The sequence below is a fragment of the Halopseudomonas nanhaiensis genome (assembly GCF_020025155.1).
Classification (GTDB): domain Bacteria; phylum Pseudomonadota; class Gammaproteobacteria; order Pseudomonadales; family Pseudomonadaceae; genus Halopseudomonas; species Halopseudomonas nanhaiensis.
The window spans coordinates 3342817-3399503 of sequence record NZ_CP073751.1 but is presented as its reverse complement, the minus strand read 5'-3'; the positions used below and the strand labels follow the sequence as shown (position 1 = coordinate 3399503).

The window sequence follows — 56687 nt, the reverse complement described above, 5'->3', positions numbered from 1 at the left end:
CAGGATGTTCTTCGGGGTGACCTCCTGGCGCATTGCGTCAGGCAACTGCTGGCGCCGCCAGCGATTGCGCAGGGCAATGGCGACGGCTCGCTTGGCGTCCTGTTGACCGATGATGTGACGGTCGAGCTCATGGACAATTTCACGGGGTGTCATGGACATGCTGGTTATCCGGGCGCCTCAGGGATTGGCGTCCAGCTCCTCGATCGTCAGGTTACGGTTGGTATAGATGCAGATGTCGCCGGCAATGTTCAGGCTGGTCTCGACGATCTCGCGTGCGGACAGATCCGTATGCATCAGCAGGGCACGAGCGGAGGCCTGGGCGAAGGGGCCGCCGGAGCCAATGGCGATCAGACCTTCTTCGGGTTCGATGACATCACCGTTGCCGGTGATGATCAGCGAAGCGTCCTTGTTGGCCACGGCGAGCAGTGCTTCCAGGCGGCGCAGGGCGCGGTCGGTACGCCAGTCCTTGGCCAGTTCGACGGCTGCGCGCACCAGATTGCCCTGATGCTTTTCCAGCTGCGCTTCGAAGCGCTCGAACAGAGTGAAGGCATCGGCGGTACCGCCGGCAAATCCGGCAATGACCTGGTCGCGGTACAGGCGGCGCACCTTGCGCGCGTTGCCCTTCATTACGGTGTTGCCCAGCGAAACCTGGCCATCGCCGCCGATGACGACCTTGCCCTGGCGGCGGACGGATACGATTGTAGTCACAAGCAGCTCCCAAATGGCTGACGGGGGAAACGGCGGCAGCAGGCTGCCATCCGGGATAGTTTGGGGCATGCGGGGGGATTTCAACCGTGCGGGCAGGCGATTCGAACGTCTGGTGCCGAGGTGGCAGGCAAGGCCGCACTGGGCGCGGCCGGGCTGTTACTGCTTGCTGGTGCGTTGTTGTAACAGAAGATTGTCAAAGCCATTGCCGGCCAGTGTTTTCTGCGCGTCTCCGAGACTGTTGCGGTCCTGGAACGGGCCGACCTGGACGCGGTACCAGGTCTCGCCATTGCCCAGCTTCGCGTTCTCGAGCTGCACATCCAGGCCGAGCATGATGATCTGAGCGCGGACCCGGTCGGCGTCGGCGCGCTGGCGGAACGATCCAGCCTGGAGGAAGTAGCGCGTGGCAGGTTCGGTCGCAGCCGGATCACTCGGCGCGGGTGCTTCCGGGGCCTGTTCAGGCACGGCAGTCTCCGGAACGATCACCTCGGACTCGGGCAGTAGCGTGTAGAAGTCATACCGCGGCTGCTGTTCGGCTGGCTTGGGTTGACGAGGCGCCTGCTGGGCCGGCTTCGGCGGAACCGCTTCACGTTTTACCGTTTCACGACCGGGTTCGAGCTGAAACAGAAATGCCACGAACAGGCCGATGACCAGTCCGCTGACCATCCATAGCCAGCCGGGAATCCGCGGTCGGCTGGAAGCCTGGCGCCGGCTGGCTCCGCGGGTAGGGGCTTTGCGTCCTTTGGCCATGCTGCTTACATGCGCTCCAGTGTTTCGATGCCGAGCAGGTTAAGGCCTTGGCGCAAGGTTCGTCCAGTCAGGGCGGACAGGCGCAGGCGACTGTCGCGCTGTTCCGGTCGCTCGGCGGCCAGCACCGGGCACTGCTCGTAGAAGCTGGAGAAGCGCCCGGCCAGCTCGTACAGGTAGGTGCACAGCACATGCGGAGTACCTTCCCGGGCGACATAATTCAACGTATCGCCAAACTGCGCCAGGTGCGCCGCGAGATCGGCCTCCGCTTCGGCCTCAAGTTTCATGGGTAACAGCTCGGCCAGAGCATCCATGGGCTGCTCTAGCTTGCGGAAGATGCTCGCTACCCGGGTATATGCATACATCAGATACGGCGCGGTATTACCCTCGAAGCTGAGCATCTGCTCGAAGTTGAAGCTGTAATCGCTGCTGCGATGCTTGGACAGATCTGCATATTTGACGGCGCCGATACCCACCGCTTTGGCAATGCTGCGCAACTCATCGGACGGCAGCTCGGGATTCTTGCCTTCGACCAGTCGATAGGCGCGCTGCTCGGCTTCCTCGAGCAGATCCACCAGCTTTACCGTGCCACCGTCGCGGGTCTTGAACGGCTTGCCGTCAGCGCCATTCATGGTACCGAAGCCCATGTGTTCGAGCTCCATGCTCTCCGGCACGAAACCGGCCCTGCGCGCCACGGCGAAGACCTGCTGGAAGTGCAGTGCCTGGCGCTGATCGACGAAGTACAACACGCGGTCAGCGTTGAGCTGTTCGTGTCGATAGCGCATGGCTGCAAGATCGGTCGTGGCGTACAGATAGCCACCGCCGGCCTTCTGCACAATGACCGGCAGCGGCTTGCCTTCGCTGTTGGTGAACTGATCGAGGAACACGCAGCGTGCGCCGTCACTCTCGGTCAGCAGGCCGCTGACCTCCAGCTGGCGAACGATGTCCGCAAGCTCCTCGTTGTAAGCGCTCTCACCGCGGACGTCATCGCGGCTCAGGGATACGCCAAGCCGGTCGTACACGGCCTGGCAGTGGCCCAGCGAGATGTCGTTGAATGTGTGCCACAGCGCCAGGCACGTGGCGTCGCCGGCTTGCAGTTGCACCACGCGCTCCCGAGCCCGATCGGCGAAGGCGGCATCGTCGTCGAAGCGCTTCTTGGCCTGCCGGTAGAAATTTTCCAGATCGCCCAGTTCGGACTCGGCGGCGACCGGATTCTCTTCGAGATACGCCAACAACATGCCGAACTGGGTGCCCCAGTCGCCTACGTGGTTCTGCCGGATCACCTCGTGGCCAAGGAACTCCAGAATGCGCGCCACGGCATCGCCGATAATGGTCGAACGCAGATGGCCGACGTGCATTTCCTTGGCCAGGTTCGGCGAGGAGTAGTCGATCACCACCCGCTGCGGCGGGTTGGCCCGGGCAACGCCCAAGTGCGCGTCGGCCAGCGCGGATTCAAGTTGTCCAGCCAGCCAGCCGCTGTCCTGAAAGATGTTGATGAAACCGGGCCCGGCAATGTTCACCTGAGCAACCGCTTCATGCGCAGGCATCGCGGCAACCAGTTTCTCGGCAAGATCACGCGGCTTCATGCCGGCAGGCTTGGCCAGCATCATCGCCAGGTTGCTGGCGAAATCACCATGCGCCTTGTCGCGGGCATTCTCCACCTGGATCGACGGGGACAGGTCGGCCGGGAGTACACCCTGGCTTTTCAGGGTCTCCACGGCTTCGGCGAGCAGCTGGCTGATCAGGTTCTTCATGGGTAGTCGAATGTCCGGGCAAGGCCTGTTGGAAAACCCGGCATTATCCGGCTTAAGTGTCCACTTGCCAAATCCGATAGGGCGCTCAGCTCAGAACATGTCCAGCGGATCGACATCGAGCGACCAGCGGACCTTGCGAGCGAGCGGATGGACTTCGAGTTGCGGCAGCCATATGTGCAGTAACTGATGCAGCACCGATCGCTGCCCGGCCTGAATCAGCAACTGTGCGCGGAAGCGCCCGGCGCGGCGCTCCATGGGCGACGGGACCGGGCCCAGCAGGTCGACGCCCTCCAGCCTGTTGTCGGCGCAGAGCTGTTCGGCCCAGGCGCAGCCCTCCTCGAGAAACTGGTTGGCCAGGGCCGCGACATTGGCTTCGGCACGCAGCAGCGCGATAAAACTGTACGGCGGCAGGTTGGCCGACTGGCGCGCGGCCAGTTCTCGCTCGGCGATCGCGGGATAGCCGTGCTCGGTCAGGTCGATCAGCAATGGATGCTCAGCCATGTGGGTCTGGATCAGTACCTGCCCGGGCTTGTCGGCGCGGCCGGCACGCCCGGCGACCTGGGTGATCTGCTGGGCCATGCGTTCCGGTCCGCGAAAATCAGCGGAAAACAGGCCGCCGTCAGCATCAAGGATCGCCACCAGCGTCACGTCAGGGAAGTGATGTCCCTTGGCAAGCATCTGCGTGCCGACCAGGATGCAGCGCTCGCCGCTGTGAATGCGCCGCAGCATGTCTGCCATCGCCTGCTTGCGTGACATGCTGTCCCGATCGATGCGCATTACCGGAACGTCGGGGAAACTCTGTACCAGTTGCTCCTCGGTGCGCTCGGTCCCGGCGCCGATCGGCCTCAGGTCCTCGCCGTTGCACTTGGGGCAGTGACGGTCCACGGCGCGCTGGCTGCCGCAGTGATGGCAGTGCAGATGCGCAGGCGCCTGGTGTACCGTCATGCGCGCGTCGCAACGCTTGCACTCGGCGATCCAGCCACAGTCGTGGCACATCAGGGTCGGTGCGAAACCACGCCGGTTGATGAACACCAGCACCTGATTGCCGGCGCGCAGGTGCTCGCCGATGAGCCCCGTCAATGGCCGCGATAGCCCCCCCTCCAGTGGACGGCTGCGTATATCCAGGCATTCGAAGCGTGGCGGGCTGGCATTGCCTGCCCGCTGGGTCAGGCGCAGCCGCTGATAACGGCCCCGTTTGACATTGTGAAGGCTTTCCAGCGATGGCGTGGCAGAGCCGAGCAGCACGCCGGCCTGCTCCAGGTGGCCGCGGTATACCGCCAGGTCGCGCGCGTTGTAGCGCAGGCCTTCCTGCTGTTTGTAGGACAAGTCGTGTTCTTCATCAACGATGATCAGGCCTGGGCGAGCCAGCGGTGTGAATATCGCCGAACGGGTGCCGATGATCACACCGGCTTCGCCATCGCGCGCGGCAATCCAGGCGTCAAGCCGCTCACGGTCGTTGAGTCCGGAGTGCAGGATGACCACCGGTACGCTGAAGCGCTTACGAAATCGCTCCAGCGTCTGCGGCGTGAGCCCGATCTCCGGAATAAGCACCAGCGCCTGTTTCTGCTGGCGCAGCGCATGCTCAATGGCCTGCAGGTAGACTTCGGTCTTGCCGCTGCCGGTGACACCTTCGAGCAGCCAGGTGGCAAACCCGTCATTGTCGAGGATCTGCGTCAGCGCTGCGGATTGCTCGGGATTGGCTGTCAGCGGCGCCTCGCGTAATAAAGGAAGCGGTTCGTTGACATGATGCTGCGACTGGCTGATGCGCTCGACCAACCCCTTGCGTTCGAGCGCTTCCAGGCAATCGCGCGTCAGACCCCACTGGCCGATCAAGGCATGCGAGAGGCCGTGCGGGTGGCGGGCCAGGATCTGCACGGCTTCCTTCTGCTTCGGCGCGCGGGCGATGGCCGGATGCTCGGGGTAGGTGCCGGTGGTCAGCTTCCAGAGCCGGTCCTGGCGGGCCAGCGCCGGTTCGCCCTGACGCAGCAGTACAGGCAGCGCGCTGCTCAGCGTATCGCCGAGTCCGTGCTGATAATAGCTGGCAGTCCAGAGGCACAGTTGCCAGAGCGTCTCGGGCAGCAGTGGCTCGAGATCGATCAGCTCGAGGGCGCGCTTGAGCTTGTTGGCGGGCAGGTCGGAGGTATCGCTGAGCCCCGCGATGATCCCGACCATTTGCCGATTGCCGAATGGCACCCGCACCCGCAGACCGACGCGGCAATCCTCGTCACGCACGCCAACCGGGCTGCGATAATCGAACAGCCGGCGCAGGGGGGAGGGCAGGGCAACCTGAAGAATGGGCACGGACGTGAATGACTCCAGCTGACAGTGCGCAGATGGTAGCATTCCGGACGCCAGCCGGTGGTGCTTGCGTAAGCGCGGGTTTCTGTTATCATCGCCGGCCTGATTTTCCGGTACCCGGGTGCCTTTCTGGTATCGGCTTTGAATTATCCAGTGCGGTGCCAGATCAAGTAGGTCCGGTGGCGGCACACCAATCGAGGAATACCCATGAAAGCTGATCTGCATCCCAAGTACGAAGAACTCCAGGCTACCTGCAGCTGCGGCAACGTGATCACCACACGTTCCACTCTGGGCAAGCCGATCCACCTGGACGTGTGCTCCGAGTGCCACCCGTTCTATACCGGCAAGCAGAAGGTACTGGACACCGGCGGCCGTATCGAGCGCTTCAAGCAGCGTTTCGGTGCCGTCAGCACCAAGAAGTAAGACTCGCCGGCCTTCATGGCAGGGTTCGAGACGAGAAAGGCGCTCCGTTGGAGCGCCTTTTTTATTGTCTGGCTTTTCGCGGGGCAGGCGCATGCCGACGCCTGTCGGATGCCGGCCGACGCCACGCGCGTGCAGAGCCGCTCCGTGTTCGATGGTGACACGCTCGAGTTGACCGATGGCCGCCGCGTACGGCTGATCGGTATCAATGCACCGGAAATCGGCCGCAAGGGCAGAGCGTCCCAGCCCTTCGCTCGTGCTGCGGCGAATCGGCTGCAGGCACTTGTCGCCGACGGGCCGCTGTATCTGGCCCAGGGGCAGGAGCCCCGGGATCGCTACGGCCGCACCCTGGGGCATCTGTTCAACGCCACCGGCGACAACCTCGAAGCGCAACTTCTCCGCGAGGGCCTCGGTTTTGCCATCGGCGTTCCGCCCAATCTGGCATTGGTTCGCTGCCATGCCGAGGCGGAGCATCGGGCCCGCGATGCGCGTCGCGGCCTGTGGGGAAGCCAGCCAGTAGTCGACGCAGCTGACCTCAGCGAAGGAGGATTCCAGCTGGTCAAGGGCCGGGTGCATTCGGTGCAGCGAGGCGGAAAGTTCTGGTGGCTGGCACTGGGGGGGCAGACGGTTTTGCGGGTTCATCAGGACGAGCGTACAGCGTTGCCCAGACCGCCCGAGAAAATGGCGGGTCAGACGGTAGAGGCCCGTGGATGGGTGATCGATCGCCGCGGTCAACGCAGTGTCAAGGCCGGACACCAGCGATTCATGTTGCCCATCAGGCACGAGAGCATGCTGCGGCAGATGCGTTGAACACCGCGCTTCATGCTGCATTCTTCGTCGATGACGCACCATTATACGAATATGTCCTTGACATCCGCTCCGTGAATAACCTTGTTACGACTGGTGCTTTTCGGTATTCTCGACCGCCCGCATGAGCAACCTGACCGGAAAAATAGACAATGTCCGATTTGAGAACCGATGCACTCGCGTATCATGCCAACCCGCGTCCGGGCAAGCTGAGCGTAGAGCTGACCAAACCGACAGCCACTGCCCGCGATCTGGCACTGGCCTATAGCCCGGGTGTTGCAGAACCTGTTCGCGAAATCGCCAAGGATCTGGAAAACGCCTACAAATACACCGGAAAAGGCAACCTCGTTGCGGTCATTTCCGACGGTACCGCGATTCTCGGCCTGGGCAATCTCGGCCCGCTCGCCAGCAAGCCGGTCATGGAAGGCAAGGGTGTACTGTTCAAGCGTTTCGCCGGCATCGACGTGTTCGACATCGAAGTCGAATCCGAAAGCCCGCAAGCCTTTATCGATACCGTGCGCCGGATCTCCTGCACCTTCGGTGGCATCAACCTTGAAGACATCAAGGCCCCCGAGTGCTTCGAAATCGAACGTGCACTGATCGAGCAGTGCGACATTCCAGTGTTCCATGACGACCAGCACGGCACCGCAATCGTTACCGCCGCCGCCATGATCAACGCGCTGGAACTGGCCGACAAGCAACTGGAAGACGCCAAGATCGTCTGCCTTGGCGCGGGCGCTGCCGCCATCGCCTGCATGAAGCTGCTGGTCAGCATGGGTTGCAAGGTCGAGAACATCTATATGCTCGACCGCAAGGGCGTGATTCACGCCGGCCGCGATGACCTCAACGAATACAAGGCAATCTTTGCCACCGAGACCGACAAGCGCACCCTGACCGATGCCCTGAAGGGCGCTGACGTGTTCGTTGGCCTGTCCGGTCCGGACCTGCTGCCGCCGGCAGACCTGAAGCTGATGGCGGAAAACCCGATCGTGTTCGCCTGCTCGAATCCTGATCCGGAAATCAAGCCCGAGCTGGCGCGCGCATCGCGTCCTGACGTGATCATGGCCACCGGTCGTTCGGATTACCCGAACCAGGTGAACAACGTACTGGGTTTCCCCTTCATTTTCCGCGGTGCGCTGGACGTTCGTGCCACGCGTATCAATGAAGAGATGAAGATCGCCGCGGTCCACGCCATCCGTGAGCTGGCCAAGGAGCCGGTGCCGGAGTACGTATCCGAAGCCTATGGCGGCATCAAGCTGGAATTCGGTCGAGAGTACATCATTCCCAAGCCCATGGACGTGCGTCTGATCGAGCGCGTGCCGGCCGCTGTGGCCCAGGCTGCCATCGACTCGGGCGTGGCTACCCAGCCGTACCCGGCGCATTACCCGCTGAAGTCGGTCGAAGACGTCAAGTAAGCGACTCTCTGCAGCATAAAAACCCCGCTTGGTGCGGGGTTTTTTGTTTACGGCCGATCGTTGTTGTGCGCGGCGCTGTCGATGCTAGCGGCGCTGCGCCGCGGAAAGCGGTTCGATGACGATGCGACCGCTCTGCAACCTGGCGTGGAGCACCTCTCCCGCTGCATCGGGGTGATCCAGCAGCCGTCTAGCCACCGCCGGCTCAATGTGATGGCGGAAGGCACGTGCCATCGAGCGAGCGCCATATCGACGATCAAATCCCTGTTCGCCGAGCCACGATTTCAAGGGCGGATCCAGTATCAGTTGCAGTTGCTGGCGCGCCAGGCGCTGGTTCAGTCGCTCCAGCGCCAGATCAACCAATTGCCCGACCTGATCACCGCCGAGCCGCTGGAAGGTCACCCGGTGGTCGATACGGTTGAGAAACTCCGGCGAAAACTGCTTCTCCAGTGCTTCGTCGACCAGTCTCGCTTCCGTATCGGCCTGCCAGCCAAGCGGCAACCATCTACGCCAACCGCGGCTCTGACGCTGCTGATAGTCCCACAGTGCCTGGGCACCGATATTGCTGGTCATGAAGATCAGGCTGTTGCGGAAATCCAGCGTAGCGGTGCCGGAGCTCAGCCGTAGCTGACCGTTGTCGAAGATATTCATCAGCGCCCGAATCACCGGTTCACTGGCCTTTTCCAGCTCGTCGAACAGCACGATGCCGGGGGTTCCGAAACTGCCTTCGATGGCAGCCTTGTCGAACAGCGTAGTGCCTTCCTTGCTGCCGACGTAACCGGGCGGCGCACCGGTCAGCGAGGCGGCGTAATGCTCCTGTGCCAGGGTGTTCATATCGATCCGGCACAGGGCATCGGCCTTGCCATGAATGGCCTCGGCGAGCAGGCGAACGGTCTCGGTCTTGCCGACACCCGTTGGCCCCATCAGCAGGACAACCGCGAGCGGCTTGCGTGGATCGCCGAGCTCGGCCTTGATCACGCTCAAACTGGCTGCGATGGCATCCAGTGCCGCCTCCTGACCAACGATCCGCGAGCGGAGCAGGGTCATGACCTGATCCGGATCGAAGCGAAAGCGCGAGGTACGCCGGGGCGGTGCAGCGCCACTGGTGCGCTGGTTGTGCTCCAGCACCTCATTGATGAAGGGCATGGTATCTGTCCTGTCAGCCGGTTAGCGTGCGTCGAAGGCGGCCCGAGCGGGCCGCCTGTCGCCGATCAGGCACCCGCTTCGCGATCGCGGCCGGGATGCGGCAGCTCGCCTACGGGACAGTCAGCCACGCCGATGGTGCTGCGGGTCATTTTCTCGACATCGTCCCGCGCCTTCTCGGCATCCAGCACCCAGGTGCGGTAGAAGTCGAAGGGACAATCGGCGACGCCGCGGTCGCCATCACCGGAGTTGTACATGCCGGTGTAACCGCGGTGCAGCAGCTTGAACAAGTGGTTCTGCGACTGATCGTTGGCCCGCGCATCGCGAATCTGCGATACCGATAACTGCGCATACTGAATGCCCATGTCTTCCTCCCCGCATTCGCCAAGCGTTCGCCCGTCGAAGCCGATGATCGCCGAATGGCCGAAGTAGGAATACACACCATCGAAACCCGAGGCGTTGGCCACGGCAACATAGCAGTTGTTGGCCCAGGCCATGGTCTTGGACATAAGTACCTGCTGTTCCTTGGCCGGGTACATGTAGCCCTGGCAGCGCACGATGAGCTCGGCGCCCTTCATGGCGCAGTCCCGCCAGATTTCCGGGTAGTTGCCATCGTCGCAGATGATCAGACTGATCTTCATGCCCTTGGGGCCTTCGGTGACATAGGTCCGGTCGCCCGGGTACCAGCCTTCGATCGGACACCAGGGAATGCACTTGCGATACTTCTGGACGATGTCGCCCTTGTCGTTGATCAGAATCAGCGTGTTGTAGGGGGCCTTGTGCGGATGCTCTTCGTGCTGCTCGCCGGTCAGTGAGAAGATGCCCCAGGTCTTCGCTTGCTTGCAGGCCTCGCTGAAGATGCGGGTTTCGTCCCCGGGGATGGTGGTCGCAGTGGCCATCATTTCATCGTTGTCGTACATGATCCCCATGGTGCTGTACTCGGGGAACACCACCAGGTCCATGCCCGGCAGACCTTTCTTCATGCCAATAAGCATGTCTGCAATCTTGCGTGCATTGTCGAGCACTTCATCTCGGGTATGCAGGCGTGGCATCTTGTAGTTGACGACGGCGACGCCGACGGTATCGGGACTGCTTGAAATATCACCATGACGCATGGCTTTCGCTCCGTATGAGTGTGGGGGGTTGTCAGGGTCCCGGGCGCTCGATGCCCAGCTTGTCGACCCGATAGCGAAGTTGCCGGAGGCTGATCTTCAGCCGTCGTGCGGCCTCCGACTGGTTGTTGTTGGTCAGGGCCAGCATGGCGCGAATGGTTTCCGCTTCATCCTGGTGTACCCAGTTGTACGAGCGGCCGTAGGTGCGGTTGTCCTGGCCGTTCACGGTGACGTCGACCATTGCAGGCGGCGCTGCGGCGGCGGGCGCATGACGCTGGGGTATGTGAATCGCACTTTCGGAGGCCAGGCTCTGGCGCAACTTGTCTGCGCTGATCAGATCCTCGTCGTTGGTCAGCGCGGTGCGTTCCATCACGTTCTGCAACTGGCGGATGTTCCCCGGCCAGTCGAAGTTCTCGAGCACGGCAAACGCGTCCCCGGCCAGACTCCAGTTCCGCTCATAGTGATGGTTGAGCTCGTTGAGAAAATGCAGCGCGAGCTGTTTGATGTCGCCTTGCCGCTCGCGCAGCGGTGGCAGGTGAACCGGGACCACATGCAGCCGGTAGAACAGGTCCAGACGAAAGCTGCCCTGGTTGACCGATTCCTGCAGATTCACGTGCGTGGCGGTGATGACCCGGAAGTCGACCGACACCGATTGCATGCTGCCGATCGGGTCGACCTTCTTTTCCTGTAAGACGCGCAGCAGCTTGGACTGCAGCGCCAGGGGCATATCACCTATCTCGTCGAGAAACAGCGTGCCACCGTCGGCCTGAAGGATCTTGCCCTGTTTGCTCTGCGAGGCCCCGGTAAAGGCGCCTTTCACATGCCCGAACAGCTCGGACTCCAGCAATTCGGCCGGGATGGCGGCGCAGTTGATGCAGATGAACGGCTTTTCCCGGCGGTCGCTCTGCTGGTGGGTCATGCGTGCAAACTTTTCCTTGCCGGTCCCCGACTCGCCCAACAGCATCACTGGTGCGTCGCTGCGCGCGACCTGGATGGCCGAGCGCACCGCGTCCATCAACGCCTGGCTGGTACCCAGAATCCCATGGGCAAGGCTCTGCTTGAGCATGCCTTCCACAGCAATGCTGTGGCGCAGGTTCTGGTTTTCCTTGACCAGATGCGCTGTCTGCTCGACCACGAACTTGTGAATGCGCAGTAGCTGACCGATCATCGCGGCAGCGACGCGCAGCAGGCTGATGTCGCTATCGAACGGACGCTCGTGCAGTCCTTCGCGCTGCACCGACAACACGCCAATCGGCGTGCCGGTCTCCAGGATGGGTACGGCGATGAATGCCATGCGCCCGCCGCTGTGGTGAGACAGCTCGGTGATCCGATGAATGAACAGCGGCTCCTTTTCCACATCCGGTACCAGGCCTATCGAGCCAGTGCGCATGACGTAGCCGGTCACCCCTTCGTTGAAGTTCAGGTTGAAACGCCCGGCCTTGAGGTCTTCCGGAGACAGGCCGTAGGAGTAGCGCACCTGAAGCGTGCTGGTCGCTGCATCAGGCAGGCTTACCCGCCCGCAGTTCAGGCCGTACAGCTGGGACAGCAGGCGCAGCAGGCCCTGAATCGTGCGAGGCGCATCGAGGGGCTTTTCCATCAGCTTGGCCATTTCCAGAATCACGACCAGTTCGCGCTTCATCTGCTGGGACATCCGTTCCGGGAGGGAAATCGTCATCTGTGCAGGCTCCGATACCTGGGTGCGAGACCCGGCACCGCCCGCACAGCACTTAGTGGCTGATCATCCAGGGACGGCGTGGGCCGGTTTGTTGTTTGAGCGCGGGTGGCTGCCCCTCCGCGCGAGGCTTGTGGCTGCAACGTGATGAGCTGCAACAACTATGCCCGTGGGTAACCTTGGGCGCGTTGGCGCTGCGCTCATTGGTCTCGTGAGCGTTGCGCTGCTGGCTGCTGAGCACTCGCAAACGCGGTGCGGAGACCAGCCGCTGCATGGGTTGCTCGCAGACCGGGCACTGACGTGGAAGGTTGCGCTCGGCACTCGGCAAAAGCGCTTCGAAGGCGCCGCAATCAGGACAGTCGAAATCGTAAACAGGCATCAATGTGCTCCCTGGTGGTGCATTCAAGGGAAGCCGTCCGCTCCCAATTGGAGCGGACGGCATTCGCGGCGCTTACTTGTTCCACATGGCCGTCGGGACTTCGTCACCGCTGACCATGATCTTCGGGCCATCGGCGTTCGGCTGAATGTCGAAGTCGAATATCTCGGTGGGAATCCACACGGTTGCGCAGACGTTGGGCACATCGACGATGCCGCTGATGTGGCCCTGCACCGGAGCGGTGCCGAGGATCGAGTAGGCCTGTGCGCCGCTGTAGCCGAACTTCTTCAGATACTCGATCGCGTTCAGACACGCCTGGCGGTAGGCGACGTGGGCGTCCAGATAATGCTGCTTGCCGTTTTCGTCGACAGATATGCCTTCGAAAATCAGATGTTTCTTGTAGCCGGGTGACAGGTCGCTGGGCTGGAAGATCGGATTCTTCACGCCGTATTTCTTCACTCCGTCCTTGATCAGGTTGACCCTGATGTGGATCCAGCCGGCCATCTCGATGGCGCCACAGAAGGTGATCTCACCGTCGCCCTGGGAGAAGTGCAGATCGCCCATCGACAGGCCGCCGCCCTTCACGTAGACCGGAAAGAACACCCGCGAGCCCTTGGTCAGGTCCTTGATATCGCAGTTGCCGCCGTGTTCCCGCGGGGGCACGGTGCGAGCACCCTCGGCGGCGATCTTGTTGGCCACATCGCCGGTGGCGCGACCGACATGGGCGGTCGGGGCATACGGCGGATTGGCCAGGCCGGGAACGCGGTCCGGGTCGGTGTCGATCAGCGCCTGTTCGCGTTTATTCCACTCATCCAGCAACTCCTGCGACGGCAGACAGCCGATCAGGCCAGGGTGCATCAGACCGATGAATTCCACGCCGGGAATGTGCCGACTCTTGGTATAGATGCCGTTGAAGTCCCAGATCGTCTTGCGTGCTTCAGGGTAATGCTCGGTGAGGAAGCCACCGCCGTTCTCCTTGGCGAACACGCCGTTGAAGCCCCACATCTGATCGGCGAAGGCGCCGATGTCCAGAATGTCCACGACCATCAGGTCACCGGGCTCGGCTCCTTCCACGGCAACCGGGCCGCTCAGATAGTGAACCTTGGTCAGGTCGACATCGCGTACGTCTTCGGCGCTGTCGTTGTTGCCGATCTGTCCGCCGGTCCAGTCCATGCATTCGATGATGAAATCGGCGCCCGGCTTGACCGTCGCCACCATCGGTACGTCCGGGTGCCAGCGGTTATGAATGGTGTCGTGTTCCTTGGGACTCTTGTTCAGATCGATCTTGATCAGTGTTTCAGCCATGACGGGAGCATCCTCTAGGTGTAGGTGGCATATCAGGCCTTGCAGATTGGCCGGTGCAGGACACAGAGCAGATGTCGTGCCAGCTTTGTCATGGACAGACATAAACCTTTTGAATCAATGAGTTGGATTGCCAATGCCAAGTATTGGCAGGCTCATGGCGACAGCCTGTTTAACAATGTCCAGGCGATGGCGATGACATTGTCATGACAATGTGAAGGCGTGCGCCGTGCTGGTGCGGGCCGGCGACCGGACGGTTGAGAGACGCCAGGTCTGGGCCAGCTGAAAAATGATTAAGTTACAAGCGCTTGACAGGCCTTTGCGTGGAATTTTCACGGGCGTGTCGGGACATGGCACAAGGGTTGCTCAGGGTTGGATCGACAGGTGAACGGAGAGGGGGACAGGAACTCGCTCACCAGTTACATCCACACTAAGGAGAAGCACCTTATGCATGACTCAAGTAGCAAGACGCCGGCGTGGAAGCGCCACCTCATGGCGGTAGCCCTGGGCACGGGCCTGGGCTTCGCCGGCGTGGCTGGCGCCGCGGATTATCCTACCGACAAGGTCAACACCACTGGTTTGGCTGTCACCGATGACACGGTCAAGGTAGGCATCCTGCACTCGATCACCGGCACCATGGCGATCAGCGAAACCGGTTCGGTGGAAGCGGAAATGCTGGCTATCGAGCAGATCAACGAGATGGGTGGCGTACTTGGCCGCAAGATCGAGATCGTGCAGGAAGACGGCGCCAGTGACTGGCCGACGTTCGCCGAGAAGTCACGCAAGCTGCTGACTCAGGACAAGGTGGCGGCGGTGTTCGGCTGCTGGACATCCGCTTCGCGCAAGGCGGTATTGCCGGTCTTCGAGAAGGAAAACGGCATGCTCTACTACCCGACCTTCTATGAAGGGTTGGAGCAGTCCAAGAACGTTATCTACACCGGTCAGGAGGCCACCCAGCAGATCATCGCGGGCCTCGACTGGATCGCCAAGGAGAAGGGCGCGAAGAGCTTCTACCTGGTCGGCTCGGACTACATCTGGCCGCGTACCTCCAACAAGATCGCCCGCAAGCACATCGAAAACGTGCTCGGCGGCGAAGTCATCGGCGAAGAGTACTACCCACTGGGCAACACCAACTTCGGCTCGCTGATCAACAAGATCCGCCTGAAGAAGCCTGACGTGGTGTACGCCAGCATTGTCGGCGGCTCCAACGTCGCCTGGTGGAAGCAGCTCAAGGCCGCGGGTATCACGCCCGAGCGCCAGACCATCATGACCATTTCGGTAACTGAAGACGAAGTGCTGGGCATCGGTGGCGAGAACATGGCCGGCTACTACTCGGCAATGAAGTACTTCCAGTCGCTGGATAACGAAAACAACCAGGAGTTCGTCAAGGCGTTCAAGGCCCGCTGGGGTGAAGACAGCGTGATCGGCGACGTAACCCAGGCTGCCTATCTTGGCCCATGGCTGTGGAAGGCTGCGGTGGAGAAAGCCGGCAGCTTCGACGTTGACGCCATTGCTGAAGCCTCCGCCGGTATCGAGCTCGAAACCGCGCCGGAAGGCTATGTGAAGGTGCACGAGAATCATCACCTGTGGAGCAAGCTGCGCGTCGGGCAGTGGAAGGCTGATGGCCAGGCGGAAGTGGTGTACGAGTCCGACCTGATCGAGCCGAATCCCTTCCCCAAGGGCTACCAGTAAGCCTAGCGGTAAGTAGCAACAAGGATGCGGCCCGCCAGGGCCGCATCGTCCGAAGATTAGGAGAGCGACTATGGGCGGTTATTCAGCGCAAGAGCTCACGGCCATTTTCATCATGCAGGGATTCAGTGGCCTGAGTCTGTTCTGCGTCTTTCTGCTGATGGCCCTCGGATTGGCCATCATTTTCGGGCAGATGGGCGTTATCAACATGGCACACGGGGAGTTTCTCACCCTGGGTGCGTACATCACCTGGATGGTTTCCGAGGTGGCTTCCAGCTCACCGTGGTTGCAACAGGTCTACTTTCCCTTCGCCATCGGCGCGGCATTTGCCGGTGCATTTCTACTTGGCTATCTGGTCGAGCGAGTGATGATCAGCCGGCTGTATCACCGGCCGCTGGATACCCTGCTGGCGACCTGGGGTCTGGGGCTGATCCTTCAGCAGATTTTCCGTTCGACCTTCGGCCCGCGTGAAGTGAGTGTCTCCATGCCGGACTGGCTGATGGGCTCCTGGGCACCCACCGACATCATCGATATACCGCTCAACGGGCTGTTCGTCATGGTCGTCACGCTGATGATGACCCTGGGTGTCGTATTTCTGCTCTACCGCTCCCGGTGGGGTATCAAGGTCCGCGCGACGACGCAGAACCGTGCCATGGCCAACGCTGCGGGTATCAACACTCAGCGCGTCGACCGACTGACATTCGCTCTTGGTTGCGGCATCGCCGGCGTTGCCGGTGCGGCGTTCACCACGATCGCCTCGACGGGGCCGACCACGGGTTCGCTGTACATCGTCGATACCTTCCTGATCGTGGTGTTCGGTGGCGCAGCCAGTCTGCTCGGCACCGTTGTCTCCGCGTTCGGTATTGCCCAATCGCAGTCGATTCTCGAATTCTTCCTCAGCGGCTCCATGGCGAAGGTCATCACGCTCCTGGTCGTCGTTGGAATCCTGATGTTCCGTCCCCAGGGACTCTTTGCAAGCAAGGTGCGCCGCTGAGCGGCGTACCGGCTGGAGGTTACTGATATGCAAAACTGGATAAGCGCTTTCGGGGGACGGCAGCGGCTGCTGCACATTCTGGCGCTGGCGCTGCTGCTCATGGTGGTGCTGCCGCTGACGGTAGACATTTTTCGTCTGAACCTGGTGGGCAAATACCTCACCTACGCCTTCGTCGCAGTGGGACTGGTGCTCTGCTGGGGCTACGGCGGCGTGCTGAGCCTGGGGCAGGGGATCTTCTTTGGGCTCGGTGGCTACTGCATGGCGATGTTCCTCAAGCTGGAAGCCTCCAGCCCGGAGAACACCTCGATCCAGAGCACCCCGGGTATTCCGGATTTCATGGACTGGAACCAGATCACCGAGTTGCCGATGTTCTGGATGCCCTTCCATAGCCTGACGCTGACAGTGCTGCTGATCCTGACGGTACCGGCACTGTTCGCGTTCGTGATCGGCGTGGCGATGTTCAAGCGGCGGGTGGGCGGCGTGTACTTCGCCATCATCACGCAAGCAATCGCTTCCATTGCCACCATCCTGATCGTCGGCCAGCAGGGCTACACCGGGGGTATCAACGGGATAACCGATCTCAGGACAATGCTCGGTTGGGACATCCGCCCCGATAGCGCCAAGTATCTGCTGTACTTTGCCTGCTGCACGCTGCTGATCATCTGCCTGCTAATCGGCCAGTTCGTCCTCAGCAGTCGCTACGGCAAGCTGTTGATCGCCATGCGTGACCAGGAGGACCGGGTTCGCTTTTCGGGCTATGACGTTGCCAACATCAAGATCTTCGTGTTCGCCCTGGCCGGCATCTTTTCGGCCATCGGCGGTGCGATGTTCGCCCTGCAGGTCGGTTTCATGTCGCCCTCGTTTGTCGGGACCGTCGCCTCGATCGAGATGGTGATCTTCTGTGCCGTGGGCGGGCGACTCTCTCTGGTCGGCGCGGTGTACGGCGCCCTTCTGGTGAGCCTGGCGAAAACATTGCTCTCGGAAAGCTTTCCGCAGTTGTGGATCATCTTCATGGGTGCGCTGTTCATTGGCGTGGTGCTGCTGTTTCCCCGAGGCCTGGCTGGTCTGTACGCCGACTTCGTCCAGCCACACGTTGATCGCGTCCTGCAGCGCAGGTCGGCGGAGCGGCAGGCCAGGCTCGATGCACAGTCGAAACCGGCTACAGCTAACCGGGCACAGGAGATGACATCATGAGCGCGCCAATTCTGCTGGCGATCGAGGATTTGACCGTTTCGTTTGACGGCTTCAAGGCGGTTGACGGGCTGAATCTGTACGTTGAACGCAACGAAGTACGCGTGGTGATCGGCCCGAACGGTGCAGGCAAAACGACGCTGCTCGACCTGATATGCGGGAAGACCCGCGCGACATCGGGATCAATCAGGTTCAAGGATACGGAGCTGACGAAGCTGGCGGAAAACCACATCGTCAAGGCAGGCGTTGGCCGGAAGTTTCAGACGCCCTCCATCTACGAAAACCTGACGGTGCGCGAGAACCTGCAGCTGTCCTACCCGGGAGGGCGGACTGTTTTCGGCAGTCTGTTTTTCAAGGTCACCGACGCGGTGCAGGCTCGGGTTCAGGAGATCGCCGAAGAAATATTTCTTGCTGACCGACTCGAAACCAGCGCCGGTCTGCTCAGCCATGGGCAGAAACAGTGGCTGGAAATCGGCATGCTGCTGATCCAGGATCCGGAGTTGTTGATGCTGGATGAACCGGTGGCGGGCATGAGCGTTTCAGAGCGTGAGGCGACCGCCGACCTCTTGCGTCGGATCAGCAAGAATCGCTCGGTGATCGTCATCGAGCACGACATGGACTTCGTCAAGGATATCGCTCACCGCGTGACCGTTCTGCATCAGGGCAAGTTGCTGGCCGAGGGCAAGATGGACGATGTGCAGAAGAACGAGAAGGTCATCGAAGTCTATCTGGGTCATTGAAGGGAGAGCCTGACATGTTGAATGTACGTGACCTGCGCGTCAGCTATGGTATGAGCGAAGTCATCCACGGCGTGTCCCTGGATGTAGGCGCCAACGAAACAGTGGCGATCATGGGCCGCAACGGAATGGGCAAGACGACACTGTTCAAGTCGTTGATCGGGATGCTGCCCTGCAACGGTGGAGACATTTCCTTTCAGGGGAAGGATCTCACCAGGGCCCAGTCCTACCAGCGGGTGGCCAGTGGCATCGCCTACGTCCCGCAGGGCCGCATGGTGTTTCCGACACTGACGGTGGAAGAGAACATCAAGGCCGGCCTGGAAGCGTCCGGACGCAAGACGGTGCCCGAGGATATCTACGAGCTGTTTCCGGTTCTGCTGGAAATGCGCCACCGCAAGGCGGGAAACCTTTCGGGCGGGCAGCAGCAGCAATTGGCAATTGGGCGTGCCCTGGCAGCCGATCCAAAGGTATTGTTGCTGGACGAACCGACCGAGGGTATCCAGCCGTCCATCATCAAGCAGCTCGCGACGACGCTCAATGAGATCAAGGCCAAGCGCAAGATCAGCATCGTGGTATCCGAACAGGTACTGAGCTTCGCGCTTAACGTGGCTGATCGCATGCTGGTGATGGACAAGGGCAAGATCGTCCATGAGGCCGCGGGCGACCAGATCGACAAGGCGTATATAAGCCGCTACCTGTCGGTGTAGAGCGCGTGTGTGGCAAAGCCCTCCCGGGCAACCGGGAGGGCTTTTTCGTGTCAGGTAGCGGGTGGACAAAAAACCCTTGACGGCATTTCTCTGGGGCCTATAATGCGCGTCTCCCTGGTCGGGGTTATTTGCATAAAGCGCTTTACAATCAATAAGTTAGCGATAATTTAGAGGTTGACAGGCTGGGGAGAAGGCGTAGAATGCGCCGCTCTGTGAAGGCTGGCGGTAACGGACTTTGCGGGTTGATGGGGCGACTCATCGAAGGTTGTCGGAAGGTGTTGACAGCGGTGAGAGCTGCTGTAGAATGCGCCTCCCTGACACGGAGAAGCGAGAGCTTGCCGGGTCGACCAAGCGAGTAGTGAGGCGGTAAAAAACTTCACGAAAAAGCTTGACGGAATAGAAGGTTAGCGTAGAATGCGCGGCCTTGGTTAAGCGGAAACGCGAACCGAATCGCTCTTTAACAAGATGAATCAAGTAATTCGTGTGGGTGCTTGCTGGGCACGCTTGATGATCGCAAGATTATCAGCCAAGCAAGTAACTCTTGTGAATTCATGAGTTTTTAGCTAAGGCTGAGCCAGGTTTAGGGTTTTCTCAAAACCCGATCAGTATTAAAACTGAAGAGTTTGATCATGGCTCAGATTGAACGCTGGCGGCAGGCCTAACACATGCAAGTCGAGCGGTAGAGGGGAGCTTGCTTCCCTTGAGAGCGGCGGACGGGTGAGTAATACCTGGGAATCTGCCTGGTAGTGGGGGATAACGTTCCGAAAGGAACGCTAATACCGCATACGTCCTACGGGAGAAAGCAGGGGATCTTCGGACCTTGCGCTATCAGATGAGCCCAGGTCGGATTAGCTAGTAGGTGAGGTAAAGGCTCACCTAGGCGACGATCCGTAACTGGTCTGAGAGGATGATCAGTCACACTGGAACTGAGACACGGTCCAGACTCCTACGGGAGGCAGCAGTGGGGAATATTGGACAATGGGCGCAAGCCTGATCCAGCCATGCCGCGTGTGTGAAGAAGGTCTTCGGATTGTAAAGCACTTTAAGTTGGGAGGAAGGGTTGTAGATTAATACTCTGCAACTTTGACGTTACCGACAGAATAAGCACCGGCTAACTCTGTGCCAGCAGCCGCGGTAATACAGAGGGTGCAAGCGTTAATCGGAATTACTGGGCGTAAAGCGCGCGTAGGTGGCTAAGTAAGATGGGTGTGAAATCCCCGGGCTCAACCTGGGAACTGCATCCATAACTGCTTGGCTAGAGTACGGTAGAGGGTAGTGGAATTTCCTGTGTAGCGGTGAAATGCGTAGATATAGGAAGGAACACCAGTGGCGAAGGCGACTACCTGGACTGATACTGACACTGAGGTGCGAAAGCGTGGGGAGCAAACAGGATTAGATACCCTGGTAGTCCACGCCGTAAACGATGTCAACTAGCCGTTGGAATCCTTGAGATTTTAGTGGCGCAGCTAACGCAATAAGTTGACCGCCTGGGGAGTACGGTCGCAAGATTAAAACTCAAATGAATTGACGGGGGCCCGCACAAGCGGTGGAGCATGTGGTTTAATTCGAAGCAACGCGAAGAACCTTACCTGGCCTTGACATGCTGAGAACTTTCCAGAGATGGATTGGTGCCTTCGGGAACTCAGACACAGGTGCTGCATGGCTGTCGTCAGCTCGTGTCGTGAGATGTTGGGTTAAGTCCCGTAACGAGCGCAACCCTTGTCCTTAGTTACCAGCACGTTATGGTGGGCACTCTAAGGAGACTGCCGGTGACAAACCGGAGGAAGGTGGGGATGACGTCAAGTCATCATGGCCCTTACGGCCAGGGCTACACACGTGCTACAATGGTCGGTACAGAGGGTTGCCAAGCCGCGAGGTGGAGCTAATCCCTTAAAACCGATCGTAGTCCGGATTGGAGTCTGCAACTCGACTCCATGAAGTCGGAATCGCTAGTAATCGCGAATCAGAACGTCGCGGTGAATACGTTCCCGGGCCTTGTACACACCGCCCGTCACACCATGGGAGTGGGTTGCACCAGAAGTAGCTAGTCTAACCTTCGGGAGGACGGTTACCACGGTGTGATTCATGACTGGGGTGAAGTCGTAACAAGGTAGCCGTAGGGGAACCTGCGGCTGGATCACCTCCTTAATCGACAGATCACAACGGTCCTTCAAGCACTCACACGAATTACTTGATTCTGAAAGAAAGGCGATTGGGTTGTAGCGTTATAGCTGCTGGGTTGCCCGAGACGATTGGGTCTGTAGCTCAGTTGGTTAGAGCGCACCCCTGATAAGGGTGAGGTCGGCAGTTCGAATCTGCCCAGACCCACCAATTGTCGAGGTGTGACGGTCTTATCACGGGGCCATAGCTCAGCTGGGAGAGCGCCTGCCTTGCACGCAGGAGGTCAGCGGTTCGATCCCGCTTGGCTCCACCAAGACAGACCGCGCAACCGACATCGACGCCTTGTAACTGGCTAGAGTTCATACATGAATGATTCACTTTGAGTGGTAGGCAAAGTCGATCATTGATGTCTGGTCTCTGAACCAGTCGCTCTTTAAAAATTTGGGAAAGTGATAGAAGTAAGACAAGACATAACGGGTGTTTCACTGCACACGTTATGGCTAAGGTAACTTGTAATCTCAAGTGCAAGTTCCGGATTGTCGTTTATCATGTCAACGATCAGACACCGATCAGTCACCTGGCGACAGGCAGATTGTTTGGGGTTATATGGTCAAGTGAATAAGCGCATACGGTGGATGCCTTGGCAGTCAGAGGCGATGAAAGACGTGGTAGCCTGCGAAAAGCTTCGGTGAGGTGGCAAACGACCTGTGACCCGGAGATCTCTGAATGGGGAAACCCACTTGGCATAAGCCAGGTATCACACACTGAATACATAGGTGTGTGAAGCGAACCAGGGGAACTGAAACATCTAAGTACCCTGAGGAAAAGAAATCAACCGAGATTCCCCAAGTAGTGGCGAGCGAACGGGGACCAGCCCTTAAGCAGTTTTGAGTTTAGCGGAGCGCTCTGGAAAGTGCGGCCATAGTGGGTGATAGCCCCGTACGCGAAAGGCTCTTAACTGTGAAATCGAGTAGGACGGCGCACGTGAAACGTTGTCTGAACATGGGGGGACCATCCTCCAAGGCTAAATACTCCTGACTGACCGATAGTGAACCAGTACCGTGAGGGAAAGGCGAAAAGAACCCCTGTGAGGGGAGTGAAATAGAACCTGAAACCGTATGCGTACAAGCAGTGGGAGCAGACTTGTTCTGTGACTGCGTACCTTTTGTATAATGGGTCAGCGACTTATATTCAGTGGCGAGCTTAACCGTCTAGGGGAGGCGTAGGGAAACCGAGTCTTAATAGGGCGTTTAGTCGCTGGGTATAGACCCGAAACCGGGCGATCTATCCATGGGCAGGTTGAAGGTGCCGTAACAGGCACTGGAGGACCGAACCGACTACCGTTGAAAAGTTAGCGGATGACTTGTGGATAGGAGTGAAAGGCTAATCAAGCTCGGAGATAGCTGGTTCTCCTCGAAAGCTATTTAGGTAGCGCCTCGTGTATCACCACTGGGGGTAGAGCACTGTTTCGGCTAGGGGGTCATCCCGACTTACCAAACCGATGCAAACTCCGAATACCAGTGAGTGTCAGCACGGGAGACACACGGCGGGTGCTAACGTCCGTCGTGAAAAGGGAAACAACCCAGACCGTCAGCTAAGGTCCCAAAGTTATGGTTAAGTGGGAAACGATGTGGGAAGGCTTAGACAGCTAGGAGGTTGGCTTAGAAGCAGCCATCCTTTAAAGAAAGCGTAATAGCTCACTAGTCGAGTCGGCCTGCGCGGAAGATGTAACGGGGCTCAAACCATACACCGAAGCTACGGGTTCATCTTAGGATGAGCGGTAGAGGAGCGTTCTGTAAGCCTGTGAAGGTCAATTGAGAAGTTGGCTGGAGGTATCAGAAGTGCGAATGCTGACATGAGTAACGACAATGGGAGTGAAAAACTCCCACGCCGGAAGACCAAGGGTTCCTGCGCAACGTTAATCGACGCAGGGTGAGTCGATCCCTAAGGCGAGGCCGACAGGCGTAGTCGATGGGAAACGGGTTAATATTCCCGTACTTCTAGTTACTGCGATGGGGGGACGGAGAAGGCTAGGCCAGCAAGGCGTTGGTTGTCCTTGTTTAAGGCGGTAGGCTGAGATCTTAGGTAAATCCGGGATCTTAAGGCCGAGAACCGATGACGAGCTTTCTTTTAGAAAGCGAAGTGGTTGATGCCATGCTTCCAGGAAAAGCCTCTAAGCTTCAGGTAACTAGGAATCGTACCCCAAACCGACACAGGTGGTCAGGTAGAGAATACCAAGGCGCTTGAGAGAACTCGGGTGAAGGAACTAGGCAAAATGGCACCGTAACTTCGGGAGAAGGTGCGCCGGTGAGGGTGAAGGACTTGCTCCGTAAGCTCATGCCGGTCGAAGATACCAGGCCGCTGCAACTGTTTATTAAAAACACAGCACTCTGCAAACACGAAAGTGGACGTATAGGGTGTGACGCCTGCCCGGTGCCGGAAGGTTAATTGATGGGGTTAGCTTCGGCGAAGCTCTTGATCGAAGCCCCGGTAAACGGCGGCCGTAACTATAACGGTCCTAAGGTAGCGAAATTCCTTGTCGGGTAAGTTCCGACCTGCACGAATGGCGTAATGATGGCGGCGCTGTCTCCACCCGAGACTCAGTGAAATTGAAATCGCTGTGAAGATGCAGTGTATCCGCGGCTAGACGGAAAGACCCCGTGAACCTTTACTATAGCTTTGCACTGGACTTTGAATTTGCTTGTGTAGGATAGGTGGGAGGCTTTGAAGCGTGGACGCCAGTTCGCGTGGAGCCAACCTTGAAATACCACCCTGGCAACTTTGAGGTTCTAACTCTGGTCCGTTATCCGGATCGAGGACAGTGTATGGTGGGTAGTTTGACTGGGGCGGTCTCCTCCCAAAGAGTAACGGAGGAGTACGAAGGTGCGCTCAGCACGGTCGGAAATCGTGCGTAGAGTATAAAGGCAAAAGCGCGCTTGACTGCGAGTCCAACACGACGAGCAGGTACGAAAGTAGGTCTTAGTGATCCGGTGGTTCTGTATGGAAGGGCCATCGCTCAACGGATAAAAGGTACTCCGGGGATAACAGGCTGATACCGCCCAAGAGTTCATATCGACGGCGGTGTTTGGCACCTCGATGTCGGCTCATCACATCCTGGGGCTGAAGCCGGTCCCAAGGGTATGGCTGTTCGCCATTTAAAGTGGTACGCGAGCTGGGTTTAGAACGTCGTGAGACAGTTCGGTCCCTATCTGCCGTGGACGTTTGAGATTTGAGAGGGGCTGCTCCTAGTACGAGAGGACCGGAGTGGACGAACCCCTGGTGTTCCGGTTGTCACGCCAGTGGCATTGCCGGGTAGCTACGTTCGGAAAAGATAACCGCTGAAAGCATCTAAGCGGGAAACTTGCCTCAAGATGAGATCTCACCGGGAGCTTGACTCCCCTAAAGGGCCGTCGAAGACTACGACGTTGATAGGCTGGGTGTGTAAGCGTTGCAAGGCGTTGAGCTAACCAGTACTAATTGCCCGTGTGGCTTGACCATATAACACCCAAGCAATCTGGTGTTAACGATCAAGACAGACAAACGACAAGCTGGAACTGTACGAGATTACAGGCACCGTCTGACTTCTATCACCAACCCAAGCTTTTAGCTGCTCGGACTCAAAACCGGTCAGCGACAAATTGCTTGACGACCATAGAGCATTGGAACCACCTGATCCCATCCCGAACTCAGAAGTGAAACGATGCATCGCCGATGGTAGTGTGGGGTTTCCCCATGTGAGAGTAGGTCATCGTCAAGCGCCTATACCGAACGCCCCGATCTGAACAAGATCGGGGCGTTCTTCTTTGTGGGGCAAAAATACACGCCAGCGCGGGCTCAGGCTGCTTGCAGCGGGCGTAAAGCCAGTATATTTCCATTCAATCTGCGGTGGCGCAGCGTTATCATGCGTGTTTGTGCAAGCGGGATACGCAATGTTAGGCAAGCTGCTCGATCTAATGTCCGACGGAGAGTTTCATTCAGGCGAATGGCTTGGTCAGCAACTCGGTGTGAGCCGGGCTGCCATCTGGAAGACTCTGAAAAAGCTCGAAGACGATGGGTATCCTTTGCACAGCGTCCGCGGCAAAGGCTATCGTGCTCCGAAAGGTGCCTCCTTGTTGAATGTCGAACGAATCACCCGGCTTCTTGCGGAGGAGTGCCACGCTAAATGGCAATGGCACCTCACCAGCGAAATTGATTCGACCAATGCCCAGGCGCACCGGCTCATCTCTCGCTTCGGACCTCGCCCACTGGCATGTTCCAGCGAGCAGCAGATCAGTGGCCGCGGCCGTAGAGGTCGCTCCTGGGCCAGCCCTTTCGCACAAAACATATACCTCTCGGTAGTTGAGCCGTTCGAAACAGGTGCCCAGGCGCTCGAAGGCCTGAGCCTGTTGGTAGGCCTGGTGCTGGTGGAGACGCTCGAAGAGGCAGGCTATCAGCGCTGCCAGCTGAAGTGGCCGAACGATGTCCTGATGGATGGTCGGAAGTTGGCCGGGGTGTTGATCGAGGTCGCTGGGGATTTGAGTTCCGAGTGTATAGCCGTCATTGGTGTTGGCATCAATGTCCTGATGTCCCGTTCGGAGCAGATAGACCAGCAGTGGACGTCACTTTATCTCGCCTCACAGGCCGGGGAGCTTGACCGCAATTGGTTGATAGCGCGCTTCATGTCCAGGCTGGAAGTGGCACTTGCGCTCTTCCGACAGGACGGGTTCCTGCCTTTTGTAGCCCGGTGGTCCGAGCGCGATGCCTGGATAGGGCGCACGGTGCGGGTTGTCTCGGGAAGCAACGCGACTGAAGGTACGTATCTAGGCATAACCGGTTCCGGCGCGCTAAGGTTGTCGACCGGCGCTGGCGAGGTAGTCATGCATGGTGGCGAAGTGAGCCTGAGGCTAGCGGATGCTTCTTGAACTGGATTGTGGAAATACACTGATCAAGTGGCGCTTGCTTGATCGGGAGAACAGGGTGCGCGATCGCGACATGGCACCAGATCTCGTCGAGCTGCAGCGTTTGCTCGGCGGGCAGGAACGGGAAATTACCGGTTGCCGGCTTGTCAGCGTTCGTTCGCCAGACGAAACGCAGGTGGTGGTTGATCAACTGACCAGCTGGCTGAAGCTGCACCCCGAGGTCGCACGGTCCGGCACTCATCTCGCTGGCGTTACCAACGGATATCTAGACCCTCAGCGCCTGGGGATGGATCGTTGGCTTGCCCTCGTCGCAGGCTATCACCTGTGTCGTAAAGCCTGCGTGATTATAGATTTGGGTACCGCTGTCACTGTTGACTTCGTCGATGTCGATGGACAGCACCTCGGTGGATATATCGCGCCCGGAAGCAAGTTACTGCGCGGCGGCCTCAAAAGGCATACCCGGCTGATTCGTTATGACGACCAGCCGAAAAGCAATCTGGAGATTCCTCAGCCGGGGCGCAGCACCGCAGAGGCGGTTGAGTTTGGCTGCGACCTGATGCTGTCGGGCTTTGTACGGGAGCAATTGAGGATTGCCCATCAGGTCCTGGGCAGTAGCCTGGTGGTCATACTGACGGGCGGCGATGCGGAGCGCATGGCCGAACTGCTGCCGGATGGGTGCCATATAATCACTGACCTCGTTTTCCAGGGTCTGGCGCTCGCCTGTCCGATGGAGTTCAACTGATGCGCTCGTTATTTCTTCTACTACTACTTTTAAACATCCTCTACGCGCTCTGGCAGCTGCAGGATGGCATTGCGGATCGCGCCTGGCTCGCCCAGGCTGACAAGCCACTGGAGCCTCGGCAGCTCGGCATGCAGTCGAACCCGGAAAACCCTGAGAAGGGTCTCTCTTCCGTGGCACAAGTCCCAGAGCCGGGCACGGTATTGTGTGTGAGTCTTGGCAGTTTCCCAGAGCGAGCGCGCGCCGAACAGCTGCGTCAGCGAATGATGGCGCTGGGTATCGGTTCGGATCTTGTGGTCCGGGAAGTGGCAGGTACTGTTGATTTCTGGCTGGTGTTGTCGGTCACCGGCGGCCGGTCTGTCGCCCTGGCGAAACTAGCGGATCTTCAGGAGCAGGGCGTCGACAGTTTTCTCATTACTCAGGGAGCGCTGGCGAACAATTTATCACTCGGCGTCTTCGGCCGAGAAGACTACGCCCAGGCGCGACTTGTCCAGCTGCGGGACATGGGTTATCAGGTTCGCCTCGAGCCGGTGGAAAAGCTCGGACGCGAGCACCTGGTCCAGGTACATAGTGAAGATCGAAGGCTTGTTGATCAGTCGCTACTCACTCGCCTGCGCGAGACATTTCCTCAGCTTCAGCACCAGTACCTTCCATGTCGGGCGGTTGCGGAGGGGGGATCGGCCCCTTAAATTGCACCCCTGTGCCGAGTTCTCGAGGGCCCGCTGCGGGTTTCTGCTCAAGTAGCGGTTTTTGCTGATAAAAGTGTTGACAGGGCGTCTCCAAGTGATGAAAATGGCGCCTCTTTTACGGAGGGGTTCCCGAGCGGTCAAAGGGATCAGACTGTAAATCTGACGGCATAGCCTTCGAAGGTTCGAATCCTTCCCCCTCCACCAGATTTCGCAATAAAAGCCGAGCACTTGGCGGGTATAGTTCAACGGTAGAACCTCAGCCTTCCAAGCTGATGGTGCGGGTTCGATTCCCGCTACCCGCTCCAGTTCGGTTCTGCAAACGGTGTAAGCTCATGTAGCTCAGTTGGTAGAGCACACCCTTGGTAAGGGTGAGGTCAGCGGTTCAAATCCGCTCATGAGCTCCAGTATGAAGGCAGATATGCGAATATCTGCCTTTTATTTAATGGTCGCGTGACTCGCGCATTGCACTCAGGAATAGGGGATCTCTCGATGGCCAAAGAGAAGTTCGAACGTAGCAAACCGCACCTGAACGTGGGCACCATCGGTCACGTTGACCATGGCAAGACCACTCTGACCGCTGCTCTGACCAAGGTCTGTGCAGAATCCTACGGCGGTTCTGCCCGCGCTTTCGACCAGATCGACAACGCGCCGGAAGAGAAGGCCCGTGGTATCACCATCAACACCTCGCACGTTGAGTACGATTCTCCGACTCGTCACTACGCGCACGTTGACTGCCCCGGCCACGCTGACTACGTCAAGAACATGATCACCGGTGCTGCGCAGATGGACGGCGCGATCCTGGTTTGTTCGGCTGCTGACGGCCCGATGCCGCAGACTCGCGAGCACATCCTGCTGTCCCGCCAGGTAGGCGTTCCTTACATCGTCGTGTTCCTGAACAAGGCCGACATGGTCGATGACGAAGAGCTGCTGGAACTGGTCGAAATGGAAGTTCGTGACCTGCTGAGCACGTACGACTTCCCGGGCGACGACACCCCGATCATCATCGGCTCCGCGCTGATGGCGCTGGAAGGCAAGGACGACAACGGTATCGGCGTTTCCGCGGTACAGAAGCTGGTCGAGACTCTGGACAGCTACATCCCCGAGCCCGAGCGCGCGATCGACAAGCCGTTCCTGATGCCGATCGAAGACGTGTTCTCGATCTCCGGTCGCGGTACCGTTGTAACCGGTCGTGTCGAGCGCGGTATCGTCAAGGTCCAGGAAGAAGTGGAAATCGTCGGTATCAAGGCGACTACCAAGACTACCTGTACTGGCGTCGAAATGTTCCGCAAGCTGCTGGACGAAGGCCGTGCCGGTGAGAACGTTGGTGTTCTGCTGCGTGGTACCAAGCGTGAAGACGTTGAGCGTGGCCAGGTGCTGGCCAAGCCGGGCACCATCAAGCCGCACACCAAGTTCGAAGCTGAAGTGTACGTGCTGGGCAAGGATGAAGGCGGTCGTCACACTCCGTTCTTCAAGGGCTACCGTCCGCAGTTCTACTTCCGTACTACTGACGTTACCGGTTCGTGCGAACTGCCGGAAGGCGTCGAGATGGTAATGCCGGGCGACAACGTCAAGCTGGTTGTCACCCTGATCGCTCCGATCGCCATGGAAGATGGTCTGCGCTTCGCGATTCGCGAAGGCGGCCGTACCGTTGGTGCCGGCGTGGTTGCCAAGATCATCGAGTAAATAGCGTTTGATCTTGACTGGTCGAGTCGGTAAGATTGCCGGCTCGACTGCGATTACAGGCCAGTAGCTCAATTGGCAGAGCGGCGGTCTCCAAAACCGCAGGTTGGGGGTTCGATTCCCTCCTGGCCTGCCAGATTTATCTGGCTACCGAAACAGGATTTGATGATTCATGAGTACTAAGGCAGAGCTGCACGATAGCCGCTTCGATGTGATCAAGTGGGTTATTGTGGCCATAATCGTCGCTGCTGGCGTGTATGGTAATCACTACTTTGCCGCAGAGCCTGTTTTGTACCGCGCGGTTGCGCTGGTTGTGCTTGGCCTGGTGGCAGGCTTTGTTGCCCTGCAAACCGAAAAAGGCAAGGCCTTCTGGACGCTGACCAAAGAAGCGCGCATTGAAATCCGCAAGGTTGTTTGGCCGACCCGTCAAGAAACTACCCAGACGACGCTGATCGTTGTCGCAGTGGTGCTGATCATGGCCCTGATACTCTGGGGTCTCGACACGCTACTGGGTTGGATCATATCTCAATTCATTAGTTAAGGGTGATCCGTGTCTAAGCGTTGGTACGTCGTGCATGCTTATTCAGGCTTTGAAAAGCATGTCATGCGCTCCTTGCAGGAGCGTGTCAAGCTGGCCGGAATGGAAGATCAATTCGGCGAAATCCTTGTGCCCACCGAAGAAGTGGTGGAGATGCGCAACGGTCAGAAGCGCAAGAGCGAGCGTAAGTTTTTCCCTGGCTATGTTCTGGTCCAGATGGAAATGAATGAAGGAACCTGGCACCTGGTCAAAGATACCACTCGCGTGCTCGGGTTCATTGGTGGTACTGCAGACAAGCCTGCTCCGATCACCGATCGTGAAGCCGAGGCCATCCTGCGTCGCGTATCTGAGGGGACTGACAAGCCCAAGCCCAAGACTCTGTTCGAGCCGGGTGAGGTTGTTCGTGTCACCGATGGTCCGTTTGCTGATTTCAACGGTGTCGTTGAAGAAGTTAATTATGAGAAGAGCCGAGTTCAGGTGGCTGTTCTCATTTTTGGTCGCCCCACGCCTGTGGAGCTGGAATTCAGCCAGGTCGAAAAAGGCTGAGTTTCGTTGTCCCCTGAACCCTGCAATGCCTCGGGCAGTGCGGGGTTTTGTTGTCACTGGGGAAATTCGCTAAACCGGGGAGCCGAGAGGCGCTAGCACCCACTGGAGAAAAAACATGGCAAAGAAGATTCAGGCTTATATCAAGCTGCAGGTCAAGGCCGGTCAGGCTAACCCAAGTCCGCCGGTTGGTCCTGCGCTGGGTCAGCACGGCGTGAACATCATGGAATTCTGCAAGGCATTCAATGCCAAGACCCAGGGCATGGAACCTGGTCTGCCGACGCCCGTGATCATCACTGTCTATAGCGACCGTAGCTTTACCTTTGAAACCAAGAGCACACCCGCTTCCGTACTGCTGATGAAAGCTGCTGGCCTGAAAGGTGGCTCGGCGCGTCCCAACAGTCAGAAGGTCGGGACTGTCACCCGTGCGCAGCTGGAAGAGATCGCCAAGACCAAACAGGCCGATCTGACTGCTGCTGATATGGATGCAGCTGTACGCACCATCGCTGGCTCCGCGCGCAGCATGGGCCTCAACGTGGAGGGTGTGTAAATGGCTAAGTTGACCAAGCGTCAGAAGGCTATCGCTGAAAAAGTGCAGGCCAACAAGGTTTACGGCTTCGAAGAAGCAGCAGCGCTGCTCGCTGAAGTCTCCAACGTCAAGTTCACCGAGTCGTTCGACGTTTCCGTGAATCTGGGTGTTGATCCGCGTAAATCCGACCAGGTGGTGCGTGGCGCTACGCTGCTCCCGCACGGCACGGGCAAGACCGTTCGTGTTGCCGTGTTCACTCAGGGCGCCAACGCTGAAGCAGCATTGGCTGCTGGTGCGGACAAGGTCGGCATGGACGATCTGGCTGCAGAAATGAAAGGCGGCGACCTGAACTATGACGTGGTTATCGCTTCCCCGGATGCAATGCGCGTCGTTGGTCAGCTGGGTCAGCTGCTCGGCCCCCGCGGTCTGATGCCGAACCCGAAGGTTGGCACCGTATCCGCTGACGTCGGCACCGCAGTCAAGAACGCCAAGGCTGGTCAGGTTCGCTACCGCACCGACAAGAACGGCATCATTCATTGCTCCGTCGGCAAGGTCGGCTTTGATGCGGTCAAGCTCAAGGAAAACGTCGAGGCTCTGCTGGCTGACCTGAAAAAGGCCAAGCCGTCTACCTCCAAGGGCGTCTACCTGAAGCGCGTGACCCTCAGCACCACCATGGGTCCGGGTGTACAGGTCGATCAGGCCTCGTTGAACGCGTAACAGATGCAGGCGCGCTCCTGACGAGCGCGCCGACTTATTGGGGTCCCTGCGATGTGGGGGCTATCCAAGACCGTAGGCGGCGAAAGCCTCAAACAGGAGCCAGTCTCCCAGCCTACGCAGATGGTGCTCCCGATTCGGCGCAGGCTGGATCAGACACCAAAACACGTCATCCGCAAGGGTGACTTATGGTAAATCCAGGAGTGTAACCCGTGGCAATTAAGCTCGAAGACAAGAAGGCCATCGTCGCTGAAGTCAACGAAGCTGCTCAAGGTGCGCTGTCTGCCGTTGTGGCTGATGCCCGCGGTGTGAGCGTTGCTGCCATGACTGGTCTGCGCAGAGAAGCGCGTGAAGCTGGCGTTTACGTACGTGTCGTACGTAACACGCTGATGCGTCGCGCCGTTGAAGGTACTCAGTACGAGTGCCTGAACGACGTCTTTGTCGGTCCGACTCTTATCGCGTTTTCCAAGGAACACCCGGGCGCTGCTGCTCGACTGTTCAAGGACTTCTCGAAAGGTCAGGACAAGTTCCAGATCAAGGCCGCAGCCTTTGAAGGCAACTTCATCGCAGCCGAACAGATCGACATGCTGGCATCGCTGCCAACCTACGACGAGGCCATCAGCCAGCTGATGAGTGTCATCCAGGGCGCAACCAGCAAGTTCGTTCGTACCTTGGCCGCTGTTCGCGACCAGAAGGAAGCCGAAGCCGCCTAAGGCTGGTTCGCTTGCTTCGCTATCACTTTTTCGACGGCCTGAGGTCGTCCCCCAATACAGGAATTTAGAGTCATGGCTCTTACCAACGAAGATATCATCAACGCAGTATCCGAAATGTCTGTCATGCAGGTTGTCGAGCTGATCAAGGCAATGGAAGAGAAGTTCGGCGTATCGGCCGCTGCTGCTGCCGCTGCTGGCCCGGCTGCTGCCGCTGCTGCTGTAGAAGAACAGACCGAATTCAACGTCATCCTGGTTGAAGCTGGCGAGAAGAAAGTCAACGTGATCAAGGCTGTTCGCGAGCTGACCGGTCTGGGTCTGAAAGAAGCCAAGGCTGTTGTTGACGGCGCTCCTGGCACCGTCAAGGAAGGCGTTTCCAAGGACGAAGCAGAAGCAGCCAAGAAGTCGCTGGAAGAAGCAGGCGCCAAGGTCGAGCTCAAGTAAGCTCGCGCGACCTTGCGTCGACAATCTGATTGTAACGGTCAGATTGATGGCTGGTGGCCCGTGTGCCACCGGCCTTTTTCCGTTGTAGACCGGCTTTGACTGGTTTCCGGAACCGCTCCACAAGAGTGAGCAAGACTTAGGGCTTGCACGCATTTTCGGGCTTACCCGTCAGGGTGAGCCACTCAAGCAGGTGACCAAGCTGGGGAACGCTGATGGCTTACTCATACACTGAGAAAAAACGTATCCGCAAGGACTTTGGCAAACTGCCGCATGTCATGGATGTGCCCTACCTGCTGGCGATTCAGCTGGATTCCTATCGGGAATTCCTGCAAGCCGGCGTGGACAAGGATCATGTTCGTGATATCGGTCTGCACGCGGCCTTCAAATCTGTTTTCCCCATTATCAGCTATTCCGGTAATGCGGCGCTTGAATACGTCGGTTACCGGTTGGGTGAGCCGGCTTTCGATGTCAAGGAATGTGTCCTGCGCGGGGTGACCTTCGCCGTTCCGCTGCGCGTGAAAGTACGCCTGATCATCTTTGATCGTGAGTCGTCCAACAAGGCGATCAAGGACATCAAGGAACAGGAAGTCTACATGGGGGAAATCCCCCTCATGACCGAGAACGGTACCTTCGTTATCAATGGTACCGAGCGCGTCATCGTTTCCCAGTTGCACCGCAGCCCGGGCGTGTTCTTTGACCACGACCGTGGCAAGACCCACAGCTCCGGCAAGCTTCTGTACTCAGCTCGCGTGATTCCTTACCGCGGCTCCTGGCTGGACTTCGAATTCGATCCCAAGGATAGCGTCTTCGTCCGTATCGACCGTCGCCGCAAGCTGCCGGCGACCGTACTGCTGCGCGCGCTCGGTTACCAGACCGAAGAAGTCCTGGATATTTTCTACGACACCAACAAGTTTGCCGTCAAAGGCGAAATGCTTGAGCTGGAACTCGTTCCCCAGCGTCTGCGTGGCGAGATCGCCACCTTTGACATCAAGGATGACAAGGGCAAGGTCATCGTCGAGAAAGGCCGCCGGGTTACCGCGCGCCATATCAATCAGCTCGAGAAAGCTGGCATCAGCAGCCTGGAAGTACCCTTCGAATACGTCATCGGACGCACCATCGCCAAGCCTGTCGTGCATCCGTCGACCGGAGAGATTCTGGTTGAGTGCAACGCGGAAATCACTCCCGATGTGGTCGGCAAGCTGATCAAGGCCGAGGTGTCCAGTCTCGAAACGTTGTACACCAACGACATCGACTGTGGCCCTTTCATCTCCGATACCCTGCGTATCGACAACACCAGCAGCCAGCTCGACGCTCTGGTGGAGATCTATCGGATGATGCGTCCCGGCGAGCCGCCGACCAAGGATGCCGCCGAAACCCTTTTCGGGAACCTGTTCTTCAGCAGCGATCGCTACGACCTGTCTGCCGTGGGTCGCATGAAGTTCAATCGCCGGATTGGCCGCGACGAGATCGAAGGCCCTGGCGTCCTGAGCAAGGAAGATATCATCGAGGTGCTCAAGACCCTCGTCGACATCCGCAACGGCAAGGGCGTCGTCGATGACATCGACCACCTGGGTAACCGTCGCGTTCGCTCGGTCGGCGAGATGGCCGAGAACCAGTTCCGCGTAGGTCTGGTGCGCGTGGAGCGTGCGGTCAAGGAACGCCTCTCCATGGCTGAAAGCGAAGGCCTGATGCCGCAGGATCTGATCAACGCCAAGCCGGTTGCGGCGGCGGTGAAGGAATTCTTCGGTTCCAGCCAGCTCTCCCAGTTCATGGACCAGAACAATCCGCTGTCGGAAATCACCCACAAGCGCCGTGTATCGGCGCTTGGCCCGGGCGGTCTGACCCGTGAGCGTGCCGGCTTCGAAGTCCGTGACGTACACCCGACCCATTATGGTCGCGTATGTCCGATCGAGACCCCGGAAGGTCCGAACATCGGTCTGATCAACTCGTTGGCAACCTATGCGCGCACCAACCAGTATGGCTTCCTGGAAAGCCCCTATCGTCGCGTGAAGGATGCTGTCGTTACTGACGACATCGTGTTCCTGTCTGCGATCGAAGAGGCCGACCACGTGATCGCCCAGGCTAGCGCCAAGGTTGAAAACGGCCGTCTGACTGACGATCTGGTTGCTGTGCGTCACATGAACGAATTCACCGTCAAGGCGCCACAGGAAGTGACGTTGATGGACGTATCGCCGCGCCAGGTTGTATCGGTCGCTGCGTCGCTGATTCCGTTCCTTGAGCACGATGACGCCAACCGTGCCTTGATGGGTTCGAACATGCAGCGCCAGGCTGTACCGACACTGCGTGCTGAAAAGCCGCTGGTGGGTACCGGTATGGAGCGCAACGTGGCCCGCGACTCCGGTGTGTGCGTGATCGCCCGTCGGGGCGGGGTGATCGACTCGGTCGATGCCAGCCGTATCGTTGTGCGTGTTGCCGATGACGAAGTTGAAGCCGGTGAGGCGGGTGTGGATATCTACGCCCTGACCAAATACACCCGCTCCAACCAGAATACCTGCATCAACCAGCGTCCGCTGGTCAAGAAAGGCGATGTGGTTGCGCGCAAGGACATCCTCGCTGACGGTTCGTCCGTCGATATGGGCGAGCTGGCCCTGGGTCAGAACATGCGCGTCGCTTTCATGCCCTGGAACGGTTACAACTTCGAAGACTCGATCCTGGTCTCCGAGCGCGTGGTGCAGGAAGATCGCTTCACCACCATTCACATCCAGGAACTGACCTGTGTGTCGCGTGACACCAAGCTTGGGCCAGAGGAAATCACCTCTGACATCCCGAACGTTGGCGAAGCAGCACTGGGTAAGCTGGATGAGGCGGGTATCGTCTACGTCGGCGCCGAAGTTGGTCCTGGCGACATCCTGGTAGGCAAGGTGACGCCCAAGGGCGAAACCCAGCTGACGCCGGAAGAGAAGCTGTTGCGCGCGATCTTCGGTGAGAAGGCATCCGATGTTAAGGACACCTCTCTTCGCGTGCCGACCGGCACCAAGGGCACGGTCATCGACGTGCAGGTGTTCATCCGCGACGGTGTCGAGCGCGATTCGCGTGCACTGGCAATCGAGAAGGAGCAGCTCGACGAGATCCGCAAGGATCTGCAGGAAGAATTCCGCATCGTCGAAACCGCAACCTTCGAGCGACTGAGCAGCGCCCTGGTTGGTCATAGCGTAGAAGGCGGCGCAGGCTTGAAAAAGGGCACCGTGCTCACACAGGAGATCCTGGGCGAGATCGAGCGTGGTCAGTGGTTCAAGCTTCGCATGAGCGAAGACAACCTCAATGAACAGCTGGAGATGGCGCAGGCTTACTTGACCGATCGTCGCAAGCTGCTCGATGACAAGTTCGAAGACAAGAAGCGCAAGCTGCAGCAGGGCGATGACCTGGCGCCGGGCGTACTCAAGATCGTCAAGGTGTATCTGGCAATCAAGCGTCGCATTCAGCCCGGCGACAAGATGGCCGGCCGCCACGGTAACAAGGGTGTGATCTCCGTGATCATGCCGATCGAAGACATGCCGCACGACGAGAACGGCACGCCGGTCGACATCGTACTGAACCCGTTGGGCGTACCGTCGCGTATGAACGTCGGTCAGATTCTCGAGACTCACCTGGGCCTGGCGGCCAAGGGTCTTGGCGAGAAGATCAACCGCATGCTCGAAGAGCAGCGCAAGATCGCTGACCTGCGCAAGTTCCTTGGCGAGGTCTACAACATGGGCGGTCGGATCGAGGATCTCGATTCGCTCACCGATGATGAGATCATCGAGCTGGCGGGTAACCTGCGCGGTGGTGTACCGATGGCAACCGCGGTATTCGACGGTGCCCAGGAGCATGAGATCAAGCACATGCTGCGCCTGGCGGATCTGCCGGAGAGCGGTCAGATGAAGCTGTACGACGGCCGTACCGGCAACACGTTCGATCGCCCGGTCACCGTTGGCTACATGTACATGCTCAAGCTGAACCACCTGGTCGACGACAAGATGCACGCGCGTTCCACCGGTTCCTACAGCCTGGTTACCCAGCAGCCGTTGGGCGGTAAGGCGCAGTTCGGTGGTCAGCGCTTCGGGGAGATGGAGGTCTGGGCTCTGGAAGCCTATGGTGCCGCCTACACCCTGCAGGAAATGCTCACCGTGAAGTCGGACGACGTGAACGGCCGTACCAAGATGTACAAGAACATCGTGGATGGCGACCACCGCATGGAGGCCGGCATGCCGGAATCCTTCAACGTGTTGGTCAAGGAAATCCGTTCGCTCGGTATCGACATCGAGCTGGAATCCGAATAACCATCGACTGCCCACGTCTCGGGCGGACATCGGTCCGCCCTTGAGACACCTCGAGGAGTATAGGCCTTGAAAGACTTATTGAACCTGCTCAAGTCCCAGGGACAGATTGAAGAGTTCGATTCCATTCGAATCGGCCTGGCTTCACCGGAGATGATCCGGTCCTGGTCCTATGGCGAAGTGAAAAAGCCGGAAACCATCAACTACCGTACGTTCAAGCCCGAGCGTGACGGCCTGTTCTGCGCCAAGATCTTTGGTCCGGTCAAGGATTACGAGTGCCTGTGCGGCAAGTACAAACGCCTCAAGCATCGCGGCGTGATCTGCGAGAAGTGCGGCGTGGAAGTCGCGCTGGCCAAGGTGCGTCGCGAGCGCATGGGTCACATCGAGCTGGCCTCGCCGGTCGCCCACATCTGGTTCCTGAAGTCGCTGCCGTCCCGTATCGGTCTGCTGCTGGACATGACCCTGCGCGACATCGAGCGTGTGCTCTACTTCGAAAGCTATGTGGTTATCGAGCCGGGCATGACCACGCTGGAAAAAGGTCAGCTGCTCAACGACGAACAGTACTTCGAAGCGCTGGAAGAGTTTGGTGACGACTTCGATGCCCGCATGGGCGCCGAAGCGGTTTACCAGCTGTTGACTGCTATGGATCTGGCGCACGAAATCGGCAAGCTGCGTGAGGAGATTCCGCAGACCACGTCCGAGACCAAGATCAAGAAGCTGTCCAAGCGGCTGAAGCTGATGGAAGCCTTCGATGGTTCGGGCAACAAGCCGGAGTGGATGGTCATGACCGTTCTGCCCGTGCTGCCGCCGGACCTGCGTCCGCTGGTACCGCTGGATGGTGGCCGTTTCGCTACGTCCGACCTGAACGATCTGTACCGCCGGGTGATCAACCGGAACAACCGCCTCAAGCGCCTGCTCGATCTGTCCGCACCTGACATCATCGTGCGCAACGAAAAGCGCATGCTGCAGGAGTCGGTCGATGCGCTCCTGGACAACGGTCGTCGCGGTCGCGCGATCACCGGCACCAACAAGCGTCCGCTCAAGTCGCTCGCCGACATGATCAAGGGCAAGCAGGGTCGTTTCCGTCAGAACCTGCTGGGCAAGCGCGTTGACTATTCCGGTCGTTCGGTGATCGTGGTAGGCCCGACGCTGCGTCTGCACCAGTGTGGTCTGCCGAAGAAGATGGCGCTTGAGCTGTTCAAGCCGTTCATCTTCGGCAAGCTCGAGCACCGTGGACTGGCGACCACTATCAAGGCCGCCAAGAAGATGGTCGAGCGCGAGCTGCCGGAAGTGTGGGACATCCTCGCCGAGGTCATCCGCGAGCACCCCGTACTGCTGAACCGCGCGCCGACACTGCACCGTCTGGGTATTCAGGCGTTCGAGCCGGTCCTGATCGAAGGCAAGGCGATCCAGCTGCACCCGCTGGTGTGTGCGGCGTACAACGCCGACTTCGACGGCGACCAGATGGCAGTGCACGTTCCGCTGACCCTCGAGGCCCAGCTGGAAGCCCGCGCCCTGATGATGTCGACCAACAATATCCTGTCGCCCGCGTCCGGTGAGCCGATCATCGTGCCGTCGCAGGACGTGGTTCTCGGTCTGTACTACATGACGCGTACTCGCATCAATGCGAAGGGCGAGGGTATGCGCTTTACCGACGTCAATGAAGTCGAGATGGCCTACCGTAGCGGCCAGGCCGAGCTGCATGCGCTGGTCAAGGTGCGGATCACCGAAACCGTCAAGCACAAGGACGAGAGCTGGACCACCGAGACCCGTATCGTTGATACCACGGTTGGCCGTGCTCTGCTGTTCCAGATCCTGCCCAAGGGTCTCCCGTTCGAACTGGTCGACCAGCCGCTGAAGAAGAAGGCGATTTCCAAGCTGATCAACACCAGCTACCGGATCGTCGGCCTCAAGGATACGGTGATTTTCGCCGACCAGTTGATGTATACCGGCTTTGCCTATTCGACCATCTCCGGTGCGTCGATCGGCGTGAACGACTTCGTCATTCCGGACGAGAAGGCCCGGATCATCGACGAGGCCACCGACGAAGTGAAGGAAATCGAAGACCAGTATGCTTCCGGTCTGGTTACCCAGGGCGAGAAGTACAACAAGGTCATCGACCTTTGGTCCAAGGCCAACGACGAGATTTCCAAGGCGATGATGGACAACCTCAAGTCGACCCGCGTGCAGGATCGCGACGGCAACGAGGTGGATCAGGAATCGTTCAACTCGATGTACATGATGGCCGACTCCGGTGCCCGTGGCTCCGCCGCCCAGATCCGCCAGCTGGCCGGTATGCGTGGTCTGATGGCCAAGCCGGATGGCTCGATCATCGAAACGCCGATCACCGCCAACTTCCGTGAAGGCCTGAACGTACTCCAGTACTTCATCTCCACTCACGGTGCCCGTAAGGGTCTGGCTGACACGGCTCTGAAGACAGCCAACTCGGGTTACCTGACGCGTCGTCTGGTAGACGTGGCACAGGATCTGGTCATCACCGAGCCCGATTGCGGTACCGACAAGGGTCTGGTGATGTCCCCGCACATCGAAGGTGGCGACATCGTCGAGCCGCTGGGTGAGCGTGTGCTGGGTCGTGTGATCGCGCGTGACGTCGTCAAGCCTGGCACTGAAGAAACCATCGTGCCCGCCGGCACGCTGATCGATGAGCAGTGGGTTGAGTTCCTCGAGATCAACAGCGTCGACGAAGTGATCGTGCGTTCGCCGATTGCCTGCGAAACCCGCTATGGCGTGTGCTCCACCTGTTACGGTCGCGATCTGGCGCGTGGTCACAAGATCAACATCGGCGAGGCCGTCGGTGTTATCGCGGCGCAGTCCATCGGTGAGCCCGGTACCCAGCTGACCATGCGTACGTTCCACATCGGTGGCGCGGCGAGCCGGACATCGGCTGCCGATAGCGTTCAGGTGAAGAACGGCGGTGTGATCCGTCTGCATAACCTGAAGTACGTCGAACGTGCCGACGGCGCGCTGATCGCGGTATCGCGTTCCGGTGAGCTGGCTGTGGCGGACGAGTTCGGTCGCGAGCGCGAGCGTTACAAGCTGCCCTACGGTGCGGTCATCTCGATCCACGAGGGTGACAAGGTCGAAGCTGGAAAGGTCGTCGCCAAGTGGGATCCGCACACCCACCCGATCGTGACGGAAATCTCCGGTACGGTAGCGTTCTTCGGCATGGACGAAGGCATTACCATCAAGCGTCAGGCTGACGAACTGACCGGTTTGACCAACATCGAAGTTCTCGATGCCAAGGACCGTCCTGCCTCGGGCAAGGACATCCGTCCGGCTGTGAAGCTGGTCGACGACAACGGCAAGGAACTGATGCTGCCGGGCACCGACGTGCCGGCACAGTATTTCCTGCCAGCAAACGCACTGGTCAACCTGACCGACGGCGCCAAGGTCAACGTGGGTGACATCGTTGCGCGTATCCCGCAGGAGACGTCCAAGACTCGCGACATCACCGGTGGTTTGCCGCGTGTTGCCGACCTGTTCGAGGCGCGTCGTCCGAAGGAGCCTGCAATCCTCGCCGAGATCAGCGGTACCATCTCGTTCGGCAAGGAAACCAAGGGCAAGCGTCGCCTGGTCATCACGCCCACCGACGGCAGCGATCCGTACGAGGAGCTGATTCCGAAGTGGCGTCACCTGAACGTGTTCGAAGGCGAACAGGTGACCAAGGGTGAAGTCATCTCCGACGGCCCGAGCAACCCGCACGACATTCTGCGTCTGCTGGGCGTCAGCGCGTTGGCCAAGTACATCGTCAACGAGATTCAGGACGTTTACCGCCTGCAGGGTGTGAAGATCAACGACAAACACATCGAGGTGACCATTCGCCAGATGCTGCGCAAGGTCGAGATCAGTGATTCCGGGGACTCCAGCTTCATCAAGGGTGACCAGGTCGAGCTGACTCATGTGCTGGAAGAAAATGAGCAACTGATTGCTCAGGACAAGTTCCCGGCCCGGTACGAGCGCATTCTGTTGGGTATCACCAAGGCGTCGCTGTCGACCGAGTCGTTCATCTCCGCCGCATCGTTCCAGGAGACTACGCGCGTGCTGACAGAGGCTGCCGTTACCGGCAAGCGCGATCATCTGCGCGGCCTGAAGGAAAACGTTGTGGTCGGTCGTCTGATCCCGGCGGGTACCGGTCTTGCCTACCATGCCGAGCGCAAGCGGCAGAAGATGGCCGACAAGCCGGTCAAGGTGAGTGCAAGCGAAGTCGAACAGGCACTGTCCGACGCGCTGAACTCGAGCGGCAACTGATAGGACGCCCGACATCCTGCGGATGTCGGGCGCCTTGACGATCAGGGGACGCTTCTTTAGAATTCCGTACCCCTAAATTTGGCGGGGCTCTTTGCCTCGCCATTTTTTATTTAACGTGTCCCAGAGACATCAGTGGAGTTTTGCTAGATGGCAACAATCAACCAGCTGGTTCGCAAGCCGCGTAAGCGCGTCGCTGAAAAGAGCGACGTGCCGGCGCTGCAGAACTGCCCGCAGCGTCGCGGTGTGTGCACTCGCGTGTACACCACCACGCCGAAGAAGCCGAACTCGGCTCTGCGTAAGGTCTGCCGTGTCCGTCTGACCAACGGCTACGAAGTTTCTTCCTACATTGGTGGTGAAGGTCACAACCTGCAAGAGCACAGCGTCGTCCTGATTCGTGGCGGTCGTGTGAAGGATTTGCCGGGTGTGCGTTACCACACTGTTCGCGGTTCGCTCGATACCTCCGGTGTCAAGGATCGTAAGCAGGGTCGTTCGAAGTATGGCGCGAAGCGTCCTAAGTAATTTTGAATTTAATTTACCTGAGTCGATAAGAGTAAGGTCGGGCGTAACCGAAGCGTTACAGTCCTGGGCTAACCTGAAGACCGTTTGAGGGCTTATCATGCCAAGACGTCGTGTAGCGGCAAAACGTGAGATCCTGCCAGAACCTAAGTACGGCAGCCAGATTCTCGCCAAATTCATGAACCACGTAATGGAAAGCGGCAAGAAAGCTGTCGCTGAGCGCATCGTTTACGGCGCGCTGGACAAGGTCAAGGAACGCACCAAGACCGAAGATCCCGTCGAGCTGTTCGAAAAGGCGCTCGACGCCATTGCTCCGTTGGTTGAAGTTAAATCCCGCCGTGTCGGCGGCGCCACCTATCAGGTTCCGGTTGAAGTGCGTCCTTCCCGTCGCAACGCTCTGGCGATGCGCTGGCTGGTTGATGCTGCCCGTAAGCGTGGCGAGAAATCCATGGCTCTGCGCCTGGCCGGCGAACTGGTCGATGCCTCAGAAGGCAAGGGTGCAGCGGTCAAGAAGCGTGAAGACGTACACCGTATGGCCGAAGCCAACAAGGCCTTCTCGCACTACCGCTTCTAAACGACTCAGGAGAACACCGTGGCTCGTACAATCCCTATCAATCTGTACCGTAACATCGGTATCTGCGCGCACGTCGATGCGGGCAAGACCACCACCACGGAACGGATTCTGTTTTACACCGGCGTGAACCACAAGATGGGCGAAGTTCATGACGGCGCGGCCACCATGGACTGGATGGCGCAGGAGCAGGAGCGGGGCATCACCATTACCTCCGCTGCTACCACTGCGTTCTGGCAGGGTGCCGAGAAGCAGTATGAAAAGCATCGGGTCAACATCATCGATACCCCCGGTCACGTTGACTTCACCATCGAAGTTGAGCGTTCGTTGCGCGTGCTCGACGGTGCGGTTGTTGTGTTCTGTGGTACTTCCGGTGTTGAGCCGCAATCCGAGACCGTATGGCGTCAAGCCAACAAGTACGGCGTGCCGCGTATCGTCTACGTGAACAAGATGGACCGTCAGGGTGCCAACTTCCTGCGCGTCGTCGAGCAGATCAAGAAGCGTCTGGGTCACACCCCGGTGCCGATTCAGATCGCTATCGGTTCGGAAGAGAACTTCGCCGGTCAGGTCGACCTGCTGCGCATGAAGGCCATCTACTGGAACGAAGACGACAGCGGCATGACCTTCCGTGAGGAAGAGATTCCGGCTGAGCTGGCGGACCTGGCTGCCGAGTACCGCGAGAAGATGGTCGAGGCTGCCGCCGAAGCCAACGAAGAGCTGATGAACAAGTACCTGGAAGGCGGTGAGCTGAGCAATGACGAGATCAAGGCAGGTCTGCGTCAGCGCACCCTGGCCAACGAAATCGTTCCTGCTGTCTGTGGCTCTTCGTTCAAGAACAAGGGCGTGCCGCTGGTACTTGACGCAGTGATCGACTTCCTGCCCGCTCCTGATCAGGTTGAGGCCATCAAGGGTGTTCATCCGGACAACGAAGAGCAGGTCGACGAGCGTCACGCTTCTGACGAAGAGCCCTTCTCTGCACTGGCGTTCAAGATTGCCAGCGATCCTTTCGTCGGCACGCTGACCTTCGCCCGTGTGTACTCCGGCGTCCTGTCTTCCGGTGATTCGGTTCTTAACTCGGTCAAGGGCAAGAAAGAGCGCGTGGGCCGAATGGTTCAGATGCATGCCAACACCCGTGAAGAGATCAAGGAATGTCGCGCTGGCGATATCGCTGCTCTCATCGGCATGAAGGATGTCACCACCGGTGACACCCTGTGCTCGCACGAGAAGCCGATCATTCTCGAGCGCATGGAATTCCCGGAGCCGGTTATTTCGGTTGCGGTAGAGCCGAAGACCAAGGCTGACCAGGAAAAGATGGGCATCGCGCTGGGCAAGCTGGCTCAGGAAGATCCTTCGTTCCGTGTCCGCACCGATGAAGAGTCCGGCCAGACCATCATCTCCGGTATGGGCGAGCTTCACCTGGACATCATCGTTGACCGCATGCGTCGTGAGTTCAACGTTGAGGCCAACATCGGTAAGCCGCAGGTGGCCTACCGTGAAATGATCCGCAACAAGTGCGAGATTGAAGGCAAGTTCGTTCGCCAGTCCGGTGGTCGTGGCCAGTTCGGTCATTGCTGGATTCGCTTCGAGCCGTCCGACGAAGGTCAGGAAGGTCTGGAGTTCAAGAACGAAGTGGTTGGCGGCGTGATTCCGAAGGAATACATTCCGGCCATCCAGAAGGGAATCGAGGAGCAGATGAAGAACGGTGTTCTGGCCGGCTGCCCGCTGATCGGTCTGAAAGCTACCGTATTCGACGGCTCCTACCATGACGTCGACTCCAACGAAATGGCGTTCAAGATCGCCGCTTCCATGGCCACCAAGCAATTGGCCCAGAAGGGCGGTGCCGTGTTGCTGGAGCCGGTCATGAAGGTCGAGGTCGTTACCCCGGAAGACTACATGGGTGACGTGATGGGCGACCTGAACCGTCGTCGCGGTCTGATCCAGGGTATGGAAGATTCTGTTTCCGGTAAGGTGATCCGCGCTGAGGTTCCGCTTGGTGAGATGTTCGGCTATGCCACGGACGTGCGCTCCATGTCCCAAGGGCGTGCGAGCTACTCCATGGAGTTCGCGAAGTACGCCGAAGCGCCATCGAACATTGCCGAAGCGATTATCAAGAAGCAAAGCTAACCGAACCTACGCTAATTAAAGAGGTTATCAACCGTGGCTAAAGAAAAATTTGAACGCAGCAAACCGCACCTGAACGTGGGCACCATCGGTCACGTTGACCATGGCAAGACCACTCTGACCGCTGCTCTGACCAAGGTCTGTGCAGAATCCTACGGCGGTTCTGCCCGCGCTTTCGACCAGATCGACAACGCGCCGGAAGAGAAGGCCCGTGGTATCACCATCAACACCTCGCACGTTGAGTACGATTCTCCGACTCGTCACTACGCGCACGTTGACTGCCCCGGCCACGCTGACTACGTCAAGAACATGATCACCGGTGCTGCGCAGATGGACGGCGCGATCCTGGTTTGTTCGGCTGCTGACGGCCCGATGCCGCAGACTCGCGAGCACATCCTGCTGTCCCGCCAGGTAGGCGTTCCTTACATCGTCGTGTTCCTGAACAAGGCCGACATGGTCGATGACGAAGAGCTGCTGGAACTGGTCGAAATGGAAGTTCGTGACCTGCTGAGCACGTACGACTTCCCGGGCGACGACACCCCGATCATCATCGGCTCCGCGCTGATGGCGCTGGAAGGCAAGGACGACAACGGTATCGGCGTTTCCGCGGTACAGAAGCTGGTCGAGACTCTGGACAGCTACATCCCCGAGCCCGAGCGCGCGATCGACAAGCCGTTCCTGATGCCGATCGAAGACGTGTTCTCGATCTCCGGTCGCGGTACCGTTGTAACCGGTCGTGTCGAGCGCGGTATCGTCAAGGTCCAGGAAGAAGTGGAAATCGTCGGTATCAAGGCGACTACCAAGACTACCTGTACTGGCGTCGAAATGTTCCGCAAGCTGCTGGACGAAGGCCGTGCCGGTGAGAACGTTGGTGTTCTGCTGCGTGGTACCAAGCGTGAAGACGTTGAGCGTGGCCAGGTACTGGCCAAGCCGGGCACCATCAAGCCGCACACCAAGTTCGAAGCTGAAGTGTACGTGCTGGGCAAGGATGAAGGCGGTCGTCACACTCCGTTCTTCAAGGGCTACCGTCCGCAGTTCTACTTCCGTACTACTGACGTTACCGGTTCGTGCGAACTGCCGGAAGGCGTCGAGATGGTAATGCCGGGCGACAACGTCAAGCTGGTTGTCACCCTGATCGCTCCGATCGCCATGGAAGATGGTCTGCGCTTCGCGATTCGCGAAGGCGGCCGTACCGTTGGTGCCGGCGTGGTTGCCAAGATTATCGAGTGATAATCTGAGCTGAAACAAAAGCCCCCGTTCATACGGGGGCTTTTGTATTTAGGTTGACACTGTCTGGGCGCATCAGTAGAATTGCGCCTCCCTTGGACGGGCCTACCCGCGATTTGCGGCGGCTCTGAAGAATTGAAGCTTGGAGTTTCTGGTCAAATGCAGAACCAACAGATTCGTATTCGGTTGAAGGCTTTTGACCATCGCCTGATAGATCAATCAACCCAGGAAATCGTGGATACCGCGAAACGTACTGGGGCTCAGGTGCGTGGTCCAATCCCTTTGCCGACACGCAAAGAGCGTTTCACCGTGCTGATTTCGCCGCACGTCAACAAAGATGCCCGTGATCAGTATGAGATCCGTACCCATAAGCGGGTATTGGATATCGTTCAGCCCACCGACAAAACAGTCGATGCGTTGATGAAGCTGGATCTGGCAGCAGGCGTTGAGGTTCAGATCAGCCTCGGCTGATAGCCCCACACGACGGGGGCTATAAGTCGTGTAACGCCCTGAAATGGGCGGCCATAGCGGGTAATAGCCCCGTGCACTCATGAGGTTTACAAGATGACTATTGGTTTAGTCGGCCGGAAATGCGGTATGACCCGCGTTTTCACTGAAGATGGTGTTTCTATCCCGGTTACGGTTGTTGAAGTTGAGCCGAACCGTGTCACCCAGGTTAAATCCCTCGACAAGGATGGCTATCAGGCTATTCAGGTCACCGTAGGCGAGCGCCGCGCTAAGCGCGTCAGCAAGCCGATGGCTGGGCATTTTGCCAAGGCAAATACTGCCGCAGGTCGTCAGGTACGCGAATTCCGACTGGAAGACGGTGCCGAGTACGAAACTGGCGCAGAACTCACAGTCAGCATTTTTGAAGCGGGCCAGATGGTCGATGTCACCGGTCAGTCCAAGGGTAAGGGCTTCGCCGGTACCATCAAGCGCTGGAATTTCCGCGGCCAGGATGCAACTCACGGCAACTCCGTATCCCACCGTGTCCCCGGTTCCATTGGCCAGTGCCAGACTCCGGGTCGCGTATTCAAGGGTAAGAAGATGTCCGGTCACATGGGCGCCGAGCAAGTGACCGTACAGACCCTCGAAGTCGTACGCGTTGACGCCGAACGTAACCTGCTGCTCATCAAGGGCTCGGTGCCTGGTGCACCCGGAAGTGACGTAGTCGTCCGCCCGGCAGTGAAGGCCAAGGGTTAAGGGGGAGTTACCATGAATTTGAATGTAGCTGGCGCGAGCGCGATCGAAGTTTCAGATCTGACCTTTGCGACCGAGTTTAACGAGACGCTGGTTCACCAGGCTGTTGTCGCCTACATGGCCGGCGGCCGTCAGGGCACCAAGCAGCAGAAGAACCGTTCCGACGTATCCGGTGGCGGCAAGAAGCCCTGGCGTCAGAAAGGTACAGGCCGCGCCCGTGCCGGTACCATCCGCAGCCCTATCTGGCGCGGGGGCGGTACCACGTTCGCAGCCCGTCCGCAGAACCACGAGCAGAAGCTGAACCGCAAGATGTACCGCGGTGCACTGCGTTCGATCCTCTCCGAGCTTATCCGTCTGGATCGTCTCGTTGTGGTCGAGAGCTTCGCTGTCGACGCACCGAAGACCAAGTCTCTGGTCGGCAAGCTCAAGGATCTGAATCTGGATAACGTGCTGATCGTTACCGATAACATCGACGAAAACCTGTACCTGGCTGCGCGCAACCTGCCGCATGTCGACGTACGTGATGTTCAGGGTTCGGACCCGGTCAGCCTGATCGCTTACGACAAGGTACTGATCACCGTACCTGCTGTTAAGAAGTTCGAGGAGATGCTGGGATGAACCAAGAGCGCATTTTCAAGGTCCTGCTTGGCCCGCATGTATCCGAGAAGGCTACGATGCTGGCTGATAGCAAGAACCAGTTTGTCTTCAAGGTCGATACCACAGCGACCAAGCTGGAGATCAAGAAGGCCGTTGAGCAGCTGTTCAACGTCAAGGTCCAGTCTGTGTCGACCCTGAATGTTAAAGGCAAGACCAAGCGTACCGTTCGCGGCCTGGGCAAGCGTAGTGACTGGAAGAAGGCGTACGTCAGCCTGCAGCCTGGTCAAGACATCGACTTCGCCAGCGCTGAATAAGAGAGGGATACATCATGGCAATTGTTAAATGTAAACCTACTTCCGCTGGCCGCCGCTTCGTAGTCAAGGTTGTCCATGACAACCTGCACAAGGGTGCACCGTACGCGCCTCTGGTCGAGAAGCAGGGCAAGTCCGGTGGTCGTAACAATAATGGTCGCATCACCACGCGTCATCGTGGGGGCGGTCACAAGCAGCACTACCGTCTGGTCGATTTTCGTCGCAACAAGGACGGCATCCCTGCCGTTGTTGAACGCGTCGAATACGATCCAAACCGTACCGCTCATATTGCACTGCTGAAGTACGCCGATGGCGAGCGTCGTTACATCATCGCCCCCAAGGGCGTGAATGCTGGCGACCAGCTGATCTCCGGTGCTGATGCGCCGATCAAGGCTGGCAACACCCTTCCGCTGCGCAACATTCCGGTGGGTAGCACTATCCACGGCATCGAGCTCAAGCCGGGCAAGGGCGCGCAAATCGCACGTAGCGCCGGCGCCGCCGTTCAGCTGGTCGCGCGTGAAGGTGCCTACGTCACCGTTCGCCTGCGTTCTGGTGAAATGCGCAAGGTGCTCGGCGAGTGTCGTGCCACGTTGGGTGAGGTGTCCAACGGCGAGCACAGCCTGCGCTCTCTGGGTAAAGCCGGTGCCAAGCGTTGGCGCGGTGTACGTCCGACCGTTCGTGGTGTTGCCATGAACCCGGTTGACCACCCACATGGTGGTGGTGAAGGTCGTACTTCTGGTGGTCGTCATCCGGTGTCGCCGTGGGGCTTCCCGACCAAGGGTGCCAAGACTCGGTCCAACAAGCGCACTGACAAGATGATTGTCCGTCGTCGCAGCAAGTAATTAGAGGGGATACGACAGTGCCGCGTTCTCTGAAGAAAGGTCCTTTTATCGATCTTCACCTGTTAAAGAAGATCGAAGTTGCAGTTGAAAAGAACGATCGCAAGCCGGTCAAGACCTGGTCGCGCCGTTCAATGATTCTGCCGCAGATGGTTGGTTTGACCATCGCCGTGCATAACGGTCGCCAGCATGTTCCGGTCATCGTCTCTGAAGACATGGTCGGCCACAAGTTGGGCGAGTTCTCTGCCACGCGTACCTATCGTGGTCACGCTGCAGACAAGAAAGCCAAGCGCTAAGGGGTTAGAAAGATGGAAGTAGCCGCTACGTACAAGGGCGCCCGACTCTCTGCCCAGAAAGCTCGCTTGGTCGCCGACCAGATCCGCGGGAAGAAGGTGGATGAGGCCCTGAACCTGCTGACTTTCAGCAACAAGAAGGCCGCTGACGTCATCAAGAAAGTGCTCGAGTCGGCAATTGCCAACGCCGAACACAATGATGGCGCGGACGTGGATGACCTGAAGGTCTCCACCGTGTTTGTCAACGAAGGTCGCTCTCTGAAGCGCATCATGCCGCGTGCCAAAGGCCGTGCTGATCGCATCGTTAAGCGGTCTTGCCATATCACGGTCAAGGTTGCTGACAAGTAGGAGTCGATCACATGGGTCAGAAAGTACATCCGATTGGCATTCGCCTCGGTATTGTTAAACAGCACACTTCGGTGTGGTACGCAGATGGTCGCACCTACGCGGACTACCTGCTCACCGATCTGAATGTACGCAAGTACATCCAGAACAAGTTGAAAAGCGCTTCGGTCAGCCGTGTTGACATCCAGCGCCCGGCGCAGACCGCTCGGATCACCATTCACACTGCCCGTCCGGGTATCGTGATTGGCAAGAAGGGCGAGGACGTCGAGAAGCTGCGTCAGGAACTGACCAAGCAGATGGGCGTGCCCGTGCACATCAACATCGAAGAAATCCGCAAGCCGGAGCTCGACGGTGCCCTGGTTGCACAAAGCGTTGCTCAGCAGCTCGAGCGTCGCGTGATGTTCCGCCGCGCTATGAAGCGCGCCGTACAGAATGCGATGCGGATTGGTGCCAAGGGTATCAAGATCCAGGTTAGCGGCCGTCTTGGCGGCGCCGAGATCGCCCGTACCGAATGGTACCGCGAAGGTCGTGTGCCGCTGCACACCCTGCGCGCCGACATCGATTACGCGACAGCTGAAGCCCACACCACATACGGTGTGATTGGCGTCAAGGTTTGGATTTTCAAAGGCGAGATCATTGGTGGTCAGCCTGAAGAAACCAAAGCTGCCGCACCCAAGAAAAAAGCTGCTAAGTAAGGGGTACGCACATGTTACAACCCAAGCGTACGAAGTTCCGCAAGCAGATGACCGGCCACAACCGTGGTCTGGCCCATCGCGGCAGTAAAGTGAGCTTTGGCGAATATGCACTGAAGGCCGTCGGTCGCGGTCGTCTGACTGCACGTCAGATCGAAGCAGCCCGTCGTGCCCTGACTCGTCACGTTAAGCGTGGCGGTAAAATCTGGATCCGAGTTTTCCCGGACAAGCCGATCTCCAAGAAGCCCTTGGAAGTGCGGATGGGTAAAGGTAAGGGTAACGTCGAGTATTGGGTTGCCCAGATCAAGCCGGGCAAGGTCCTGTACGAGATTGAAGGTGTTTCCGAAGAGCTGGCGCGCGAGGCATTCGCCCTGGCCGCAGCCAAGCTGCCTCTCGCTACCACCTTTGTTAAGCGGACGGTGATGTAATGAAAGCGACAGAACTTCGTGAAAAATCTGCCGAGCAGCTCAATGAGCAGCTGCTCACTCTGCTGCGGGATCAGTTCAACCTGCGCATGCAGAAGGCAACCGGTCAGCTCGGCCAGAGCCACCTGCTCAAGCAGGTCAAGCGCGATATCGCCCGAGTCAAGACCGTGCTCAACCAGAAGGGTGGTAACTGATCATGGCCGAGACTAATGCAGTACGTACCGTCACTGGCCGCGTGGTCAGCGACAAGATGGACAAGACCGTTACTGTGCTCATCGAGCGCCAGGTAAAGCACCCGTTGTACGGCAAGTACATCACTCGCTCTACCAAGCTGCACGCACACGACGAGAACAACGATTGCCGCATCGGCGATATGGTCACCATCCGGGAAACCCGTCCCTTGGCTAAAACCAAGAACTGGACCCTGGTGCAGATCGACGAGCGCGCGGCGCAAGTATAAGCCCCGCGCAATAGCGGAATTTTCAAGGGTCGGAGAAAGTTATGATTCAGACTCAATCCATGCTGGATGTGGCTGACAACAGTGGTGCACGTCGCGTGATGTGTATCAAGGTTCTGGGCGGTTCTCACCGCCGCTACGCCGGCATTGGCGACATCATCAAAGTGACCGTGAAGGAAGCGATTCCGCGCGGCAAAGTGAAGAAAGGCCAGGTGCTCAACGCGGTCATCGTGCGTACCCGTCACGGCGTACGCCGTACCGACGGTTCGCTGATCCGTTTCGATGGCAACGCTGCCGTTCTGCTCAACAACAAGAATGAGCCGATCGGTACCCGCATCTTTGGGCCCGTGACTCGCGAGCTGCGCAATGAGCAGTTCATGAAGATCGTTTCCCTCGCGCCCGAAGTGCTGTAAGGAGCCCGGTCATGCAAAAGATCAAACGTGACGACGACGTTATCGTCATCGCCGGTAAAGACAAAGGCAAGCGCGGCAAGGTCGTAAAAGTCCTGGCTGACGCACGCCTGGTCGTCTCCGGCGTCAACATTATCAAGCGCCACACCAAGCCGAATCCGATGGCTGGTTCGCAGGGCGGTATTGTTGAAAAGGAGGCGCCAATCCACGTCTCCAACGTGGCTATCTTCAACCCGGAGACCAGCAAGGCCGATCGCGTCGGCTTCAAGGTCGAAGACGGTAAGAAGGTTCGTATTTTCAAGTCGACGCAAAAAGCCGTCGACGCTTGAGAATCTAGGTGCTTACCATGGCAAGATTGAAAGAACAGTATCGGACGAACATCGTTCCCAAGCTCAAGGAAGAACTGGGCCTGAAGAACGTGATGGAAGTCCCCAAGATCACCAAGATCACCCTGAACATGGGTCTTGGTGAAGCCGTCGGTGACAAGAAGGTCATCGAAAACGCTCTGGCTGATCTCGAGAAGATCACCGGTCGCAAAGGCATCGTGACCTATGCACGCAAGTCGATCGCTGGTTTCAAGATCCGCGACGGCTGGCCGATTGGCGTCAAGGTGACCCTGCGCCGTGAGCAGATGTACGAGTTTCTCGACCGTCTGCTGGCCATTTCCCTGCCGCGCGTACGTGACTTCCGTGGCCTGAACGCCAAGTCGTTCGACGGTCGCGGTAACTACAGCATGGGCGTCAAGGAACAGATCATTTTCCCGGAAATCGATTACGACAAGATCGATGCCCTGCGTGGTCTGGACATCACGTTGACCACCACTGCGCGGACCGACGACGAAGGTCGTGCGCTGTTGCGCGCGTTCAACTTCCCGTTCCGCAACTAGGAGTCAGGTAATGGCTAAAGTCAGCATGAAGAACCGCGAGGCCAAACGCGCTCGCACGGTTGCCAAGTACGCTGCCAAGCGTGCCGAGCTCAAGGCTATTGTCGGCAACGCCAACGCGTCTGTAGAAGATCGCTGGAATGCCCAGGTAGCTCTGCAAAAACTGCCGCGTGATGCGAGCCCGGTACGTCAGCGTAACCGCTGCCGTCTGACCGGCCGTCCGCACGGCGTATACCGTAAATTCGGCCTTTCGCGCATCATGTTGCGTGAAGCGGCGATGCGCGGTGATGTACCCGGTCTGGTCAAGGCCAGCTGGTAAACCAGACCTTAATTACTCAGTTTCAGGAGCAGAAAGCCCATGAGTATGCAGGACCCGTTGGCAGACATGCTGACCCGTATCCGTAATGCCCAGATGGCTGAAAAGTCCAGTGTCAGCATGCCTTCGGCAAAGCTGAAGGTGGCTGTCGCCAAAGTATTGAAAGAAGAAGGTTACGTAGCCGGTTACGAAGTGCAGGGCGATGCCAAGCCTGTGCTGTCGATCGAGCTGAAGTACTTCGAGGGCAAGCCGGTAATTGAAGAACTCAAGCGCATCAGCCGTCCCGGCCTGCGTCAGTACAAGTCCGTTGACCAGATTCCCAAGGTCAAGGGTGGATTGGGCGTGTCGATCGTTTCCACCAACAAGGGTGTGATGACTGATCGTGCTGCTCGCGCTGCCGGTATCGGCGGCGAAGTGCTCTGCACCGTATTCTGATAGGGGGTTACCGATGTCTCGCGTCGCGAAGAACCCTGTCAAATTGCCACAGGGTGTAGAAGTAAAGGTCAACGGCCAGGAACTGTCGGTGAAGGGTGCCAAGGGCGCCCTGGCACTGAGCCTGCATCCGACCGTTGAAGTGGTCCAGGAAGATGGTGAACTGCGTTTCGCTGCTCGTCCTGGCAGTCCGAACATGGCGATGGCCGGCACGACTCGTGCGCTGGTCAACAACATGGTCCTGGGTGTCACTCAAGGTTTCGAGCGCAAGCTGCAGCTGGTTGGTGTAGGTTACAAGGCACAGGCCAAGGGTCAGACTCTGTCCCTGGCGCTGGGCTTTTCCCACCCGATCGACTATCAGCTGCCGGAAGGCGTTTCTGCGGAAACCCCGAGCCAGACTGACATCATCATCAAGGGCATCGACAAGCAGCTGGTCGGCCAAGTAGCCGCGGAAATCCGTGATTTCCGTCGTCCCGAGCCTTACAAGGGCAAGGGTGTTCGCTACGCCGATGAGGTCGTGCGTCGTAAAGAAGCCAAGAAGAAGTAGGGCATAGCAAATGAGCGATAAAAAAGTTATTCGTCTCCGTCGCGCTCGCCGTTCGCGTCTGAAGCAGCGCGAGCTGGAAGCCGTACGTCTGTGCGTGTACCGTTCTTCGCAGCACATGTACGCGCAAGTGATCTCAGCTGACGGCTCCAAAGTGCTGGCCAGTGCATCGACTCTTGACGAGAGTCTGCGCAGCGGCAGCACCGGCAATATCGAAGCCGCCAAGAAAGTCGGTCTTCTCGTTGCTGAGCGCGCCAAGGCCGCCGGTGTTACACAGGTCTCCTTCGACCGTTCCGGCTTCAAGTACCATGGCCGCGTTAAAGCGCTGGCCGACGCCGCTCGTGAAGGCGGGCTGGAATTCTAAGGGTAAGATCTATGGCTAATTTCGAGCAGAAGCGCGACGAAGGTTATATCGAGAAGCTGGTACAGGTTAACCGCGTTGCCAAGGTAGTAAAGGGTGGCCGGATCTTCGCTTTCACCGCACTGACTGTTGTGGGTGATGGCAAGGGCCGCGTGGGCTTCGGTCGTGGCAAGGCGCGTGAAGTGCCTGCAGCGATCCAGAAGGCCATGGAAGCCGCACGTCGTAACATGATCCAGGTGGATCTCAACGGTTCCACGCTGCAGTACCCGGTCAAGGCTGCCCATGGCGCCTCCCGCGTGTTCATGCAGCCGGCATCGGAAGGTACCGGCGTTATCGCCGGTGGCGCGATGCGTGCCGTTCTGGAAGCCGCGGGCGTGCACAACGTCCTGGCCAAGTGCTACGGTTCCACCAATCCGGTCAACGTCGTTCAGGCTACCTACAAGGGTCTGAAGGCTATGCAGGCTCCCGAGTCTGTTGCAGCCAAGCGCGGCAAGACCGTTGAAGACATCGTGGGGTAATCGGTCATGGCAAAAGAAATGATCAAAGTGACGCTGTTCAAGAGCGTTGCCGGCCGCCTGCCGAACCACAAGGCATGCGTCAAGGGCCTCGGTCTGCGCCGTATTGGGCACACCGTCGAGGTCGAAGATACCCCGTCTGTACGTGGGATGATCAATCAGGTCGCCTACATGGTTCGGGTTGAGGGCTAAAACATGAAACTGAATGATCTACGTTCCGCACCGGGCGCGCGCCGTGAAAAGCACCGCCACGGCCGTGGTATCGGTAGCGGCCTGGGTAAAACCGCTGGCCGCGGCCACAAGGGTCTGACTTCGCGCTCCGGCGGCACGGTAGCCCCGGGTTTCGAAGGCGGTCAGCAGCCGCTGCACCGTCGTCTGCCGAAGTTCGGCTTCGTGTCGAAGATCGCCATGGTCACTGCTGAAATCCGCACCAGCGAGCTGAACAAGCTGGATGCAGATGTGGTAGACCTGCAGGCATTGAAAGATGCCAACATCATCGGCAACAAGTACACCCGCGCCAAGATCGTTCTGTCGGGCGACCTGACCAAGGCAGTAAAGGTCAAGGGTCTGATGGCCACGAAGGGCGCGCGTGCAGCGATTGAAGCAGCTGGCGGCAAGTTCGAGGAATAAATGGCTAAGCAAGGCGCTCTCTCTGGCATGAAACAAGGCGGTCTGACCGAGCTTTGGGGGCGCCTGCGCTTCCTGTTCCTGGCGATCATCGTATACCGCATCGGGGCTCATATCCCGGTACCCGGTATCAACCCTGATCGCCTGGCCGACCTGTTCAGACAGAACGAGGGAACCATCCTTAACCTGTTCAACATGTTCTCGGGCGGCGCACTGGAGCGGATGAGTATTTTCGCCCTGGGCATCATGCCGTACATCTCCGCATCGATCATCATGCAGCTGATGACGGCGATCAGCCCGACCCTCGAGCAGTTGAAGAAGGAAGGGGAGTCCGGTCGTCGCAAGATCAGCCAGTACACGCGTTATCTGACGCTGGTGCTGGCCCTGGTCCAGGCGGTAGGTATGTCGGTTGGGCTCTCCAGTCAGGGGGTCGCTTTCTCGACTGGTTTCGGCTTCTACTTCATAGCCGTCACCACCTTCGTCGCCGGCGCGATGTTCATGATGTGGCTGGGTGAGCAGATCACCGAGCGCGGCATCGGCAATGGTATTTCCATGCTGATCTTCGCCGGTATCGTTGCCGGGCTCCCGAGCGCCGTAGGCCAATCGTTCGAAGCGGCCCGTCAGGGTGACATCAACATCTTCGCTCTGATCGCGATCGCGATTCTGGCGATAGCGTTGATCGCCTTCGTCGTGTTCGTCGAGCGTGGCCAGCGCCGCATCACCGTGAATTACGCCAAGCGTCAACAGGGCCGGAAGGTCTTTGCAGCGCAAACCAGTCATCTGCCCCTCAAGGTCAATATGGCGGGTGTGATTCCGGCAATTTTTGCCAGCAGCATTCTGCTGTTCCCTGCTTCGCTGGGAACCTGGTTCGGCCAGGGTGAAAACATGGGCTGGCTGCAGGCCGTGTCTCAGGCCATTGCGCCCGGACAGCCGCTGAACATCATCCTGTTCAGCGCAGGGATCATCTTCTTCTGTTTCTTCTACACGGCCCTGATGTTCAATCCGAAGGACGTGGCCGAGAACCTCAAGAAGTCCGGTGCCTTCATTCCGGGTATTCGCCCGGGTGAACAGTCCGCGCGTTACATCGATGGCGTGCTCACGCGCCTGACCATGTTCGGTGCGCTGTACATCACTGCGGTCTGCCTGTTGCCACAGTTCCTGGTGGTATCGGCGAACGTACCCTTTTATCTGGGTGGGACCTCGCTGCTGATCGTCGTTGTGGTTGTTATGGACTTCATGTCGCAAGTACAATCGCACCTCGTTTCTCAGCAGTACGAGTCTCTTATGAAGAAATCGAACCTGAAAGGCTACGGTAGCGGCATGCTGCGCTGAGTCGTCGGGTTTCAGGAGTACTTTATGAAAGTTGCTGCATCAGTCAAAAAGCTTTGCCGTAACTGCAAGGTCATCCGTCGCAACGGTAGCGTTCGGGTCATCTGCAGCGCTGAGCCCCGTCACAAACAGCGTCAGGGTTAATTCCCCGCCTTCTGGTTGAAGACTACGTCTCAGGATAACCGCCACCCGGCCAATCAATTTGGCCGGGTGGTTGAATTTTGTTTTTGTTAGCGCTACCCTACTGCACCTTTTTTCACGCAACCATACGTGACGTGCAGGTTGAGTCAGGTAGCTGTCAGACGGAGTAATTTGGATGGCCCGTATTGCAGGCGTCAACATCCCGGATAACAAGCACACTGTTATCTCACTGACCTATATCTTTGGTATCGGTCAGACCAAGGCACAGCAAATCTGTGCCTCCACTGGAATCGCCCCCAGTGCAAAAATCAAGGATCT

At 58.5% G+C, this 56687-nt stretch carries 58 protein-coding genes, 6 tRNA genes and 3 rRNA genes (2 of these 67 only partly in view); 57 read left to right on the top strand and 10 right to left on the bottom strand.

The features are described 5' to 3' along the window. From hslU to KEM63_RS15665, 5 genes are all read right to left on the bottom strand, one after another. Positions 1-159, bottom strand: partial view of an ATP-dependent protease ATPase subunit HslU gene (hslU, locus tag KEM63_RS15685; protein ID WP_223653284.1) — the start only. 1179 nt of this gene lie to the left of the window's left edge; 159 of the gene's 1338 nt are visible here — the first part of the coding sequence; the start codon lies at positions 157-159; the stop codon falls past the left edge of the window. A gap of 18 nt (positions 160-177) precedes the next feature. Beyond that, positions 178-708, bottom strand: coding sequence for an ATP-dependent protease subunit HslV (gene hslV / locus KEM63_RS15680; RefSeq protein WP_223653283.1), 531 nt, complete (start codon positions 706-708; stop codon positions 178-180). Positions 709-864: 156 nt separating this feature from the next. Then, on the bottom strand, positions 865-1455 hold the full coding sequence (locus KEM63_RS15675; protein WP_223653282.1) for an SPOR domain-containing protein: 591 nt from the start codon (positions 1453-1455) through the stop codon (positions 865-867). Between the two features lie 5 nt (positions 1456-1460). Next, complete coding sequence (argS, locus tag KEM63_RS15670) at positions 1461-3206, bottom strand: arginine--tRNA ligase (protein ID WP_223653281.1); 1746 nt, start codon at positions 3204-3206, stop codon at positions 1461-1463. Positions 3207-3296: 90 nt separating this feature from the next. After that, a complete protein-coding gene (locus KEM63_RS15665) occupies positions 3297-5549 on the bottom strand; it encodes a primosomal protein N' (protein WP_423747816.1) in 2253 nt (750 codons plus the stop codon). A gap of 162 nt (positions 5550-5711) precedes the next feature. Here KEM63_RS15665 and rpmE point away from each other — a divergent pair, with 162 nt between their 5' ends. From rpmE to KEM63_RS15650, 3 genes are all read left to right on the top strand, one after another. Further along, positions 5712-5927 (top strand): 50S ribosomal protein L31, encoded by a 216-nt coding sequence (gene rpmE, locus KEM63_RS15660; protein ID WP_223653277.1) that lies wholly within the window; start codon positions 5712-5714, stop codon positions 5925-5927. A gap of 108 nt (positions 5928-6035) precedes the next feature. Further along, complete coding sequence (locus KEM63_RS15655) at positions 6036-6734, top strand: thermonuclease family protein (RefSeq protein ID WP_223653275.1); 699 nt, start codon at positions 6036-6038, stop codon at positions 6732-6734. Positions 6735-6883: 149 nt separating this feature from the next. Further along, entirely contained in the window at positions 6884-8146 is a 1263-nt protein-coding gene (locus KEM63_RS15650; protein ID WP_223653273.1) for a malic enzyme-like NAD(P)-binding protein, read from the top strand. An 84-nt stretch (positions 8147-8230) separates the two neighbouring features. On the opposite strand, the gene KEM63_RS15645 is transcribed toward KEM63_RS15650, so the two are convergent. The 5 genes from KEM63_RS15645 to fmdA all read right to left on the bottom strand — a co-directional run bounded on the left by KEM63_RS15645 (position 8231) and on the right by fmdA (position 13751). Further along, complete coding sequence (locus KEM63_RS15645; RefSeq protein WP_223653270.1) at positions 8231-9289, bottom strand: AAA family ATPase; 1059 nt, start codon at positions 9287-9289, stop codon at positions 8231-8233. A gap of 65 nt (positions 9290-9354) precedes the next feature. Continuing rightward, on the bottom strand, positions 9355-10401 hold the full coding sequence (locus KEM63_RS15640; protein ID WP_223653268.1) for an aliphatic amidase: 1047 nt from the start codon (positions 10399-10401) through the stop codon (positions 9355-9357). Between the two features lie 31 nt (positions 10402-10432). Then, the gene (locus tag KEM63_RS15635; RefSeq protein WP_223653266.1) at positions 10433-12073 is read right to left on the bottom strand and encodes a sigma-54-dependent Fis family transcriptional regulator; all 1641 of its coding nucleotides are present in this window, start codon (positions 12071-12073) and stop codon (positions 10433-10435) included. A 52-nt stretch (positions 12074-12125) separates the two neighbouring features. Beyond that, complete coding sequence (locus KEM63_RS15630; protein WP_223653261.1) at positions 12126-12449, bottom strand: FmdB family zinc ribbon protein; 324 nt, start codon at positions 12447-12449, stop codon at positions 12126-12128. Positions 12450-12521: 72 nt separating this feature from the next. Further along, positions 12522-13751 carry a formamidase gene (gene fmdA / locus KEM63_RS15625; protein ID WP_223653259.1) on the bottom strand — a complete coding sequence of 410 codons (1230 nt, stop codon included), beginning with the start codon at positions 13749-13751 and terminating at the stop codon, positions 12522-12524. A gap of 489 nt (positions 13752-14240) precedes the next feature. Here fmdA and urtA point away from each other — a divergent pair, with 489 nt between their 5' ends. The 54 genes from urtA to rpsM all read left to right on the top strand — a co-directional run. Next, positions 14241-15440, top strand: a complete 1200-nt coding sequence (gene urtA, locus KEM63_RS15620; RefSeq protein ID WP_423747869.1) for an urea ABC transporter substrate-binding protein — start codon at positions 14241-14243, stop codon at positions 15438-15440. Positions 15441-15510: 70 nt separating this feature from the next. Further along, positions 15511-16431: an urea ABC transporter permease subunit UrtB gene (gene urtB / locus KEM63_RS15615; protein WP_223653255.1), complete on the top strand. Its 921-nt coding sequence runs from the start codon at positions 15511-15513 to the stop codon at positions 16429-16431. A 27-nt stretch (positions 16432-16458) separates the two neighbouring features. Next, positions 16459-17625, top strand: coding sequence for an urea ABC transporter permease subunit UrtC (urtC, locus tag KEM63_RS15610; protein WP_223653253.1), 1167 nt, complete (start codon positions 16459-16461; stop codon positions 17623-17625). Next, positions 17622-18362 carry an urea ABC transporter ATP-binding protein UrtD gene (gene urtD / locus KEM63_RS15605; RefSeq protein WP_223653251.1) on the top strand — a complete coding sequence of 247 codons (741 nt, stop codon included), beginning with the start codon at positions 17622-17624 and terminating at the stop codon, positions 18360-18362. Before urtC ends, urtD begins: the two co-directional genes overlap by 4 nt. Positions 18363-18376: 14 nt before the next feature. Then, positions 18377-19066: an urea ABC transporter ATP-binding subunit UrtE gene (urtE, locus tag KEM63_RS15600; protein ID WP_223653249.1), complete on the top strand. Its 690-nt coding sequence runs from the start codon at positions 18377-18379 to the stop codon at positions 19064-19066. Positions 19067-19677: 611 nt separating this feature from the next. Next, positions 19678-21214, top strand: a 16S ribosomal RNA gene (locus KEM63_RS15595). 106 nt (positions 21215-21320) lie between these two features. Continuing rightward, positions 21321-21397 (top strand) — tRNA-Ile (locus KEM63_RS15590). A 27-nt stretch (positions 21398-21424) separates the two neighbouring features. Next, positions 21425-21500: transfer RNA gene (locus KEM63_RS15585), tRNA-Ala, on the top strand. A gap of 295 nt (positions 21501-21795) precedes the next feature. After that, a 23S ribosomal RNA gene (locus tag KEM63_RS15580) occupies positions 21796-24685 on the top strand. Positions 24686-24828: 143 nt separating this feature from the next. Further along, positions 24829-24944, top strand: a 5S ribosomal RNA gene (gene rrf, locus KEM63_RS15575). The 16S, 23S and 5S rRNA genes sit together here with 2 tRNA genes alongside, the layout of an rRNA operon. Before the next feature lie 172 nt (positions 24945-25116). Further along, positions 25117-26088 (top strand): biotin--[acetyl-CoA-carboxylase] ligase, encoded by a 972-nt coding sequence (locus tag KEM63_RS15570; RefSeq protein ID WP_223653247.1) that lies wholly within the window; start codon positions 25117-25119, stop codon positions 26086-26088. Next, a complete protein-coding gene (locus KEM63_RS15565; RefSeq protein WP_223653245.1) occupies positions 26078-26827 on the top strand; it encodes a type III pantothenate kinase in 750 nt (249 codons plus the stop codon). Before KEM63_RS15570 ends, KEM63_RS15565 begins: the two co-directional genes overlap by 11 nt. Next, positions 26827-27513 carry an SPOR domain-containing protein gene (locus tag KEM63_RS15560; RefSeq protein ID WP_223653243.1) on the top strand — a complete coding sequence of 229 codons (687 nt, stop codon included), beginning with the start codon at positions 26827-26829 and terminating at the stop codon, positions 27511-27513. The genes KEM63_RS15565 and KEM63_RS15560 overlap by 1 nt, the downstream gene beginning before the upstream one ends. 119 nt (positions 27514-27632) lie before the next feature. After that, positions 27633-27717 (top strand) — tRNA-Tyr (locus tag KEM63_RS15555). 27 nt (positions 27718-27744) lie between these two features. Then, positions 27745-27818 (top strand) — tRNA-Gly (locus tag KEM63_RS15550). Between the two features lie 23 nt (positions 27819-27841). Next, positions 27842-27917: transfer RNA gene (locus KEM63_RS15545), tRNA-Thr, on the top strand. Between the two features lie 85 nt (positions 27918-28002). Then, entirely contained in the window at positions 28003-29196 is a 1194-nt protein-coding gene (gene tuf, locus KEM63_RS15540; protein ID WP_093395601.1) for an elongation factor Tu, read from the top strand. Positions 29197-29253: 57 nt separating this feature from the next. Then, a tRNA-Trp gene (locus KEM63_RS15535) sits at positions 29254-29329 on the top strand. 36 nt (positions 29330-29365) lie between these two features. Continuing rightward, positions 29366-29734, top strand: coding sequence for a preprotein translocase subunit SecE (gene secE / locus KEM63_RS15530; RefSeq protein WP_223653241.1), 369 nt, complete (start codon positions 29366-29368; stop codon positions 29732-29734). A 9-nt stretch (positions 29735-29743) separates the two neighbouring features. Continuing rightward, complete coding sequence (gene nusG / locus KEM63_RS15525; RefSeq protein WP_223653239.1) at positions 29744-30277, top strand: transcription termination/antitermination protein NusG; 534 nt, start codon at positions 29744-29746, stop codon at positions 30275-30277. Between the two features lie 115 nt (positions 30278-30392). Next, the gene (gene rplK / locus KEM63_RS15520) at positions 30393-30824 is read left to right on the top strand and encodes a 50S ribosomal protein L11 (protein WP_223653235.1); all 432 of its coding nucleotides are present in this window, start codon (positions 30393-30395) and stop codon (positions 30822-30824) included. Beyond that, positions 30825-31520 carry a 50S ribosomal protein L1 gene (rplA, locus tag KEM63_RS15515; RefSeq protein ID WP_223653233.1) on the top strand — a complete coding sequence of 232 codons (696 nt, stop codon included), beginning with the start codon at positions 30825-30827 and terminating at the stop codon, positions 31518-31520. It begins immediately after the preceding gene. Positions 31521-31729: 209 nt separating this feature from the next. Next, entirely contained in the window at positions 31730-32230 is a 501-nt protein-coding gene (gene rplJ, locus KEM63_RS15510; RefSeq protein WP_223653231.1) for a 50S ribosomal protein L10, read from the top strand. A gap of 72 nt (positions 32231-32302) precedes the next feature. Next, positions 32303-32671: a 50S ribosomal protein L7/L12 gene (gene rplL, locus KEM63_RS15505; protein WP_223653230.1), complete on the top strand. Its 369-nt coding sequence runs from the start codon at positions 32303-32305 to the stop codon at positions 32669-32671. Positions 32672-32883: 212 nt separating this feature from the next. Then, the gene (gene rpoB / locus KEM63_RS15500; RefSeq protein WP_223653228.1) at positions 32884-36951 is read left to right on the top strand and encodes a DNA-directed RNA polymerase subunit beta; all 4068 of its coding nucleotides are present in this window, start codon (positions 32884-32886) and stop codon (positions 36949-36951) included. Between the two features lie 66 nt (positions 36952-37017). After that, positions 37018-41217 (top strand): DNA-directed RNA polymerase subunit beta', encoded by a 4200-nt coding sequence (rpoC, locus tag KEM63_RS15495; protein WP_223653226.1) that lies wholly within the window; start codon positions 37018-37020, stop codon positions 41215-41217. 147 nt (positions 41218-41364) lie between these two features. After that, positions 41365-41736, top strand: a complete 372-nt coding sequence (rpsL, locus tag KEM63_RS15490; protein WP_080048726.1) for a 30S ribosomal protein S12 — start codon at positions 41365-41367, stop codon at positions 41734-41736. Between the two features lie 97 nt (positions 41737-41833). Continuing rightward, a complete protein-coding gene (gene rpsG / locus KEM63_RS15485) occupies positions 41834-42307 on the top strand; it encodes a 30S ribosomal protein S7 (RefSeq protein ID WP_093395605.1) in 474 nt (157 codons plus the stop codon). An 18-nt stretch (positions 42308-42325) separates the two neighbouring features. Beyond that, on the top strand, positions 42326-44428 hold the full coding sequence (gene fusA / locus KEM63_RS15480) for an elongation factor G (RefSeq protein ID WP_223653224.1): 2103 nt from the start codon (positions 42326-42328) through the stop codon (positions 44426-44428). Between the two features lie 33 nt (positions 44429-44461). Next, positions 44462-45655: an elongation factor Tu gene (gene tuf / locus KEM63_RS15475; protein WP_093395601.1), complete on the top strand. Its 1194-nt coding sequence runs from the start codon at positions 44462-44464 to the stop codon at positions 45653-45655. A gap of 156 nt (positions 45656-45811) precedes the next feature. Continuing rightward, positions 45812-46123 (top strand): 30S ribosomal protein S10, encoded by a 312-nt coding sequence (gene rpsJ, locus KEM63_RS15470; RefSeq protein ID WP_044501102.1) that lies wholly within the window; start codon positions 45812-45814, stop codon positions 46121-46123. A gap of 93 nt (positions 46124-46216) precedes the next feature. Then, positions 46217-46855: a 50S ribosomal protein L3 gene (rplC, locus tag KEM63_RS15465; RefSeq protein ID WP_223653213.1), complete on the top strand. Its 639-nt coding sequence runs from the start codon at positions 46217-46219 to the stop codon at positions 46853-46855. Positions 46856-46867: 12 nt separating this feature from the next. Continuing rightward, positions 46868-47470 carry a 50S ribosomal protein L4 gene (gene rplD, locus KEM63_RS15460; protein ID WP_223653211.1) on the top strand — a complete coding sequence of 201 codons (603 nt, stop codon included), beginning with the start codon at positions 46868-46870 and terminating at the stop codon, positions 47468-47470. Next, the gene (gene rplW / locus KEM63_RS15455; RefSeq protein ID WP_223653208.1) at positions 47467-47763 is read left to right on the top strand and encodes a 50S ribosomal protein L23; all 297 of its coding nucleotides are present in this window, start codon (positions 47467-47469) and stop codon (positions 47761-47763) included. Before rplD ends, rplW begins: the two co-directional genes overlap by 4 nt. 14 nt (positions 47764-47777) lie before the next feature. Beyond that, the gene (gene rplB / locus KEM63_RS15450; RefSeq protein ID WP_223653200.1) at positions 47778-48602 is read left to right on the top strand and encodes a 50S ribosomal protein L2; all 825 of its coding nucleotides are present in this window, start codon (positions 47778-47780) and stop codon (positions 48600-48602) included. Positions 48603-48619: 17 nt separating this feature from the next. After that, on the top strand, positions 48620-48895 hold the full coding sequence (gene rpsS, locus KEM63_RS15445; protein ID WP_093395591.1) for a 30S ribosomal protein S19: 276 nt from the start codon (positions 48620-48622) through the stop codon (positions 48893-48895). Positions 48896-48907: 12 nt separating this feature from the next. Next, positions 48908-49240: a 50S ribosomal protein L22 gene (rplV, locus tag KEM63_RS15440; protein WP_223653198.1), complete on the top strand. Its 333-nt coding sequence runs from the start codon at positions 48908-48910 to the stop codon at positions 49238-49240. Between the two features lie 11 nt (positions 49241-49251). Then, on the top strand, positions 49252-49932 hold the full coding sequence (gene rpsC / locus KEM63_RS15435) for a 30S ribosomal protein S3 (protein WP_223653196.1): 681 nt from the start codon (positions 49252-49254) through the stop codon (positions 49930-49932). A gap of 11 nt (positions 49933-49943) precedes the next feature. Next, positions 49944-50357 (top strand): 50S ribosomal protein L16, encoded by a 414-nt coding sequence (gene rplP, locus KEM63_RS15430; RefSeq protein WP_223653194.1) that lies wholly within the window; start codon positions 49944-49946, stop codon positions 50355-50357. Next, on the top strand, positions 50357-50548 hold the full coding sequence (rpmC, locus tag KEM63_RS15425) for a 50S ribosomal protein L29 (RefSeq protein ID WP_080048714.1): 192 nt from the start codon (positions 50357-50359) through the stop codon (positions 50546-50548). The genes rplP and rpmC overlap by 1 nt, the downstream gene beginning before the upstream one ends. 2 nt (positions 50549-50550) lie before the next feature. Continuing rightward, entirely contained in the window at positions 50551-50814 is a 264-nt protein-coding gene (gene rpsQ / locus KEM63_RS15420) for a 30S ribosomal protein S17 (RefSeq protein WP_223653192.1), read from the top strand. 41 nt (positions 50815-50855) lie between these two features. After that, positions 50856-51224: a 50S ribosomal protein L14 gene (gene rplN, locus KEM63_RS15415; protein WP_088277353.1), complete on the top strand. Its 369-nt coding sequence runs from the start codon at positions 50856-50858 to the stop codon at positions 51222-51224. Between the two features lie 11 nt (positions 51225-51235). Then, positions 51236-51550 (top strand): 50S ribosomal protein L24, encoded by a 315-nt coding sequence (rplX, locus tag KEM63_RS15410; RefSeq protein WP_223653189.1) that lies wholly within the window; start codon positions 51236-51238, stop codon positions 51548-51550. Between the two features lie 17 nt (positions 51551-51567). Next, the gene (rplE, locus tag KEM63_RS15405) at positions 51568-52107 is read left to right on the top strand and encodes a 50S ribosomal protein L5 (protein ID WP_223653187.1); all 540 of its coding nucleotides are present in this window, start codon (positions 51568-51570) and stop codon (positions 52105-52107) included. A gap of 10 nt (positions 52108-52117) precedes the next feature. Next, positions 52118-52423: a 30S ribosomal protein S14 gene (gene rpsN / locus KEM63_RS15400; protein ID WP_223653185.1), complete on the top strand. Its 306-nt coding sequence runs from the start codon at positions 52118-52120 to the stop codon at positions 52421-52423. A 39-nt stretch (positions 52424-52462) separates the two neighbouring features. Next, positions 52463-52855, top strand: a complete 393-nt coding sequence (gene rpsH / locus KEM63_RS15395; RefSeq protein ID WP_223653183.1) for a 30S ribosomal protein S8 — start codon at positions 52463-52465, stop codon at positions 52853-52855. 13 nt (positions 52856-52868) lie between these two features. Beyond that, positions 52869-53399, top strand: coding sequence for a 50S ribosomal protein L6 (gene rplF / locus KEM63_RS15390; protein ID WP_223653181.1), 531 nt, complete (start codon positions 52869-52871; stop codon positions 53397-53399). 10 nt (positions 53400-53409) lie between these two features. After that, entirely contained in the window at positions 53410-53760 is a 351-nt protein-coding gene (gene rplR / locus KEM63_RS15385) for a 50S ribosomal protein L18 (RefSeq protein WP_223653179.1), read from the top strand. A gap of 11 nt (positions 53761-53771) precedes the next feature. Further along, the gene (gene rpsE / locus KEM63_RS15380) at positions 53772-54275 is read left to right on the top strand and encodes a 30S ribosomal protein S5 (protein WP_093395566.1); all 504 of its coding nucleotides are present in this window, start codon (positions 53772-53774) and stop codon (positions 54273-54275) included. Between the two features lie 6 nt (positions 54276-54281). Further along, a complete protein-coding gene (gene rpmD / locus KEM63_RS15375; RefSeq protein ID WP_223653177.1) occupies positions 54282-54464 on the top strand; it encodes a 50S ribosomal protein L30 in 183 nt (60 codons plus the stop codon). A gap of 3 nt (positions 54465-54467) precedes the next feature. Continuing rightward, positions 54468-54902 (top strand): 50S ribosomal protein L15, encoded by a 435-nt coding sequence (gene rplO / locus KEM63_RS15370; RefSeq protein ID WP_223653175.1) that lies wholly within the window; start codon positions 54468-54470, stop codon positions 54900-54902. After that, the gene (gene secY / locus KEM63_RS15365; protein ID WP_223653173.1) at positions 54903-56231 is read left to right on the top strand and encodes a preprotein translocase subunit SecY; all 1329 of its coding nucleotides are present in this window, start codon (positions 54903-54905) and stop codon (positions 56229-56231) included. Between the two features lie 24 nt (positions 56232-56255). Continuing rightward, positions 56256-56372 carry a 50S ribosomal protein L36 gene (gene rpmJ, locus KEM63_RS15360; RefSeq protein WP_074781302.1) on the top strand — a complete coding sequence of 39 codons (117 nt, stop codon included), beginning with the start codon at positions 56256-56258 and terminating at the stop codon, positions 56370-56372. A gap of 172 nt (positions 56373-56544) precedes the next feature. Further along, positions 56545-56687: the beginning of a 30S ribosomal protein S13 gene (rpsM, locus tag KEM63_RS15355; protein ID WP_223653171.1), read on the top strand. It continues 214 nt past the right edge of the window; only the first 143 of its 357 coding nucleotides appear in the window; its start codon is at positions 56545-56547; the stop codon falls past the right edge of the window.

Bases quoted from the DNA above. Each gene is read 5' to 3' on its own strand.
- rplW (WP_223653208.1), top strand. From the start codon at position 47,467: ATGAACCAAGAGCGCATTTTCAAGGTCCTGCTTGGCCCGCATGTATCC.
- urtB (WP_223653255.1), top strand. From the start codon at position 15,511: ATGGGCGGTTATTCAGCGCAAGAGCTCACGGCCATTTTCATCATGCAG.
- KEM63_RS15570 (WP_223653247.1), top strand. From the start codon at position 25,117: ATGTTAGGCAAGCTGCTCGATCTAATGTCCGACGGAGAGTTTCATTCA.
- rplR (WP_223653179.1), top strand. From the start codon at position 53,410: ATGAGCGATAAAAAAGTTATTCGTCTCCGTCGCGCTCGCCGTTCGCGT.
- rpsC (WP_223653196.1), top strand. From the start codon at position 49,252: ATGGGTCAGAAAGTACATCCGATTGGCATTCGCCTCGGTATTGTTAAA.
- urtE (WP_223653249.1), top strand. From the start codon at position 18,377: ATGTTGAATGTACGTGACCTGCGCGTCAGCTATGGTATGAGCGAAGTC.
- KEM63_RS15675 (WP_223653282.1), bottom strand. From the start codon at position 1,455: ATGGCCAAAGGACGCAAAGCCCCTACCCGCGGAGCCAGCCGGCGCCAG.
- KEM63_RS15560 (WP_223653243.1), top strand. From the start codon at position 26,827: ATGCGCTCGTTATTTCTTCTACTACTACTTTTAAACATCCTCTACGCG.
- rplK (WP_223653235.1), top strand. From the start codon at position 30,393: ATGGCAAAGAAGATTCAGGCTTATATCAAGCTGCAGGTCAAGGCCGGT.
- urtA (WP_423747869.1), top strand. From the start codon at position 14,241: ATGGCGGTAGCCCTGGGCACGGGCCTGGGCTTCGCCGGCGTGGCTGGC.
- rpmE (WP_223653277.1), top strand. From the start codon at position 5,712: ATGAAAGCTGATCTGCATCCCAAGTACGAAGAACTCCAGGCTACCTGC.
- rplA (WP_223653233.1), top strand. From the start codon at position 30,825: ATGGCTAAGTTGACCAAGCGTCAGAAGGCTATCGCTGAAAAAGTGCAG.
- KEM63_RS15635 (WP_223653266.1), bottom strand. From the start codon at position 12,073: ATGACGATTTCCCTCCCGGAACGGATGTCCCAGCAGATGAAGCGCGAA.
- KEM63_RS15640 (WP_223653268.1), bottom strand. From the start codon at position 10,401: ATGCGTCATGGTGATATTTCAAGCAGTCCCGATACCGTCGGCGTCGCC.
- rpoB (WP_223653228.1), top strand. From the start codon at position 32,884: ATGGCTTACTCATACACTGAGAAAAAACGTATCCGCAAGGACTTTGGC.
- rpmC (WP_080048714.1), top strand. From the start codon at position 50,357: ATGAAAGCGACAGAACTTCGTGAAAAATCTGCCGAGCAGCTCAATGAG.
- KEM63_RS15565 (WP_223653245.1), top strand. From the start codon at position 26,078: ATGCTTCTTGAACTGGATTGTGGAAATACACTGATCAAGTGGCGCTTG.
- rplN (WP_088277353.1), top strand. From the start codon at position 50,856: ATGATTCAGACTCAATCCATGCTGGATGTGGCTGACAACAGTGGTGCA.
- rpsE (WP_093395566.1), top strand. From the start codon at position 53,772: ATGGCTAATTTCGAGCAGAAGCGCGACGAAGGTTATATCGAGAAGCTG.
- rplE (WP_223653187.1), top strand. From the start codon at position 51,568: ATGGCAAGATTGAAAGAACAGTATCGGACGAACATCGTTCCCAAGCTC.
- rpmJ (WP_074781302.1), top strand. From the start codon at position 56,256: ATGAAAGTTGCTGCATCAGTCAAAAAGCTTTGCCGTAACTGCAAGGTC.
- rpsJ (WP_044501102.1), top strand. From the start codon at position 45,812: ATGCAGAACCAACAGATTCGTATTCGGTTGAAGGCTTTTGACCATCGC.
- urtD (WP_223653251.1), top strand. From the start codon at position 17,622: ATGAGCGCGCCAATTCTGCTGGCGATCGAGGATTTGACCGTTTCGTTT.
- rpmD (WP_223653177.1), top strand. From the start codon at position 54,282: ATGGCAAAAGAAATGATCAAAGTGACGCTGTTCAAGAGCGTTGCCGGC.
- rplX (WP_223653189.1), top strand. From the start codon at position 51,236: ATGCAAAAGATCAAACGTGACGACGACGTTATCGTCATCGCCGGTAAA.
- rplC (WP_223653213.1), top strand. From the start codon at position 46,217: ATGACTATTGGTTTAGTCGGCCGGAAATGCGGTATGACCCGCGTTTTC.
- rplB (WP_223653200.1), top strand. From the start codon at position 47,778: ATGGCAATTGTTAAATGTAAACCTACTTCCGCTGGCCGCCGCTTCGTA.
- KEM63_RS15655 (WP_223653275.1), top strand. From the start codon at position 6,036: ATGCCGGCCGACGCCACGCGCGTGCAGAGCCGCTCCGTGTTCGATGGT.
- tuf (WP_093395601.1), top strand. From the start codon at position 28,003: ATGGCCAAAGAGAAGTTCGAACGTAGCAAACCGCACCTGAACGTGGGC.
- KEM63_RS15665 (WP_423747816.1), bottom strand. From the start codon at position 5,549: ATGCTACCATCTGCGCACTGTCAGCTGGAGTCATTCACGTCCGTGCCC.
- argS (WP_223653281.1), bottom strand. From the start codon at position 3,206: ATGAAGAACCTGATCAGCCAGCTGCTCGCCGAAGCCGTGGAGACCCTG.
- secY (WP_223653173.1), top strand. From the start codon at position 54,903: ATGGCTAAGCAAGGCGCTCTCTCTGGCATGAAACAAGGCGGTCTGACC.
- rpsL (WP_080048726.1), top strand. From the start codon at position 41,365: ATGGCAACAATCAACCAGCTGGTTCGCAAGCCGCGTAAGCGCGTCGCT.
- rplO (WP_223653175.1), top strand. From the start codon at position 54,468: ATGAAACTGAATGATCTACGTTCCGCACCGGGCGCGCGCCGTGAAAAG.
- rpsH (WP_223653183.1), top strand. From the start codon at position 52,463: ATGAGTATGCAGGACCCGTTGGCAGACATGCTGACCCGTATCCGTAAT.
- rpsG (WP_093395605.1), top strand. From the start codon at position 41,834: ATGCCAAGACGTCGTGTAGCGGCAAAACGTGAGATCCTGCCAGAACCT.
- rplD (WP_223653211.1), top strand. From the start codon at position 46,868: ATGAATTTGAATGTAGCTGGCGCGAGCGCGATCGAAGTTTCAGATCTG.
- KEM63_RS15630 (WP_223653261.1), bottom strand. From the start codon at position 12,449: ATGCCTGTTTACGATTTCGACTGTCCTGATTGCGGCGCCTTCGAAGCG.
- rpsN (WP_223653185.1), top strand. From the start codon at position 52,118: ATGGCTAAAGTCAGCATGAAGAACCGCGAGGCCAAACGCGCTCGCACG.
- KEM63_RS15650 (WP_223653273.1), top strand. From the start codon at position 6,884: ATGTCCGATTTGAGAACCGATGCACTCGCGTATCATGCCAACCCGCGT.
- fmdA (WP_223653259.1), bottom strand. From the start codon at position 13,751: ATGGCTGAAACACTGATCAAGATCGATCTGAACAAGAGTCCCAAGGAA.
- secE (WP_223653241.1), top strand. From the start codon at position 29,366: ATGAGTACTAAGGCAGAGCTGCACGATAGCCGCTTCGATGTGATCAAG.
- rplP (WP_223653194.1), top strand. From the start codon at position 49,944: ATGTTACAACCCAAGCGTACGAAGTTCCGCAAGCAGATGACCGGCCAC.
- urtC (WP_223653253.1), top strand. From the start codon at position 16,459: ATGCAAAACTGGATAAGCGCTTTCGGGGGACGGCAGCGGCTGCTGCAC.
- rplF (WP_223653181.1), top strand. From the start codon at position 52,869: ATGTCTCGCGTCGCGAAGAACCCTGTCAAATTGCCACAGGGTGTAGAA.
- rpsQ (WP_223653192.1), top strand. From the start codon at position 50,551: ATGGCCGAGACTAATGCAGTACGTACCGTCACTGGCCGCGTGGTCAGC.
- rplV (WP_223653198.1), top strand. From the start codon at position 48,908: ATGGAAGTAGCCGCTACGTACAAGGGCGCCCGACTCTCTGCCCAGAAA.
- rplL (WP_223653230.1), top strand. From the start codon at position 32,303: ATGGCTCTTACCAACGAAGATATCATCAACGCAGTATCCGAAATGTCT.
- KEM63_RS15645 (WP_223653270.1), bottom strand. From the start codon at position 9,289: ATGCCCTTCATCAATGAGGTGCTGGAGCACAACCAGCGCACCAGTGGC.